At 73.4% G+C, this 56,278-nt stretch carries 51 protein-coding genes (1 of these 51 cut by a window edge); 24 read left to right on the top strand and 27 right to left on the bottom strand.

All coding sequences use genetic code 11. The annotated features are described in order from the left end of the window. The 3 genes from ACH4PU_RS12625 to ACH4PU_RS12635 form a co-directional block, all read right to left on the bottom strand. Positions 1-988 carry the 5' portion of an ABC transporter permease gene (locus ACH4PU_RS12625; RefSeq protein ID WP_398270209.1) on the bottom strand. Its footprint begins 53 nt before the window's first position, so 988 of the gene's 1,041 nt are visible here — the first part of the coding sequence; its start codon is at positions 986-988; its stop codon lies beyond the left edge, outside the window. Beyond that, positions 985-1,956 (bottom strand): sugar ABC transporter substrate-binding protein, encoded by a 972-nt coding sequence (locus ACH4PU_RS12630; protein WP_224347398.1) that lies wholly within the window; start codon positions 1,954-1,956, stop codon positions 985-987. The genes ACH4PU_RS12625 and ACH4PU_RS12630 overlap by 4 nt, the downstream gene beginning before the upstream one ends. Before the next feature lie 254 nt (positions 1,957-2,210). Further along, positions 2,211-2,930, bottom strand: coding sequence for a GntR family transcriptional regulator (locus ACH4PU_RS12635; RefSeq protein ID WP_398270889.1), 720 nt, complete (start codon positions 2,928-2,930; stop codon positions 2,211-2,213). Between the two features lie 272 nt (positions 2,931-3,202). Here ACH4PU_RS12635 and ACH4PU_RS12640 point away from each other — a divergent pair, with 272 nt between their 5' ends. After that, on the top strand, positions 3,203-3,883 hold the full coding sequence (locus tag ACH4PU_RS12640; protein ID WP_398270212.1) for a LysE family transporter: 681 nt from the start codon (positions 3,203-3,205) through the stop codon (positions 3,881-3,883). A 262-nt stretch (positions 3,884-4,145) separates the two neighbouring features. Here ACH4PU_RS12640 and ACH4PU_RS12645 read toward each other — a convergent pair whose 3' ends face one another. Together ACH4PU_RS12645 and ACH4PU_RS12650 are read right to left on the bottom strand one after the other, a co-directional pair. Continuing rightward, a complete protein-coding gene (locus ACH4PU_RS12645) occupies positions 4,146-4,811 on the bottom strand; it encodes a bifunctional 4-hydroxy-2-oxoglutarate aldolase/2-dehydro-3-deoxy-phosphogluconate aldolase (RefSeq protein WP_398270214.1) in 666 nt (221 codons plus the stop codon). 331 nt (positions 4,812-5,142) lie between these two features. Next, entirely contained in the window at positions 5,143-5,580 is a 438-nt protein-coding gene (locus ACH4PU_RS12650) for a ribonuclease domain-containing protein (RefSeq protein ID WP_398270216.1), read from the bottom strand. A 158-nt stretch (positions 5,581-5,738) separates the two neighbouring features. On the opposite strand from ACH4PU_RS12650, the gene ACH4PU_RS12655 reads away from it, so the two are divergent. From ACH4PU_RS12655 to ACH4PU_RS12665, 3 genes are all read left to right on the top strand, one after another. After that, positions 5,739-6,383: a helix-turn-helix domain-containing protein gene (locus tag ACH4PU_RS12655; RefSeq protein ID WP_398270219.1), complete on the top strand. Its 645-nt coding sequence runs from the start codon at positions 5,739-5,741 to the stop codon at positions 6,381-6,383. Then, positions 6,376-6,609, top strand: a complete 234-nt coding sequence (locus ACH4PU_RS12660) for a DUF6126 family protein (RefSeq protein WP_398270222.1) — start codon at positions 6,376-6,378, stop codon at positions 6,607-6,609. The genes ACH4PU_RS12655 and ACH4PU_RS12660 overlap by 8 nt, the downstream gene beginning before the upstream one ends. Positions 6,610-6,710: 101 nt before the next feature. After that, the gene (locus ACH4PU_RS12665) at positions 6,711-7,370 is read left to right on the top strand and encodes a transcriptional regulator (RefSeq protein ID WP_398270225.1); all 660 of its coding nucleotides are present in this window, start codon (positions 6,711-6,713) and stop codon (positions 7,368-7,370) included. Between the two features lie 49 nt (positions 7,371-7,419). Here ACH4PU_RS12665 and alc read toward each other — a convergent pair whose 3' ends face one another. After that, positions 7,420-8,562 carry an allantoicase gene (gene alc, locus ACH4PU_RS12670; protein WP_398270228.1) on the bottom strand — a complete coding sequence of 381 codons (1,143 nt, stop codon included), beginning with the start codon at positions 8,560-8,562 and terminating at the stop codon, positions 7,420-7,422. Continuing rightward, positions 8,559-9,893, bottom strand: a complete 1,335-nt coding sequence (gene allB / locus ACH4PU_RS12675; protein ID WP_398270231.1) for an allantoinase AllB — start codon at positions 9,891-9,893, stop codon at positions 8,559-8,561. Before allB ends, alc begins: the two co-directional genes overlap by 4 nt. A gap of 215 nt (positions 9,894-10,108) precedes the next feature. Here allB and ACH4PU_RS12680 point away from each other — a divergent pair, with 215 nt between their 5' ends. Next, positions 10,109-10,891: an IclR family transcriptional regulator gene (locus ACH4PU_RS12680; protein WP_398270234.1), complete on the top strand. Its 783-nt coding sequence runs from the start codon at positions 10,109-10,111 to the stop codon at positions 10,889-10,891. Positions 10,892-11,230: 339 nt separating this feature from the next. On the opposite strand, the gene ACH4PU_RS12685 is transcribed toward ACH4PU_RS12680, so the two are convergent. Beyond that, entirely contained in the window at positions 11,231-11,545 is a 315-nt protein-coding gene (locus tag ACH4PU_RS12685) for a DUF5955 family protein (RefSeq protein WP_398270237.1), read from the bottom strand. Between the two features lie 153 nt (positions 11,546-11,698). Here ACH4PU_RS12685 and ACH4PU_RS12690 point away from each other — a divergent pair, with 153 nt between their 5' ends. After that, on the top strand, positions 11,699-12,313 hold the full coding sequence (locus ACH4PU_RS12690; RefSeq protein WP_398270240.1) for an NTP transferase domain-containing protein: 615 nt from the start codon (positions 11,699-11,701) through the stop codon (positions 12,311-12,313). A 137-nt stretch (positions 12,314-12,450) separates the two neighbouring features. On the opposite strand, the gene ACH4PU_RS12695 is transcribed toward ACH4PU_RS12690, so the two are convergent. Next, a complete protein-coding gene (locus tag ACH4PU_RS12695) occupies positions 12,451-12,678 on the bottom strand; it encodes a hypothetical protein (RefSeq protein ID WP_398270244.1) in 228 nt (75 codons plus the stop codon). A 453-nt stretch (positions 12,679-13,131) separates the two neighbouring features. Here ACH4PU_RS12695 and aceB point away from each other — a divergent pair, with 453 nt between their 5' ends. Together aceB and ACH4PU_RS12705 are read left to right on the top strand one after the other, a co-directional pair. After that, positions 13,132-14,748 carry a malate synthase A gene (aceB, locus tag ACH4PU_RS12700; RefSeq protein ID WP_398270247.1) on the top strand — a complete coding sequence of 539 codons (1,617 nt, stop codon included), beginning with the start codon at positions 13,132-13,134 and terminating at the stop codon, positions 14,746-14,748. Positions 14,749-15,035: 287 nt separating this feature from the next. Then, a complete protein-coding gene (locus tag ACH4PU_RS12705) occupies positions 15,036-16,955 on the top strand; it encodes an ABC transporter ATP-binding protein (RefSeq protein ID WP_398270893.1) in 1,920 nt (639 codons plus the stop codon). Between the two features lie 178 nt (positions 16,956-17,133). Here ACH4PU_RS12705 and ACH4PU_RS12710 read toward each other — a convergent pair whose 3' ends face one another. From ACH4PU_RS12710 to ACH4PU_RS12735, 6 genes are all read right to left on the bottom strand, one after another. Beyond that, positions 17,134-18,669, bottom strand: a complete 1,536-nt coding sequence (locus tag ACH4PU_RS12710) for a YfcC family protein (RefSeq protein ID WP_398270250.1) — start codon at positions 18,667-18,669, stop codon at positions 17,134-17,136. A 48-nt stretch (positions 18,670-18,717) separates the two neighbouring features. Then, complete coding sequence (locus tag ACH4PU_RS12715) at positions 18,718-20,403, bottom strand: solute carrier family 23 protein (protein WP_398270253.1); 1,686 nt, start codon at positions 20,401-20,403, stop codon at positions 18,718-18,720. 78 nt (positions 20,404-20,481) lie between these two features. Beyond that, positions 20,482-21,864, bottom strand: a complete 1,383-nt coding sequence (locus tag ACH4PU_RS12720) for an 8-oxoguanine deaminase (protein WP_398270256.1) — start codon at positions 21,862-21,864, stop codon at positions 20,482-20,484. Positions 21,865-21,899: 35 nt separating this feature from the next. Then, positions 21,900-22,829: a factor-independent urate hydroxylase gene (pucL, locus tag ACH4PU_RS12725; protein ID WP_398270259.1), complete on the bottom strand. Its 930-nt coding sequence runs from the start codon at positions 22,827-22,829 to the stop codon at positions 21,900-21,902. Between the two features lie 6 nt (positions 22,830-22,835). Then, complete coding sequence (uraD, locus tag ACH4PU_RS12730; RefSeq protein ID WP_398270261.1) at positions 22,836-23,705, bottom strand: 2-oxo-4-hydroxy-4-carboxy-5-ureidoimidazoline decarboxylase; 870 nt, start codon at positions 23,703-23,705, stop codon at positions 22,836-22,838. A 147-nt stretch (positions 23,706-23,852) separates the two neighbouring features. Further along, entirely contained in the window at positions 23,853-24,746 is an 894-nt protein-coding gene (locus tag ACH4PU_RS12735) for a LysR family transcriptional regulator (RefSeq protein ID WP_398270264.1), read from the bottom strand. 113 nt (positions 24,747-24,859) lie between these two features. On the opposite strand from ACH4PU_RS12735, the gene ACH4PU_RS12740 reads away from it, so the two are divergent. Next, positions 24,860-25,576: an SDR family NAD(P)-dependent oxidoreductase gene (locus ACH4PU_RS12740; RefSeq protein WP_398270267.1), complete on the top strand. Its 717-nt coding sequence runs from the start codon at positions 24,860-24,862 to the stop codon at positions 25,574-25,576. 1 nt (position 25,577) lies between these two features. On the opposite strand, the gene ACH4PU_RS12745 is transcribed toward ACH4PU_RS12740, so the two are convergent. Both ACH4PU_RS12745 and ACH4PU_RS12750 read right to left on the bottom strand, forming a co-directional pair. Beyond that, positions 25,578-27,134 carry a sensor histidine kinase gene (locus ACH4PU_RS12745; protein WP_398270270.1) on the bottom strand — a complete coding sequence of 519 codons (1,557 nt, stop codon included), beginning with the start codon at positions 27,132-27,134 and terminating at the stop codon, positions 25,578-25,580. A 41-nt stretch (positions 27,135-27,175) separates the two neighbouring features. Continuing rightward, positions 27,176-27,868 carry a response regulator transcription factor gene (locus ACH4PU_RS12750; protein ID WP_398270273.1) on the bottom strand — a complete coding sequence of 231 codons (693 nt, stop codon included), beginning with the start codon at positions 27,866-27,868 and terminating at the stop codon, positions 27,176-27,178. 140 nt (positions 27,869-28,008) lie between these two features. Between ACH4PU_RS12750 and ACH4PU_RS12755 the strand changes: the two genes are divergently transcribed. After that, complete coding sequence (locus ACH4PU_RS12755) at positions 28,009-29,283, top strand: glycosyltransferase (RefSeq protein ID WP_398270277.1); 1,275 nt, start codon at positions 28,009-28,011, stop codon at positions 29,281-29,283. A 4-nt stretch (positions 29,284-29,287) separates the two neighbouring features. On the opposite strand, the gene ACH4PU_RS12760 is transcribed toward ACH4PU_RS12755, so the two are convergent. Further along, positions 29,288-29,761: a hypothetical protein gene (locus tag ACH4PU_RS12760; protein ID WP_398270280.1), complete on the bottom strand. Its 474-nt coding sequence runs from the start codon at positions 29,759-29,761 to the stop codon at positions 29,288-29,290. A 138-nt stretch (positions 29,762-29,899) separates the two neighbouring features. Here ACH4PU_RS12760 and ACH4PU_RS12765 point away from each other — a divergent pair, with 138 nt between their 5' ends. From ACH4PU_RS12765 to ACH4PU_RS12785, 5 genes are all read left to right on the top strand, one after another. After that, positions 29,900-31,141 carry a helix-turn-helix domain-containing protein gene (locus tag ACH4PU_RS12765; protein ID WP_398270283.1) on the top strand — a complete coding sequence of 414 codons (1,242 nt, stop codon included), beginning with the start codon at positions 29,900-29,902 and terminating at the stop codon, positions 31,139-31,141. A 159-nt stretch (positions 31,142-31,300) separates the two neighbouring features. Beyond that, positions 31,301-32,512, top strand: coding sequence for a helix-turn-helix domain-containing protein (locus tag ACH4PU_RS12770; protein WP_398270286.1), 1,212 nt, complete (start codon positions 31,301-31,303; stop codon positions 32,510-32,512). A 93-nt stretch (positions 32,513-32,605) separates the two neighbouring features. Beyond that, positions 32,606-33,076: a hypothetical protein gene (locus ACH4PU_RS12775; RefSeq protein WP_398270289.1), complete on the top strand. Its 471-nt coding sequence runs from the start codon at positions 32,606-32,608 to the stop codon at positions 33,074-33,076. Then, positions 33,070-33,258, top strand: a complete 189-nt coding sequence (locus ACH4PU_RS12780) for a hypothetical protein (RefSeq protein WP_398270292.1) — start codon at positions 33,070-33,072, stop codon at positions 33,256-33,258. The genes ACH4PU_RS12775 and ACH4PU_RS12780 overlap by 7 nt, the downstream gene beginning before the upstream one ends. Positions 33,259-33,424: 166 nt before the next feature. Continuing rightward, positions 33,425-33,667, top strand: a complete 243-nt coding sequence (locus ACH4PU_RS12785; protein ID WP_398270295.1) for a hypothetical protein — start codon at positions 33,425-33,427, stop codon at positions 33,665-33,667. Positions 33,668-33,674: 7 nt separating this feature from the next. Here ACH4PU_RS12785 and ACH4PU_RS12790 read toward each other — a convergent pair whose 3' ends face one another. The 3 genes from ACH4PU_RS12790 to ACH4PU_RS12800 all read right to left on the bottom strand — a co-directional run bounded on the left by ACH4PU_RS12790 (position 33,675) and on the right by ACH4PU_RS12800 (position 36,304). Further along, positions 33,675-34,559 (bottom strand): oxidoreductase, encoded by an 885-nt coding sequence (locus tag ACH4PU_RS12790; protein WP_398270298.1) that lies wholly within the window; start codon positions 34,557-34,559, stop codon positions 33,675-33,677. After that, positions 34,546-35,394, bottom strand: a complete 849-nt coding sequence (locus ACH4PU_RS12795; protein WP_398270301.1) for a helix-turn-helix domain-containing protein — start codon at positions 35,392-35,394, stop codon at positions 34,546-34,548. The genes ACH4PU_RS12790 and ACH4PU_RS12795 overlap by 14 nt, the downstream gene beginning before the upstream one ends. A gap of 115 nt (positions 35,395-35,509) precedes the next feature. Then, on the bottom strand, positions 35,510-36,304 hold the full coding sequence (locus tag ACH4PU_RS12800) for a helix-turn-helix domain-containing protein (RefSeq protein WP_398270304.1): 795 nt from the start codon (positions 36,302-36,304) through the stop codon (positions 35,510-35,512). Between the two features lie 684 nt (positions 36,305-36,988). On the opposite strand from ACH4PU_RS12800, the gene ACH4PU_RS12805 reads away from it, so the two are divergent. Next, entirely contained in the window at positions 36,989-38,401 is a 1,413-nt protein-coding gene (locus ACH4PU_RS12805) for a phenylacetate--CoA ligase family protein (RefSeq protein WP_398270307.1), read from the top strand. After that, the gene (locus tag ACH4PU_RS12810; RefSeq protein ID WP_398270310.1) at positions 38,398-39,321 is read left to right on the top strand and encodes a hypothetical protein; all 924 of its coding nucleotides are present in this window, start codon (positions 38,398-38,400) and stop codon (positions 39,319-39,321) included. Before ACH4PU_RS12805 ends, ACH4PU_RS12810 begins: the two co-directional genes overlap by 4 nt. Before the next feature lie 46 nt (positions 39,322-39,367). Here the strand turns inward: ACH4PU_RS12810 and ACH4PU_RS12815 are convergent, their stop codons facing one another. Then, positions 39,368-39,673, bottom strand: coding sequence for a helix-turn-helix domain-containing protein (locus ACH4PU_RS12815; protein WP_398270896.1), 306 nt, complete (start codon positions 39,671-39,673; stop codon positions 39,368-39,370). A gap of 83 nt (positions 39,674-39,756) precedes the next feature. Further along, on the bottom strand, positions 39,757-40,029 hold the full coding sequence (locus ACH4PU_RS12820; RefSeq protein WP_398270313.1) for a hypothetical protein: 273 nt from the start codon (positions 40,027-40,029) through the stop codon (positions 39,757-39,759). A 434-nt stretch (positions 40,030-40,463) separates the two neighbouring features. Here ACH4PU_RS12820 and ACH4PU_RS12825 point away from each other — a divergent pair, with 434 nt between their 5' ends. The 6 genes from ACH4PU_RS12825 to ACH4PU_RS12850 all read left to right on the top strand — a co-directional run bounded on the left by ACH4PU_RS12825 (position 40,464) and on the right by ACH4PU_RS12850 (position 49,677). Continuing rightward, the gene (locus tag ACH4PU_RS12825; protein ID WP_398270316.1) at positions 40,464-41,075 is read left to right on the top strand and encodes a transposase; all 612 of its coding nucleotides are present in this window, start codon (positions 40,464-40,466) and stop codon (positions 41,073-41,075) included. 102 nt (positions 41,076-41,177) lie between these two features. Next, a complete protein-coding gene (locus ACH4PU_RS12830; protein ID WP_398270319.1) occupies positions 41,178-45,059 on the top strand; it encodes a type I polyketide synthase in 3,882 nt (1,293 codons plus the stop codon). A 163-nt stretch (positions 45,060-45,222) separates the two neighbouring features. Further along, complete coding sequence (locus tag ACH4PU_RS12835) at positions 45,223-46,002, top strand: TIM barrel protein (RefSeq protein WP_398270321.1); 780 nt, start codon at positions 45,223-45,225, stop codon at positions 46,000-46,002. 196 nt (positions 46,003-46,198) lie between these two features. After that, the gene (locus ACH4PU_RS12840) at positions 46,199-47,074 is read left to right on the top strand and encodes a 2-hydroxy-3-oxopropionate reductase (RefSeq protein ID WP_398270324.1); all 876 of its coding nucleotides are present in this window, start codon (positions 46,199-46,201) and stop codon (positions 47,072-47,074) included. Further along, positions 47,071-48,834 (top strand): glyoxylate carboligase, encoded by a 1,764-nt coding sequence (gcl, locus tag ACH4PU_RS12845; RefSeq protein ID WP_398270327.1) that lies wholly within the window; start codon positions 47,071-47,073, stop codon positions 48,832-48,834. The genes ACH4PU_RS12840 and gcl overlap by 4 nt, the downstream gene beginning before the upstream one ends. Before the next feature lie 147 nt (positions 48,835-48,981). Further along, the gene (locus tag ACH4PU_RS12850) at positions 48,982-49,677 is read left to right on the top strand and encodes a hypothetical protein (RefSeq protein WP_398270330.1); all 696 of its coding nucleotides are present in this window, start codon (positions 48,982-48,984) and stop codon (positions 49,675-49,677) included. A 254-nt stretch (positions 49,678-49,931) separates the two neighbouring features. Here the strand turns inward: ACH4PU_RS12850 and ACH4PU_RS12855 are convergent, their stop codons facing one another. Together ACH4PU_RS12855 and ACH4PU_RS12860 are read right to left on the bottom strand one after the other, a co-directional pair. Then, positions 49,932-50,165: a hypothetical protein gene (locus ACH4PU_RS12855; protein ID WP_398270333.1), complete on the bottom strand. Its 234-nt coding sequence runs from the start codon at positions 50,163-50,165 to the stop codon at positions 49,932-49,934. 358 nt (positions 50,166-50,523) lie between these two features. Continuing rightward, the gene (locus ACH4PU_RS12860; protein WP_398270336.1) at positions 50,524-51,390 is read right to left on the bottom strand and encodes a LysR family transcriptional regulator; all 867 of its coding nucleotides are present in this window, start codon (positions 51,388-51,390) and stop codon (positions 50,524-50,526) included. Positions 51,391-51,488: 98 nt separating this feature from the next. Between ACH4PU_RS12860 and ACH4PU_RS12865 the strand changes: the two genes are divergently transcribed. Next, on the top strand, positions 51,489-52,547 hold the full coding sequence (locus tag ACH4PU_RS12865; protein ID WP_398270339.1) for an NADP-dependent oxidoreductase: 1,059 nt from the start codon (positions 51,489-51,491) through the stop codon (positions 52,545-52,547). A gap of 141 nt (positions 52,548-52,688) precedes the next feature. Here the strand turns inward: ACH4PU_RS12865 and ACH4PU_RS12870 are convergent, their stop codons facing one another. Together ACH4PU_RS12870 and ACH4PU_RS12875 are read right to left on the bottom strand one after the other, a co-directional pair. Continuing rightward, positions 52,689-54,320 carry an AMP-binding protein gene (locus ACH4PU_RS12870; RefSeq protein WP_398270342.1) on the bottom strand — a complete coding sequence of 544 codons (1,632 nt, stop codon included), beginning with the start codon at positions 54,318-54,320 and terminating at the stop codon, positions 52,689-52,691. Then, the gene (locus ACH4PU_RS12875) at positions 54,317-56,077 is read right to left on the bottom strand and encodes an AMP-binding protein (protein ID WP_398270345.1); all 1,761 of its coding nucleotides are present in this window, start codon (positions 56,075-56,077) and stop codon (positions 54,317-54,319) included. Before ACH4PU_RS12875 ends, ACH4PU_RS12870 begins: the two co-directional genes overlap by 4 nt. Between the last annotated feature and the right edge of the window lie 201 nt (positions 56,078-56,278).

The following is a 56,278-nucleotide window of genomic DNA, read 5'->3' on the forward strand; positions in this document are numbered from 1 at the left end:
GCAGCAGCATCGCGCCGAGGAAGAACTTGAACCAGTCCGGGTTCCACTGCGCGTACACGATGCCCTTGCTCGTCATGCCGAAGATGAACGCGCCGACCGCCGAGCCGATGGCCGACCCGTAGCCGCCGGTCATCAGGCAGCCGCCGATGACGGCCGCGATGATGTAGAGCAGCTCGTTGCCGACGCCCTCGCCGGACTGCACCACGTCGTAGGACATCAGCAGGTGCTGGCCGGAGACCCAGGCGCAGAACGCGACCGCCATGTACAGGCCGATCTTGGTGCGCCGGACCGGGACGCCGACCGCGCGGGCCGCGTCCACGCCACCGCCGACCGCGAAGACCCAGTTGCCGGCGCGGGTGCGCAGCAGCACCCAGGTGGCGACGGCGACCAGGCCGATCCACCACACGACGGTGACCTGGAGGTCCACGTCACCGAGGGTGAAGTGGGAGGCGAAGAGGGCGCGGGCGGACTCGAAGCCCTCCATGTCCCCGATGGTCTTGGTGGAGACGGTGCCGCTGATGAGCTTGGTGAAGCCGAGGTTGAGGCCCGTGAGCATCAGGAACGTGCCGAGCGTGATGATGAAGCTGGGCAGTTTGGTGCGGGTGAGCACGAAGCCGTTGAAGAAGCCGATCGCCAGGGTGACGAGCAGCGAGACGCCGACGCCGACCCAGACGTTGGCCGTCATCTGGTAGCTGAACATCGAGGAGACCAGCGCCGAGCTGGTCACCATCACACCGGCCGACAGGTCGAACTCGCCGCCGATCATCAGCAGCGCCACCGGCACGGCCATGATGCCGATGGTCGACGACGCGTAGAGCACGGTGGAGAGGCTCGACGCCGACAGGAAGGAGTCGGCGACGATCGCGAAGAAGACGAAGACCGCGGCGGCGCCGACGACCGAGCCCAGCTCGGGGCGGCCGAGCACCCGGCGCGGCAGGCTCCGGACCCGCGGGGCCGCCTCGGGGGCGGTGGCGGTGGTGCTGCTCATCGCGTCCCCCGCTTGGTGTACTCGGCCAGCACCTTGGCGTCGTCCTTGGTGACGATCTGCGGGCCGGTGAGGACCGGGCGGCCGCCGCCGAGCATGTCGCGGTTGTAGCGGTAGAGCCAGAGCAGGTCGACGGCCTCGTAGCCCTGGAGGTACGGGTCCTGGTCGACGGCGAAGCCGAGGGAGCCGTCCTTGAGGGAGTCGGCGACCTTGGCGTTGAGGTCGAAGGTGTCGACCTCGGCCTTGCTGCCCGCCTGCTGGGCGGCCTTCACGGCGGTCGGCGCGAAGGGGGCGCCGAGCGTGACGACGGCGTCCACGTCCTTGTCGGACTGGAGCTTGGCCTCGATGGAGGACTGGACGTTGGGCATGTTGGTGCCCTCGACGTAGAGGTTCACCACCTCGCCCTTGAAGGACTTCTTCACACCCTCGCAGCGCTGTTCGTGGCCGACGTTGCCCTGCTCGTGCAGGACGCAGACGGCCTTCTTCTTCCCGCGCTCGTTGAGCTGCTCGCCGACGGCCTCGCCCGCGATCACCTCGTCCTGGCCGATGTGGGTGAGGGCGCCGAACTCCTTGGACTTGTCCGAGCCCGAGTTCACCGTGATGACCGGGATGCCGGCCTTCTCCGCCTTGGCCACAACGTCCTTCATGGCGTCCGGCTTGGCGAGGGAGACGATCAGGCCGTCGACCTTCTGGTCGATCATCGCCTGGACGCTCTGGGCCTGCTTGTTCCCCTCCACGTCGTGCGCGTAGAGGAACTTGATGTTGTCCTTCACGGCCGCCTGCTTGGCACCGCTCTGCACGATGTCCCAGAAGGTGTCGCCATCGCCCGAGTGGGTGACCATCGCGAAGGTCCACCGGGGCGTGTCGACCGCGGAGCGGCCCTGGGCGGCCTTGGCGGCCCGCTCCTCGGCGCGCTTGCCGCCCGTACTGCTGCACCCCGCCAGTGTGGCGCCGAGCACCGCTGCCAGCACGGCGCTCACCGCACGTACGCCTGTCCGAACCCTTGCCACGAGGACTTGCCCTTCCACTGTCTGTCACGGTGCGGCCGGGCCCCGGTCCCGCGGGCCCGACCGCCCAAGTATCCGTCACGATCCGTCACGGTCGTCCGGCGGGGCTTTTCCCGGCGCGGTGTGCAGGTGTTCTAGTGGTGTGCACCACACCACGTCAATACTTTGTCAGAACATTCTGTCGACCGGATGATCTCCGGCGGTCCCGGGGGACCGTCTCACGGCCGGGCCAGCAGCTGGAAATCGAAGGAGTAACGGGACGCGCGGTAGAGGTGCGCACCGAGCTCCACGGCCCGTCCCGTGTCGTCGAACGTCGTCCGCTCCATGGTCAGCAGCGGCGCCCCGGCCGGCTCCGCGAGCCGCTCGGCCTCCTCGGCGGTGGCGGCGCGGGCGCCGATGGTCTGCCGGGCGCTGTGCAGGGTGATGCCGGCGGAGCGCATCAGCCGGTACAGGCCGGTCTCGGCCAGGACGTCGCCGTCGAGGTCGAGGAGGCCGACGGGGAGGTGGTTGCGGAGGTGGGCCACGGGCTCCCCGTGGGCCAGGCGCAGCCGCTCGACGCGGACGACGTCCGTCCCCTCGGGCACCCCGAGGGCGGCGGCGACGCGGGCGGTGGCCGGCTCGGTCGCACGGCCCAGCAGCAGGGTGGCGGGCTGCTGGCCGGCGGCCTCCAGGTCGTCGTAGAGGCTGCTGAGCTCCAGGGGGCGCTTCACCTGGCTGTGCACGACCTGGGTGCCGACCCCGCGGCGGCGCACCAGCAGGCCCTTGTCGACGAGCGACTGGATCGCCTGCCGCACGGTCGGCCGGGACAGCCCCAGCCGCGCGGCCAGCTCGATCTCGTTCCCGAGCAGGCTGCCGGGGGCGAGCCCGCCCTGCTCGATGGCGGCTTCGAGCTGCTGGGCGAGCTGGTAGTAGAGCGGGACGGGGCTGCCGCGGTCCAGGGAGAACTGGAGGGGGCGGTGGAGCGGGGGCTGGTCGTGCGGGGGTCGGTGCTTCGCCACCCCGTGGAGGGTAGCGGGGGGACCTGATGACGGGAAGTCCGGAGGTTCGGTTGTCCGGACATACGAGCCCTGTCCTCTGGGCCGCCGGCGGGCGTCGGCCGCCGGCGGGCACTCTGGCGCGCCTCCTGGGAGCACGCGAGGATCGCTCCGGCGTGCGGGCACGGGCTTCGCCGGGGGAGCGTCGACGATCACGACTCGGCAGAGGAGCGGCGATGAAGGTTCTGGCCCTCGGAGTGGCGCTCGGTCTGAGCGCGGGCGTCAGCCCCGGGCCGCTGCTGGCGCTGGTCCTGTCGGGCACGTTGCGCGGCGGGCTCGGGGTCGGGCTGCGGGTGGCCGCCGTGCCGCTGCTGACCGACTTACCGGTGATCGTGCTGTCGGTGACGGTGCTCTCCGCGCTGCCGGACCGGGCGGTCGCGGCGGGCGGCCTTCTCGGCGGCCTGTTCCTGCTGTGGCCGGCCTGCACCACGCTGCGGGAGGCGCGGACGGCCACACTGCCGCGGCCGGAGGGCCCGGCCGCGTCGGGCGCCGTCTCCGGGCCGGACGCCTCCCCCGCGTCGGACGCCTCCGCCCATACGTCCGCCGGCCGGCGGACCGTCCGGCAGGGCGTGGTGGTCAACCTCCTCAGCCCGCACCCGTGGCTGTTCTGGCTGACGACCGGGGCGCCGCTGCTCGTCGACGCGTGGCGGGAGCGCCCCGGGGGCGCCGTCGGCTTCCTCGTCGCCTTCTACGCGCTGCTCGTGGGCAGCAAGGCGCTCCTCGCCCTGGTGGTGGCCCGCACCCGGCACCGGATGAACACCCGCGTCTTCCGGCTGCTGCTCGCCGGGTCGGGCCTGTTGCTGCTGGCCGCCTCCGCGCTGCTGCTGGTGAGCTTCGGCGCGCGGGCGATCGGGTGAGGCCCGCTCCGGCGCGGGGTGAGGCGGGGGACAACGCGAGGGGGGGACGACGCGAGCGGTACGGAGCCGGTGGAGCGGCACGCGGCGATGCCCCGGCCGGGGCGCGGGCGGGCGGTGGCGTTCGGCAGGCGCCTCCGCGACAAGGTGCGCCCGACTCCCCCTGCGCGGCGCGGTCGGGCACCGGGGCGTTGACCGTGCGGGGCCGCAGGCCGGGGAAGCGCGCCGCCCGACGGCCCGCACTCCCCGCCGCGCCTGTCCGCGCCTATTCCGTCCCCCCGGCGCCCGGGGCGCCCATCGCCTCGTCCCCGTCCGCCTCCGCCAGCCGGGCGATCAGGTCCTCCACCCGCTTCGCCACCGCGTCGCGGTCGCCCTCCGCCAGGACGCCGCCGATACCGCAGGCGACGGCCCCGGCGGCGATCCACTCGGGGGCGGTGTCGACGCCGACGCCACCGCTGGGGACCAGGGCGGCCTGCGGCAGTTCGGAGCGGATCTCGCGGACGCGCCCGGGGTGGTGACCGGCGGCGGGGAACAGCTTCAGGGCGTCGGCGCCCAGCTCCAGCGCGCGGACGATCTCGGCGGGCGTCGAGACGCCGGCGAACACCGGGACGCCGTAGCGGTGGCCGGTGCGCAGCACTTCGGGGTCGAGGGCGGGCGAGGCCAGGAAGCGGGCCCCGGCCTCGACGGCCATCCGCGCGGAGGCCGCGTCCAGGACCGTGCCGGCCCCGATGAGCGCCTCGTCGCCGACCTCCCGGACCAAGGTGGCGACGGCGTCGAGGGCGAAGGGCGTGGCGAGGGATATCTCCAGGCTGGTGAGGCCGGCCGAGAGCAGCGTGCCGGACGTCAGTGTCGCCTGGTCGTAGCTGTCGCCGCGGACCATGGCGAGGACGCGTTGCCCCAGCGCTGCCCGGGTGATCTCCCAGCGGTACACGACAGTTCGCCGCCCTTCTCGTCGCGCGCGGATCGTTCGCGGTGCGCGTGGCCGCGGTGCACGGTTCGCGTGGCCGCGGTTCGCCGAACGAGAAGAACGGTAACGGCAGGGACTGACATCCGACCCCGTCTCGCGGCTCCCCGGACGCGCGAAACGGACCGCGGGAGCGTGCGGGGGTACGGCCGGGCGTGACGACACCTGGCCTGTTGTGCGCGGGGCCTGACGCTCCATCAGCTCACGCACCGGGACGACCGGGCTACGGAACACCCGGTTCCGGCGAGGGCGCGGACGACGTGAGCCGGCCGGGCGGCACGCGCCCGGCCGGCGGCGGTCAGCAGGAGAAGTCGATCCGGGCGAACGACTGGTAGTGGTCCGCGCTGTAGTAGTCCTCGTGGTCGGCCCGGCCGGCGACGATCCGGCGCGCGCCGCGGTCGGGAGAGCCCGGCGTGACCACGGTGTACTCGTGGTAGTAGCCGCTGCCCTGCTGGGGCAGCACGCCCTCGCGGTTGGAGAAGACCGTGCCGTCCTTGGGGTACGGGAAGGGGCCGCCCTCGTCGATCAGGTCCAGCGTGTCCTGGGCCTGCGACGGCAGGGCGGACTGACAGACGTGGCCGACGCCCTTCACGGCGAGCGAAACGGCCGTGACGGAGGGGGCAGAGGGGGTGGAGGAGGCGGGAGCCGCCATGGCGGCGGCGGGGGCGCCGAGGAAGAGGAAGGAGGCCAGCGCGGCCGGCACGCCGAGGCGCGCGAAACGGTGGGGGATGTTCATGCGCCCAGGATGACGCGCGTAGCGCATGTCATGTCAACGACAAACGGCTGATGTTTGCTCACCGTTCACCGAATCCGGGGACAACCTCGAAGAGAGGGGAGTTTGCCTCTGAGGCAACAACTTTTGCCTTTGAGGCATGGCAGGGCTATACCGGGAGCATGAGCCCAAACACCGGCACGGACGCCCCCGAGACCGAGGATCTCCCCGCCGTCGCACCGCAGTTGCGCGCGCTGCGCACCCGCAGCGCACTGACGCTGGAGGCGGCGGCCGCCCGGGCCGGACTGTCGCCCGCTCACCTGTCCCGGCTGGAGACCGGCCGCCGGACGCCGTCCCTCCCCATGCTGCTCGCGCTCGCGCGCACCTATGGAACGACGGTATCCGACCTCCTGGGCGAGGCGCCCCAGACGGCGGATCCGATCGTGCGCGCGGACCGGATGGAGCCCCACCGGGCGGGCGGCTGGACGTACTGGCGCGCCGGCGGCTCCGGTCGCGCCATGCAGGCCCTGCGGCTGCACGTGCCGCACGGCCACGACGCGGCCGGCCAGGAGGGCCTGGTGCGGGTGCACCCGGGCGAGGAGTGGCTGTACGTCACCGGGGGCCGGCTCCGGCTGTCCCTCGGCGGGACGACGCACCTGCTCGACCCGGGCGACGCGGCCCACTTCGACTCGCTCACCCCGCACCGCATCGCGTCCGCCACGCCCGGCGGGGTGGACCTGCTGTTCATGCACACGCTGATGCAGAGCGGCGCGGCCGGGCTGTGCCTCGGCGACGCCGGACCCAACCGGAGGGGACACCGTGAGTGACACCGCGCACCGTCAACCGGCGGCACCGGCCGCGCACGACGCCGGAACGGCACCGGCGGCCTCGCCGGAGCCCGCCGCCCCTGCCGCTCCCGCCGCCCCCGTCAAGGAGGCGGCACAGGTGGAGGACCGCGCGCCCATGGGCATGGCGGTGCGGGTCTTCATCTACCTGGTCGCCGTCCACTTCATCTCCGCCTTCTTCTTCCTCCTCTTCTACCTGGGCAAGTGACCGCTTTCCACCTGGTCGAGTGACCGCTCCGGGCGGGGTCCGACCGCTATCCTGGCGGCCCGTCCCCGCACCGGGCCCACCCCCAGGAAGGCGGAACGCCGATGGCGCGCACGGCCCAGGACGTCCTGGCGGACGCGGTGCGCGAGCCGGCCCAGGACACCGGCGCCAACCGGCTCGTCCCCCTGATCGCCGACGGCTCGGCACCGCGTTCGGTGATCGCCGCGTTCGCCCTGGAGCAGCACCACGTCATCGCGTCCGACCGGACCTCCTACCGCCACCTGGCGGCACGGTCGGCGGGCCGCCCCGCCGTCGAGGCGTTCTTCGCGCCGCTCGCGGACGGCGAGACCGCCGCCCTGGAGCTGCTGGGACCGCTGGCGGCGGCCTGCGGCCTGGACGAGCGGGCGGTCCGGGCGTACGAGCCGACGCCGGGCTGCCAGGCGTACCCCGCGTACACGTCCTGGCTGGCGCTGCAGGCCGAGCCGGTGGACGTGGTGGTGGCCCTGACCGTCAACTACGCGACGTGGAGCGGCTACTGCGCCGTCCTGGGCCGGGCGCTGCGCGCGCACTACGGGTTCGACGACACGGCCTGCGGCTTCTTCGACCTCTTCGCCCGGCCCGCGCCGGACGCCGCCGACGCGGCCCTGGCGGCGGTCGCGGCCGGGCTGGCGGACGGCGTCCTCACGGAGGGCCTGGCCCACCGGTACGGCCGGCTGCTCCAGAGCTACGAGACGATGTTCTGGAACGCGCTCGCGGAGACGTGACGGTCCCGGAGACGTGACGACCGCGCACCCACGCACCCCGCCCGCCGCATCACCCGCCCCACCGCTCCTCGAGCCCCCGCACCCCCTCCCCCGTCAGCGTGCCGTGCGCCCGCAGCCGGGCGATCCCGCCGTCGGGGTGGATGTCGAGCCGCAGGTGGGTGGCGACCGGGTGGCCGGGCAGCGGGAAGCGGTGGACGGAGTCGGGGCGGAGGCGGGTGCGGGGGATGATCTCCGTCCAGTCGCCGTCCGCCGCCGCGTCGCGCGCGGAGAGCGCCGCCCAGCCCGCCGCGTTGCCCTTGTAGCAGCCGGTGTCGATCTCGACGGCGCGCAGCAGCGACTGTCCGGCCAGCCGGTAGCGCACCCAGTCGTGGCCCCGGTCGCGCCGGCGGCGGGTCTCCCAGCCGTCGTCCATGCGCCGGGAGCGGCCCGGCAGGATGGTGCCGGACGGCGAGGAGTAGAAGCGGTCGGAGGCGTCCTCGACCAGGCCGCCGTTCTCCAGCGCGGCCACGTCCACCGTCTCCAGCGCGGTGAGCCAGGCCGGGTCCGGGACGGGTTCGCCGTGCACGCGGAGGCGGGCGATGCCGCCGTCGGGGTACTGCTTGAGGCGCAGGTGGGTCCAGCGGCGCGGGTGGTCGACGGCGAAGGCGTTGGCCGCGTGGCCGCCGACCGGGGTGCGCGGGACGAGGACGGTCCACCGGACGTCGTCCGGCGACAGTTCCTCGGGGGACGGCGTGCCGGGCAGGGCGGCGGCCTCGACGCTCACGGCCTGCGGGTGGTTGCCGCGGAAGTGCGCGGTGTCGACGACGAGGCCGCGGACGACGCCCGGCACGCCGAGCCGGACGAGGGCCCAGTCGTGGTCGTCGTCGGCGGGGTACGGGTGGGCGGCGGACGGGCCGCGGCGGCGGCGGGTCTCCCAGCCGTCCATGACCTTGCCCTTGTGCCCGAAGTGCTCCGGCTCGAACCGGGCGGGGCCGGGGACGAGGAGGTTCTCGCGCTCGGCGAAGAACTCGTCGTTGGCGGCGATGACGGCGCCGCCGAGCCGGCGGTCGGCGAGGTCGGGAAGGTGGCCGAACGGCGGTTCGGCGGCGGCCCGGTAGTCGGCGTACGGATCGCCGCCCCGGTAGGGCCGCGCGGGGCCGGCGAACGAGGTGAGGGCGGCGGATATCCCGCTGACGGTGCCGCTGGTGGTCATACGCGCTCCAGGAGTCGGCCGGTGGGTTCGGTGAGGGCGCCGCGGTGGTGGATCCGCCGGCCGCGCAGCCAGGTGGACCGGACGACGCCGCTCAGGGCGCGGCCGGCGTAGGCGGTCACCGGGTTGCGGTGGTGCAGGGCGGCCGGGTCGACGGTGAACGTCTCGTCGGGGGCGAGGACCGCGAAGTCCGCGTCGCGGCCGGGCTCGATGGCGCCCTTGGCGGTGAGCCCGGCGAGGGCGGCGGGGGCGGTGGCCATCCAGCGGGCCACGTCGTCCAGGGTGTGGCCGCGCCGGCGGGCCTCGGTCCAGACGGCGGGCAGGCCGAGTTGGAGGGAGGCGATGCCGCCCCAGGCCCGGCCGAAGTCGGGGACCTTGAGGTCGGCGGTGCACGGGGAGTGGTCGGAGACGACGCACTGGACGGTGCCGGCGGCCAGTCCGGCCCACAGCGCGTCCCGGTTGGCGGCCTCCCGGATGGGCGGGCAGCACTTGAACTCGGTGGCGCCGTCCGGGACTTCCTCCGCCGTGAGGGTCAGGAAGTGCGGGCAGGTCTCGGCGGTGATCCGGACGCCGGCCGCGCGGGCGGCGGCGAGCGTGCCGAGCGCGTCGGCGGAGGACAGGTGCAGGACGTGGACGCGGGTGCCGTGCCGGCGCGCGACGTCGACGAGCCGTTCGACCGCCGCGTTCTCGGCGTCGCGCGGGCGGGAGGCGAGGAATCCGGCGTAGCGGGGCCCGTCCGGGCCGGGCGCGCCGTCCAGCCGCTCCGGGTCCTCGGCGTGCACGATCAGCAGCCCGTCGAAGGCGGCGAGCTCGGCGGCGGCCGCCTCCAGGGCGGCGGCGTCCAGCGGCGGGAACTCGTCCACCCCGGACGGCGAGAGGAACGCCTTGAAGCCGAGCACGCCGGCGTCGTGCAGCGGGCGCAGGTCGGCCCGGTTGTCCGGCACCGCGCCGCCCCAGAAGCCGACGTCGACGTGGACGGCGGGCCGGGCCGTGTCCCGCTTGATCCGGAGATGGGCGACGGTGGTGGTGGGCGGGACACTGTTGAGGGGCATGTCGACGAGGGTGGTGACGCCGCCGGCCGCGGCGGCGCGGGTGGCGGTGGCGAAGCCCTCCCACTCCGTGCGGCCGGGATCGTTGACGTGCACGTGGGTGTCGACGAGCCCGGGCAGGAGGACGTCGTCCCCGAGATCCTCGACCGGAACGCCGGGAGCGACCGGGGCGACGTGATCGCCGACAGCGGCGATACGGCCGTCCTCGACGGCGACGGAGGCGGGGCGGGTGCCGTCGGGCGTCACCACGCGCCGGGAACGCAGGACGAGCTGCCGGTCGGACACGACGCCCCCCCGAGGGTCAACAGGCGGATTTCAACGTTCTGTTGAACAGCACTGGCCCGCAGTTTTCATCTCTGACGGGACCCCGTCAACCCCTCCACCCCCACCAGCGGGTTTCCGTCCACCGGGATCGCACTTCCACGCCCCAGAACCGAGGGTGAGCCACCGGCCACGGCCCGGTAGGCTGCTCCCACCCCACCCCGGAAGGACCGCGACCAGTGCCCTCGTCCGAGCCCAGAACCCCGTCAGCCACCGGGGGCGTGCAGTCCCTCGAGCGCGCCTTCGTCCTCCTGGAGCGCATGGCCGACGCCGGCGGTGAGGTCGGGCTGAGCGAACTGGCCACGGCCAGCGGCCTGCCGCTGCCCACCATCCACCGGCTGATGCGCACCCTCGTCGCCACCGGCTACGTCCGCCAGCAGCCCAACCGCCGCTACGCCCTCGGCCCGCGCCTGATCCGCCTCGGCGAGAGCTCCGCCCGCCTGCTCGGCACCTGGGCCCGGCCGCACCTGACCCGGCTCGTCGACGAGACGGGCGAGACCGCCAACATGGCCCTGCTCGACGGCGACGAGGTCGTCTACGTCGCCCAGGTGCCCTCGCGCCACTCGGTCCGCATGTTCACCGAGGTCGGCCGGCGCGTCCTGCCGCACACCACCGGCGTCGGCAAGGCCCTCCTCGCCCAGGCCCCCGACGACGAGGTCCGCGCGATCCTCGGCCGCACGGGCATGCCCGCCGCCACCGAGAAGACCATCACGTCCCCCGACGTCTTCGTCGACGCCCTGGCCCGCGTGCGGGACTCCGGCTTCGCGGTCGACGACAACGAGCAGGAGATCGGCGTCCGCTGCCTGGCCGTCCCGGTCCCCGACTCCCCCACGGCCGCGGCCATCTCCATCTCGGGCCCGGCGGGCCGCGTCACGGAGGAGGCGACGGAACGCATCGTCCCCCTCCTGAAGCAGGTCGCGGCGGAGCTCGCGGCGACGCTGGCGAACACGACACCGGCCTGACGGCCGGGGAGTGGGGGGCGCGGGCGGGTCCCGCGCCGGCCGACGGCAGCGGCGGGTGATCGGGTGGCTGCCGACCGCGTCCTCGCGGACACCTCGGCCGCCGCCGTACCGGGTGCCGGCTGCGACGCGGAAAACACCGCCCTGGTCCACCTCGCCCGTGCCCAACTCGCCTGGCTCCCGGGTCGCCGGCCCGACGGTCGGCGGTCCTCAACCGGGGCGGCGCGGCCGACAGCCCCCTGCCCCGGCCGCTTCGGCCCCTCCGCGCGGTTGTCCTCGATCGCCGGACGGGCTGTTCAGCCCGTTGGGGGTGCACCCTCCGGGAGAGAGGCCGGGGCGCCTCTACCCCGCGAAGCGGTCGACCGCCTCGCGGACCTCGTTCAGGGCCGGGGCCAGAGCGCTCACCGAGCCGACGGCGCCCGCCACGAGCAGCAGGGAGCTGCGCAGGCGCGAGACCTCCGGAGTGCCCGTACGGGCCATCGCGTCGAGGGCGGCCAGCTCGTCCTCGGCAGCCTCCCGGTCGGGTAACCGGGCGGGGTGCGCGGCCAGCGCCCTGCGGAGCCGGGAGACCGCGGCGCCCAGCTCGTCCACCCTCGGGTCCCGCTCGCCGGCACGGCCCGTCGGCCCCTCTTCCACCACCACGGCGCCTTCCGCCACGAATCTCCCCCTGCCCACGCCACGCGCGATCAGTTAACGCCACTTTCCGCGGGCCGCGCCACACGGAAAGCGAAATTCAGGCCGCGTCTTCCTGAGCGACCGGCGAACTCCCGTACGGCGCGCGGGTGGCCGCGATTGCGCTATGCAAGGGGCATGACGCTGACGAGGGAAGAAGACGCCCCGCCGGTCGCCGGGCTGCTGCTGGCCGCGGGCGGGGGGCGGCGGCTCGGGGGCCGGCCCAAGGCGCTGCTGGAGCATCGGGGCCGCACTCTGGCCGAGCGCGCGGTCGCGGAGCTCGCGGCGGGCGGCTGTGGGCCGGTGCATGTCGTCGTGGGCGCCGAGGCGGCGGAGGTGCGGCGGCGGCTCGCGGGGGCGGCGTGCACGGTGGTCGGGAACCCCGACTGGGCGGACGGCATGGGCTCCTCGCTACGGAGCGGTCTGGCGTCGCTCGCCGGGACCGGGGCGTCGGCGGTGCTGGTGATGCTGGTGGACCAGCCGGGGATCGGCGCGGCGGCGGTGGCCCGGGTGGTGGCGGCGCACCGGGCGGGGGCCGGTCTGGTGGCCGCGTCGTACGCGGGCCGCCGCGGTCACCCGGTCCTCTTCGCCCGCCCGCACTGGGCGGGCGTCGCCGCGTCGGCCACGGGCGACCGGGGCGCGCGGGCGTATCTGCGCGCGCATGCTGCGGCGGTGACCACCGTCGCCTGCGACGACGTCGCCGATCCGGACGACCTCGACACCCCGGCGGACCTCCTCCGGCTGCTCGGCTGAGTCCCCGATGCTCTTTGGTCCTCTCCGGACGGATCTCCGGACGGATCTCCGGACGGATCTCCGGACCCGCCCGGCCGGTCCGGACGACGCCCTGCCCTGCTCGGGGTGCCCGCCCGGGGCAGCCGGCCCCCCCGACCTCAGTCGCCCCCACCCGCCCGCGCGCCCCCGCCGAGCAGTCCCAGCGCGCTCAGCACGGCGACGGACAGCGTCATCCACCCGAGGAACGCCCCGCCGCCGTACAGCACGGCACCCGCGGTCGGTTCCCCCGTCGCCCGGGACAGCACCCCGGCCGCCACAGCCACCAGCAAGGACGTCGTGAACGCCAGGAGCACGAGAAGCACCTGGACGGGAAATGTGGGTCTCACCGGTCGATCCCCTTCCGCGAATGCCGCGAAGCGAAGGCGGTGGTCGACCCGTCGGCAGGCGCGCCTCGGCCCGGCCACCGCTGCGCGATGGTCCGCCGAGGCTCCGCGACGATCGGAGACTCACGTCGAGCTTGGTTACGGACGGGGCCCGAGCACTGTCCCCCATCGGACACGTCGCCAGTGCTCCGCTCGGCTCCCGGTCGAGCAACCTCCAGCGTATCCAAGGCCGTTCACCGGCACCAGCGCCTCGCGTCCGACGGCACTCCGGGCCACCGGCACTCGTCCGCCCGCCCCGACTCCCCACCCGCCCGGCGGCCGGAAAGCACCCCACCCCCACCTCGCCGCATTGAATTTCCGTCATGCGGAATCTAACCTCCAAAGAGATCGTCATCGTGCGGCACTCCGTGCCGCACCGACCCGCATCTCCCGAGCCCCCGAGCGAGGAGTGAGCCCATGCCCGCAGCAGCGCCGACCCCGTCCGTCGCCGCCGGGACCGCGACCGTGACGCGCCAGGAGGAGGTACTGACCGGCCCGGCCCTGGAGTTCGTGGCCGCCCTGCACGAGCGGTTCACCCCGCGCCGTGACGACCTGCTGGCCCGCCGCACCGAGCGGCGCGCGGAGATCGCCCGCACCGGCACCCTGGACTTCCCGCCGGAGACCGCGCACGTCCGCGAGGACCCGACGTGGCGGGTGGCCCCCGCCCCGGCCGCGCTCGACGACCGGCGGGTGGAGATCACCGGGCCGACCGACCGCAAGATGACGGTCAACGCCCTCAACTCCGGCGCCCGCGTGTGGCTCGCGGACTTCGAGGACGCCTCCGCCCCCACCTGGCGGAACGTCGTCCAGGGCCAGCTCAACCTGATCGACGCGTTCGAGCGCCGCATCGACTTCACCACCGCCGAGGGGAAGGCGTACGCCCTGCGGCCGGACGAAGAGCTGGCGACCGTCGTCGTCCGGCCGCGCGGCTGGCACCTCGACGAGCGCCACCTCACCGTCGCCGGCCGGCCCGTGCCCGGCGCGCTGGTCGACTTCGGCCTCTTCTTCTTCCACAACGCGCGCCGCCTCGCCGAGCGCGGCGAGGGGCCGTTCTTCTACCTCCCCAAGCTGGAGTCGCACCGCGAGGCGCGGCTGTGGAACGACGTGTTCGTGTTCGCGCAGGAGCGGCTGGGCCTGCCGCACGGCACGGTCCGGGCCACCGTCCTGATCGAGACGATCACCGCGGCGTTCGAGATGGAGGAGATCCTCTACGAGCTGCGCGACCACGCCTCCGGCCTCAACGCGGGCCGCTGGGACTACCTCTTCTCGCTCATCAAGAACTTCCGCGACGCGGGGGCGGAGTTCGTCCTGCCCGACCGCAACGCCGTCACCATGACCGTGCCCTTCATGCGCGCCTACACCGAACTCCTCGTCCGCACCTGCCACAAGCGCGGCGCGCACGCCATCGGCGGCATGGCGGCCTTCATCCCGTCCCGCCGCGACTCGGAAGTCAACGAGGCGGCCCTGGCGAAGGTCCGGGCCGACAAGGAGCGGGAGGCGGCCGACGGCTTCGACGGCTCCTGGGTGGCCCACCCCGACCTCGTCCCGGTCGCCCGCGCCGCCTTCGACGCCGTCCTCGGCGACCGCCCGCACCAGAAGCACCGGCTGCGCGAGGACGTCCGCGTCACCGCCGGACAGCTCCTCGCGCTCGGCACGACGGAGGCGAAGCCGACCTTCGAGGGGCTGCGGAACGCCGTCCAGGTCGGCATCCGCTACATCGAGGCGTGGCTGCGGGGGCAGGGCGCGGTGGCCATCTTCAACCTAATGGAGGACGCGGCGACGGCGGAGATCTCCCGGTCCCAGATCTGGCAGTGGGTGCACACCGGCGTCGTCCTGGCGGGCGGCGAGAAGGCGACGCCCGCCCTCGTCCGCGAGGTGGCGGCGGCCGAACTCGACGCCGTCCACGCCGAGCTGGGCGACACCGCCTTCGCCGCGGGCCGCTGGCGCGAGGCTCATGACCTGCTGCTGCGGGTCGCTCTGGACGACGATTACGCGGAGTTTCTTACGCTGCCGGCGTACGAGTTGCTCGACTGATCCGCTTCGCGGGGGGGGTGCCCCGGTCCCGCCCTTTCACCGTTTCCTGGGGCTGTGCCCCAGTCCCCCCCTTTTCGCGGCTTCGCCGCTCGTCCTCAAGCGCCGGACGGGCTGAATGTCAGCCCGTCCGGCGTTTGAGGACAACCGCGCGGAGCGCGGTTTCGGGGGTGCGGGGGCCGGCCCCCGCAAGAAACGGTGAAAGGGCGGGACCGGGGCACACCCCCACCCCGCCACGCTCCCCGCTTTACCTCGACAAAGGTTGAGGTCCTACCGTTCCTCCCATGAGCATGGAAACCACCGCCTGGATGCAGCTGCACGGCCTGATCAACGCGCAGCGCAACCAGCGTCCCTTCGCCCGGGCCACCCTGCGCCGCATCGGCGCCTTCGCCCGCCCGCACCGCCGTCACATCATCCGTTTCGTCCTGCTCAGCATCGCGGGCGCGCTGCTCGCCGTGGCGACGCCGGTGCTCGCCGGGCGGGTGGTGAACGCGATCGTGCACGGCGACGACCCTGGCACGGTCGTCCGGCTCGCCCTGCTGATCGCCGCCATCGCGCTGGGCGAGGCGGCGCTCGGCCTGCTCAACCGCTGGCTGTCGGCGACCCTCGGCGAGGGGCTGATCCTCGATCTGCGGACGGCGGTCTTCGACCACGTCCAGCGGATGCCGGTGGCGTTCTTCACCCGCACCCGCACGGGCGCGCTGGTCAGCCGGCTGAACAACGACGTGATCGGCGCGCAGCGGGCGTTCAGCAACTCGCTGTCAGGGGTCGTCGGCAACCTGGTGACGCTGCTGCTCACCCTCGCCGTGATGCTGACGCTGTCCTGGCGGATCACCCTGCTGGCGCTCGTGCTACTGCCGGTGTTCGTGATCCCCGCGCGCCGGGTGGGATCCCGGATGGCGCGGCTCCAGCGGGAGGCCGCCGACCTCAACGCCGCGATGGGCACGCGGATGACCGAGCGGTTCTCGGCGCCGGGCGCCACGCTGGTGAAGCTGTTCGGGCGGCCGGACGACGAGTCGGCGGAGTTCGCCGCGCGGGCACGCCGGGTGCGGGACATCGGGGTGCGGACGGCGATGGCCCAGTCGGCGTTCATCACCGCCCTCACGCTCGTCTCGGCCCTCGCCCTGGCCCTGGTGTACGGGCTGGGTGGCTGGTTCGCGCTGCGCGGCTCCCTCGAACCGGGCGCCATCGTCTCCCTCGCGCTGCTGCTCACCCGGCTGTACGCGCCGCTGACCGCGCTGGCCGGCGCCCGCGTCGAGATCATGAGCGCCCTCGTCTCCTTCGAGCGGGTTTTCGAGGTGCTGGACCTCAAGCCGCTGATCGCGGAGCGGCCGGACGCCCGGCCGGTGCCGGACGGGCCCGTCTCGGTCGAGTTCGAGGACGTCCGCTTCGGCTACCCGTCGGCCGACAAGGTCTCCCTCGCCTCCCTGGAGGAGGTCGCCGCCCTCGACACGCGCGGCGGCACCGAGGTGCTGCACGGCGTCTCGTTCCGCGCCGAGCCCGGCCAGACGATCGCCCTCGTCGGCTCGTCGGGCGCCGGCAAGTCCACCATCGCGCAGCTGCTGCCCCGGCTGTACGACGCGGACGCGGGCAGCGTGCGCCTCGGCGGCGTCGACGTCCGCGATCTGACGGCCGCCTCGCTGCGGGCCACGCTCGGCATGGTCACCCAGGACGGCCACCTCTTCCACGACACCGTCCGCGCCAACCTCGTCCTCGCCCGGCCCGGCGCGACGGACGACGAACTGTGGGACGCGCTGCGCCGGGCCCGCCTCGACGACCTGGTGCGCGCGCTGCCGGACGGGCTCGACACGGTCGTCGGCGAACGCGGCTACCGGCTCTCCGGCGGCGAACGGCAGCGGATGACGATCGCCCGGCTGCTGCTGGCCCGCCAGCGCGTCGTCATCCTGGACGAGGCCACCGCCCACCTCGACAACACCTCCGAGGCCGCCGTGCAGGAGGCCCTGGCGGAGGCCCTGGAGGGCCGGACGGCCGTGGTGATCGCCCACCGGCTGTCCACGGTCCGGACCGCCGACCAGATCCTCGTCGTCGAGGCCGGCCGGATCGTCGAACGCGGCACGCACGACGAACTCCTCGCGCTGGGCGGGCGCTACGCGGAGCTGTACCGCACGCAGTTCGCGGGAACGGACGGAATGGGGGGAACGGAGGGCGACGAGCGGGCGCTGCCCGCGCCGGAGGTCGCGGCGCCGTGACGGGCACGGGGGCGTGACGGGCGCGAGGGCATCCCCGGGCCTTGGGCGTCCCCGCACCTGGAGGTCCCCGGGCCGGGTCGCGCCGACGGGCCGTTGTCGCTCCGGAGTACCGGGCGGCGACCACAACCCGGACCGGGCGGCGACCGCACCCCGCGCCAGGCGGCGCCCGCGCCCCGAACTACGTGGCGACCGCGCCGAACGCCACGAACCCGCAGATCAGCACCGCCAGCACGGCCAGCAGCGGCCAGACGAAGCGCAGGTACCGGTCGTAGCCCACCTTCGCCAGCGACACCCCGCCGACCACCACGGCCGTCGTCGGCACCCACAGGTTCATCCAGCCGCTGGCCGCCTGCCAGGCCGTCACCACCACCGCCCGGGAGACGCCGGCGAAGTCGGCGAGCGGGGCGAGGATGGGCATGGCGAGGGTGGCGTGGCCGGAGGTGGAGGGGATCAGGAAGGCGAGGGGGAGGTTGACGACGAAGACCATCACCCCGAAGAGCGAGGCGGCGGTGCCGGTGACGGCGCTCTCGATCGAGTGCAGCACGGTGTCCGTGATGCGGGCGTTGTTCATGATGACCGTGACGCCGCGGGCGAGGACGATCGTCAGGGCCGGGGCGAGGAAGTCGGCCGCGCCCTGGACGACGACCGCGCTCAGCCGCCGCTCCCCCAGCCGCGCGACGATCCCCACCAGCAGCGCGGCCGTGAGGAAGAGGGCCGCCAACTGGGCGAAGGACCAGCCGAGTTCCCGGCCGTAGGGCGTGGCGTCGGCGCGCCCGGTGAGCGCGCTCGCCCAGGGGATCACCGAGAAGATCATGAAGACGAAGACGGCGGTGACCAGGGCGAGCACGGTCCGGTGCAGCCCGGTGAGGGCGGGCGGTTCGGCGGAGGCGGCGGCCAGTTCCCGGTCGCCGGGCAGGAAGCCGACGAGGGAGCGCTCGGGGCGGGCGCGCACCCGGCGCGCGTACCAGAGGACGTAGGCGATGGTGACGCCGGTGAGGACGAGCCACATCGCGAACCGCAGGGTGATCCCGTCGCCGAGCGAGACGTCGGCGGCGGACGAGGCCACGCCCGTCGCGAACGGGTTGACGGTGGAGGCGAGCACGCCGACGCCCGCGCCCAGGATGATCGTGCCGGTGGCGACCATCCGGTCGTACCCCAGGGCGAGCATCAGCGGCACGATCAGCCCGTAGAAGCCGAGCGTCTCCTCGGCGAAGCCCTCCACCGTGCCGAGCAGCGAGAAGACGGTCATCACGCCGGCGATGAGCAGGGCGCCGCGGGCGCGCAGCCGGTGGGCGAGGCGTTCGATGCCGCGGTCGAGGGCGCCGGTGGCGAAGACGACGGTGATGAACGCGCCGATGGCGAGGACGAACAGGAAGACTCCGGCGCTGCCGTAGAGGGTGCCGGCGGCGTCGGCGGCGACCTGGCCGGTGCGCGGATCCCGAACGCCGTAGAGGCCGTTGACGGGGGCGAGGAACAGCTCGCCCAGCCGGTGGACGAAATCGCCGGGCGCCGCCTCGCGGTGGTACGTGCCCTGGACGGGGTCGCCGGCCGGGGTCCGCCGGTAACTGCCGGAGGGGATGACGAAGGCGAGGGCCCAGACGACGACGGTGACGGCGACGAGCACGGTGAGGGCGCTGGGGAAGACGAAACGGCGGCCGCCGGGCTCGCTCTCGGCGGGGCCGGCGGTGTCGTCTTCCGGCGGCCGGTCGTCCATGGGGCCCCTCTCCGCACGGCGGATGCAGTCGGTGTGCCCCGATTATCACTAGATCAGCGGTTTCTCCCCTTCCGCCACGCGGGGCGCTTCGGCGGTCCGCCGGGCGCGCCCCACCCCCCGGAAGGCGAGATTGAGCAGAACGGCCGTCAGACAGCCGGCGCTGACGCCCGAGCCGAGGACGGTCCGCACCGCCTCGGGAACGGCGTCCCCGGCGTAGAAGGTCTTGGAGACCACGGGGATCATGCCCATGCCAAGCGACACGGCGGCGACGAGCACGTTGTCACCCCGGTCGAGCCCGGCCTTCACCAGGACGCCGATGCCGCTCGCCGCGACCGTCCCGAACAGCACCAGACCGGCCCCGCCCAGTACCGGCCGCGGCACCAGCGCGACCAGCGAGGCGAACGCCGGACTGAGCCCGAGGACGACGAAGACCAGCCCGCAGACCGCGACGGTGAAGCGGCTGCGGACGCCGGTGATGGCGACCAGGCCGATGTTCTGCGCGAACGCGCTGTTGGTGAAGCCGTTGAACGCCGGCGCGACGGCGCTGCCGAGGGTGTCCGCCCGCAGCCCCGCCGCGATCGTCCGCTCGTCCGCCGGCCGCCCGACGATCTCGCCGAGCGCGAGCATGTCCGCCGTGCTCTCCGTCATGCACACCAGCATCAGGATCGACATGCTCACCACGGCCGACACCTGGAAGTGCGGGTTCCCGAAGTGGAACGGCTCGGGGAAGCCGACGAGCGCCGCGTGCCGGGTGGCGGAGCCGTCCACCGCCCCCAGCGGAACGGCCAGCAGTGTCCCGGCGACCAGGCCGAGCAGCACGGCGATCTGCCGCAGGAACCCCTGGAGCAGCCGGCGCAGCACCAGCACGATCAGCAGTGTGGCCCCGGCCAGGCCGAGACCGGTCCCGGTCGCGGGCCGCTCGGGGTGGCCGTCCTGGATCCAGCCGAAGGCGACGGGGAGCAGGGTGAGGCCGATGAGGGTGATGACCGTGCCGCTGACGACCGGCGGGAAGAAGCGGACCAGCCGGCAGAAGTAGGGCGCCAGGAAGAAGCCGAGCACCCCGGCGACCATCACGGCCCCGAAGACCACGGGCAGCGCGTCCCGCCGGTCCGCCTGCCCGTCCGCGATGGCGAGGACGGGCGCGACCCCCGCGAACGAGACGCCGTTGACGAACGGCAGCCGCGCCCCGACCCCGCGGAACCCGATGGTCTGGAGCAGCGTGGCCAGCCCGGCCGTGAACAGGGCGGCCCCGACGAGGAAGGTGATCTGCCGCGCGGACAGCCCGACGGCGGCCCCGATCACCAGCGGCGGGGCCACGACACCGGCGTAGCTGGCGGCGACGTGCTGCAGCCCGGTCGCCAGCAGGCGGGTGGGGCGAGGGAGTTCGTCGACGGGGTGGACGGGCGGGGGCGGGCCCGGGAGCGCGCCCGTCGGCGGGGGCGTGGGAGGCGGCGGGACTTCGGACGGGTCGGCGGCCGGGGCGTCCGGCGGGCGGGCATCCGGCGGACGGGGGCCGGCCGGGTGAGCGTCCGGAGCGGCGGCTGGAGGAGCGGCGCCCACCAAGCCCGCGTCCACCGGGCCCGCGTCGTCCGCCGCCGCGCGGCCCGGAGTGTCGTCCGCCGGTCCAGGAGTCGGAGGTGCGACCGCCGCGCCGGGCGCACGCCCCGGCGGTCCGGGGATACGCCGCCCCGATGGGGGCGGTTCGGCGTCGGCGGACGGGCTGGGCACGGTCACGGAGCGTTCCTCCTGTCGTTGTGCGTACCGCCGATGGGCAGCACGGTTTCCGGAGGCGTTGCGGGGGCTTGTTCCTGACTACTCCCCCGCCGCGATGCGGGTCAGGCGGCGGGACTCCGCGCGGGCGGCGCGGGCGATCTCGTCCTCGTCGGCGGTGATCAGCCGGTCGTCCTCGACGACCGTCCGCCCGTGGACGAGGGAGAGGGTCACGGGCGCGGGCGGGCCGAGGACGAGGGCGGCCACCGGGTCGGCGACGGTCGAGTGGCCGAGCCCGTCGAGGCGCCAGAGGACGAGGTCGGCGAGCTTGCCGGGTTCGAGCGAGCCCAGTTCGTCGGCCCGGCCGAGCACCCGCGCGCCGCCGTACGTCGCCATCCGCAGCACCTGACGTACCGTCAGCGCGTCGGAGCCGCCCGCCAGCCGGTGGACGAGGAGGGAGTTGCGCAGCTCGGTGTGGAGCTCGCCGGACTCGTTGGAGGCGGTGCCGTCCACGCCGAGCCCGACCGGGACGCCCGCCGTGAGCATCGCGGGGACGGGGGCGGTGCCGGCGGCGAGCCGGGCGTTGGAGGACGGGCAGTGGGCGACGCCGGTGCCGGTGCGGGCGAAGGCGGCGATGTCGGCGTCGTTCATGTGCACGCAGTGGGCCATCCACACGTCGTCGCCGAGCCAGCCGGTGGAGTCGAGGTAGTCGGTCGGGCCCATCCCGAACCGCTCCTTGCAGAACCGCTCCTCCTCCACCGTCTCCGAGCCGTGGGTGTGCAGCCGGACGCCCTTGCGGCGGGCGAGCGCGGCGGCCTCGCGCAGCAGGTCGGTGGTGACGGAGAAGGGTGAGCAGGGCGCGACGCCGACGCGCAGCATCGAGCCGGGGGACGGGTCGTGGTGGGTGTCGATCGCCTCCTCGGTGGCGGCGAGCGCGGCGTCGAGGGTCTCGACGGCGAAGTCCGGCGGCAGCCCGCCGTCGGACTCGCCGAGGTCCATCGAGCCGCGGGTGGGGTGGAACCGCACGCCCAGCTCGCGGGCGGCGCGGATCTCGGCGCCGAGCAGGTCGCCGCTGCCGCGCGGGAAGACGTAGTGGTGGTCGGCGGCGGTCGTCACTCCGCCGCGGACCATCATCGCGAGGGAGGCGCGGGCCGCCTCGTACACCATGGGCTCGTCGATGCGCGCCCATATCGGGTAGAGCGCCTTCAGCCAGTCGAAGAGGACGGCGTCCTGGGCGAGTCCGCGGGTGAGCCACTGGTAGAAGTGGTGGTGGGTGTTGACCAGTCCGGGGGTGGCCAGGTGGCCGCCGGCGTCCACCCGGCGGACGACGCCGGTGAGCCCGGCGGGGGCGGGCCCGGGGCCGACGGACTCGATCCGCTCGTCCGCGATGACGAGGTGACCGGTGGGGTGTTCGGTGTCGTGCGGGTCCACGGTCGCGAGGGCGCAGTTCTCGATGACGGTGCGCCGCGGTTGTGCTGCTGTCACAGTGCTGTTCCTCCGGAAGTACCGCGGGCGGAGCCCTAGAGACAGGTGAGGTCCACGGGGATGCCGGGTTCCGCCCCCGGGCGCAGGACGGTGGCCTCGATCAGGCCGTAGGGGCGGTCGGCGGCGTAGTAGACCTCGTGGTCGTTCTTGAGGCCGAAGGGCGCCAGGTCCACGAGGAAGTGGTGCTTGTTGGGGAGGGAGAGGCGTATCTCCTCGACCTCCGGCCGGTGTTCGAGGACCCGGGCGCCCATCGCGTGGAGCGTCTGCTGGAGCGAGTACGAGTACGTGTCCGCGAAGGCGTGCAGCAGGTGGCCGCGGACGGCGGACCAGGACGCGTCCCACTCCGGCGCGGGCCGGGCGTCGTCCGTCCAGCCGTACCGCCAGCGGGAGTTGACCTCGGTGGCGAGGACGCGGTCGGCGGTCTCCTCGAGGGTGGTGTAGCGGTCCTTGGCGAAGCCGCGGAACTCGGAGCCGGTGGAGTTGAGGACCACGAGGTCCTTGAGGCCGGAGATCACCTCCCAGGCCGTCCCGTCGTAGGTGATCTGCGCGGTACGGGTCTCACGGCCCGCTCTGACGAAGGAGTGCCGGGCGTCCCCGCCACCCGGCACGTCGATCCGGTCCCAGGCGTGTTCCTCGACGCGGATGCGCGCCCGGTGGATGGCCTCCTGGCCGGTGACGAAGTGCCGGGCGAGGTGGACGCCGAACTCCTCGGCCGAGGCGATGCCGCGCTCCTTGGCGAAGGCGAAGACGGTGTTCTTGGTGGTGTCGGTGGTGAGGACGTTGGCGTTGGAACCGGAGAGGTGGACGTCCTCCATCGCGCCGGAGAGGGCGACGGAGACGACGAGGTCCTTGATGTGGTGGGTCGCGCCGTCGCGGGTGACGCGGACGACGTGACACTCGGCCTTGCCGTACTGGTTCTGGCCGAGTACGGCGCGATCGGCAGAACGGCTGGGCGCTTCGGTCATGGCGTGCTAGCTCCCTCGGTAGACGGAGTAGCCGAAGGGGCTGAGCAGCAGCGGTACGTGGTAGTGCTCCCCCGGCGTCACGGCGAAGACCGCGGTGACCTCGGGGAAGAACGCTGCGCCCCCGGCTCGTTCACGGGACAGGTGGGGCCCGACGTCGAACAGCAGCCGTGCGTGGGTGGCGTCCCCGGGCAGCGCGGGAAGCTCGCCGCACCGCCCGTCGCCGTCGGTCTCGGCGGCGCCGAGCGCCGACCAGGCGCCCTGGGTACGGGCGGTGAGGGCCACGGTCACACCGGCGGCGGGGCGGCCGGCGGCGGTGTCGAGGATGTGGGTGGAGACGGTGGCGGGGGCGGGGGTAGAGGCGGAGGCCGAGGGCGCGGCTCCCACGAGCCGGGTCAGCCGCAGCCTGTTGATGCGTCCCAATTCCGCTCTGGCGACCTCGCGTTCGCGTTCGCGCGGATTGCCGAGCCGACGGCGGAGGGCGTCGCGCAGCTCCTCGGCGGTCAGTCCGGAGGCGCAGATGAGGAAAACGTGGCCGAACCGCGCCTGGTAGGCGAGGTTCAGCTCGCGCATCTCGGCGGCGAGCGCGGGCGGGGCGCCGGTCATGCCGCGCTGTTCACCGGCCGAGACGGCGTCCCCGGGGGTGGGCCGCCCGATGGGCGGGTGCCCGGCGAACGCCTCGTCGAGCCCCGCCGCGTCCAGCCGTTCGACCGCCGCGTCGGAGGCGGTGAGCAGCGCCCGGACGTCGGGATAGGGCCGGCCGCGCAGCACCCCCGCGACCCACGCCGTACTCACGCACACCTCCGACAGCGCGGCCCGGGCCGCACCGTCGTCCGCCGCGTTGAACCGGGTGAGCCCCGGCACCGAACTCGAAGTCACGGGAACCTCCGTGGCGCTTCTCGCCGCACTCGGACGCGCTGCGCACAGCTAACGCCCTGGACACCTCGGCGTCAACACTTTGTTGAAAAACCACGCCTGGCGGGATACCCGGGCGCGGCCGCGCTCATGCGGGCCCGTCGCCGCCGATCAGGATGGCCTCCGCGCCCGCCGGCGGTCGTGGATCTCGTCGAACCAGCCGCGGTCGGCACCGGTTTCCCCTTCGTCCTCACCGGAGAGCCGGCGCAGCGTCGCGGTGGCGATGCCGAGGAAGGCGGACGCGGGGCCCGAGGCGTCGCCCTCCGGCAGCGCCAGGCAGGTCTCGACGGGCAGGGCGTCGGTGACGCGGAGGTAGACGAGGTCGGGGCGGGAGTACGAGCCCGCGACGCTGAGCGGGACGAGGGCGAGGCCCTGCCCGGAGGCGATGAGCTCGAACTTCTCGTCCAGCGAGGACGTCCGCCGCTTCCTGACGTCGAGGACCGGCTCGCCGTCGAGGTCGGCGACCGTGAGCGCGGTCCGGCCGGCCAGCGGATGCGTCACGGGCAGGCAGACGACCTTGTGCTCGCGGCCGACGGGGACGGTGCGCAGCCCGGCGTCGTCGAAGGGGCGCCGGAGGAAGCCGACGTGGGCTCGGCCGTCGCGCAGCGGCGCGTCCTGCTCCCACCAGCGCAGCGGGAACACGTCGATCGCGACCTCGGGGTGGCGGGCCGTGAACTCCCGGATGGCCTCCGACACGCGCAGGCCGGGCGAGAAGGCGACGACGAGCCGCTGCTCGCCGCGATCGGCCTCCCGCACCCGGCGCAGCGCGGCGTCGACGACGGTGGTGATCCTACGGGCCTCGTCGTACAGCTGCCGTCCGGCGGCGGTGAGTTCGACGCTGCGGGTGGTGCGGTCGAGCAGCCGGTACCCCAACTCGTCCTCGAAGACGCGGATCTGCCGGCTGAGGACCGGCTGGGCGACGAACAGCGCCTGGGCCGCCCGGCCGAAGTGCCGGTGCTCGGCGACCGCGACGAAGTAGCGGAGCTTGCGCAGGTCCAGATCCATGTCCGAACGGTATCAATGGGGCGAGAAGGGTATTGGACGCCCGGCGGGGCCCGCTCGGAGACTGAAGCCCTGCCCACCGGCCCTCAGGCCCGTACCCGGAACAGGAATCAGCCATGACCGAGACCCGCAAGACCGCCCTCGTCGTCGGGGCCTCCCGGACCCTGGGCCTCGGGCTCGCCGCCGCGTACCTCCGGCGCGGCTGGGACGTCGTCGGCACGGTCCGCGGCACCCGGCGCACGGGCCTGCACGACCTGGCCGACCTGGCCGGCGCCGCCACGTCCGGGGGCCGACTGACCGTCGAATCCCTGGAGATGACCGACCCCGACCAGATCGCGGCCCTCCGCGACCGTCTGGCGGCGCGGGCGACGACGCTCGACCTCCTCTTCGTCAACGCCGCGATAACGCGCGGCGACCTCCCGATCGGCGAGGTCCCGACGGACATGTTCACGGAGGTCATGGTCACCAACGCGCTGAGCCCGATGCGCGTCGTGGAGACCCTCCGCCCGCTGGTCGCCCCGGCCGGCACCATCGGCGTCATGTCGTCCGACCAGGGCAGCGTCTCCCGGAACACCAGGGGTGGCCAGGACCTCTACCGGGCCAGCAAGTCCGCCCTCAACCAGCTGATGCGCTGCCACGCCGCCCGCCACGCCTCGGACACCCGGACCCTGCTGCTGATGGACCCGGGCTGGGTCCGTACCGAACTCGGGGGCCCGGAGGCGGAGCTCAGCGTGGAGGAGAGCGTTCCGGGGGTGGTGGAGACGATGGAGGCCCATCGCGGGAAGCAGGGCCTGCACTTCGTCGACCACGAGGGGAACGTGGTGCCCTGGTGACTCAACGGGCCGTGTCCGGCGGGCCCGGGAGCGTCAGCGTGAAGGTGGTGCCGGGGCGCGGGTGGCCGGAGCGGGCGGTGAGGGTGCCGTGGTGGCGCTCGGCGATGTCACGGGCGATGGCGAGCCCGAGGCCGCTGCCGCCCGCGTCGCGGGTGCGGGCCTCGTCGAGGCGGGTGAACCGCTCGAAGACGAGCTCGTACGCGTCGGGGGCGAGGGGCGTGCCGTCGTTGTGGACGGTGACGGTGTGCGTCCGGCCGTCGGTGGTGACGTCCACGACGACGGCGGTGCGCGCGTGCCGTACGGCGTTGTCGAGGAGGTTGCGCAGCAGGCGGTGGAGCTGTGCTCCGTCGCCGCGGACGGGGGCCCGGTCGGGGGCGGTGCGCAGCGAGACGGGGTGGCCGCGGTGGTGGTACTCGTGGACGAGTTCCGCGGCCAGGCCGGCCAGGTCGACGAGGGAGTGGGCGGCGGGGTCGTCGGGCCGGTCGGGGCGGGCCAGCAGGAGCAGGTCCTCGGTGAGGGCCTGGACGCGCCGGGTGGCCGTGAGGGCGTGGCGGAGCGTCTCGTGCGCGTCGACGGTCTCGGGGTGGGCGAGGGCGGTCTCGAGCTCGTAGCGCAGCGCGGCGACGGGGGACCGCAGTTCGTGCGAGGCGTCCGCCACGAAGCGGCGCTGGCGTTCCACGGCGGTCTCCAGCCGGTCCAGCGTGGTGTTGGTGGTCAGCGCCAGGCGGCGGACGGGGTCGCGGGCGTCGGGGACGGGGACGCGGCGGTCGAGGCTGGTGTCGGTGATCTCGGCGACCTCCCGGCGGATCGCCTCGACCGGGCGCAGCGAGCGGCGGGCGGCGGTCCAAGCGAGGGCCGCGACCAGCAGCGCGGCCAGCGGGACGCCCGCCGTCAGCGGGGTGCGCAGCGGAGCGGCGGCCCGTTCGGCGTCGCCGGGAGGCACGAGGACGTAGAGGGTGGAGCGGCACGACCCGTCGGCTTCGGTGGGCAGGCGACACGCGTCCGCTGGGGTGTGCACGGCGGTGGCGAAGACGGTCATGGTGCTGTGGGCGAGGACGTGTGCCTGCCGGTGGGCGATGAGGGCCTTCTGCTCGGCGGAGGTGTCGCTGACAGGCGGCGGCTTCAGCGTGCCGTCGGGCCGGTGGAAGCGGTCGTGGTCGCGCTCGTCGACCGCGCCGACGTGGACCGTGCCGCGTTGCGTGCCGCCGGTCGCCCGGCGGGGAGGCGGGGCGGGCGGCGGGGGCAGCAGGGCCGGCAGGCCGGCGAGGTCCTGGGTGCCGCCGGCCGCGGCGACGGTACGGCCGGCCCGGTCGATCTCGATGAGGGGCCAGCCGCGCAGGGGATCGCCGAGGATCTCCTTGCCGGCGGCCGCCTGGTCGGCGAGCTGGACGGACAGTTCGTACGCCCGGTTGTACGTCGTCCGGTAGGCGTCCGCGCGGACGTGCCGGAACAGCCACCACGCCCCGGCCCCGAACAGCACGAGGGCGGTGACTCCCGCCACGAGCGCGATGCGCGCCTGTCCGGGCAGGCGGCGGAACAGGGCCGGGGTACGGGACACCGGGGCCGGAGGGTGAGCCGTCGGGGCCGGAGTGCGGGCCATCAGGACCGCTCGCGGGGCGTGAGGCGGTAGCCGTACCCGCGGACGGTCTCGATGCTGTGCGTGGCGAAGGGGGCGTCGACCTTCTTGCGGAGCGTCGAGATGTAGACCTCCACGATGGCGGTGCCCCCGGTGTAGGCCGGGTCCCAGACCTCGTCGAGGATCTCCTCCTTCGACACCGGGCGGTCCGGTGTGTGCAGCAGGCAGGTGAGGATCGCGAACTCCTTCGGCGTCAGCGCGAACTCCACGTCGCCCCGGCCCGCGCGGCGGGAGGTCACGTCCGCCCACAGGTCGCCGACGCGCAGCACGGACCGGTCGGCCGCGGTGGCGGCGGCGCCCCGGCGCAGCAGGGCCCGCAGCCGGGCGAGGAGGACCACCGAGGAGAACGGCTTGACCAGGTAGTCGTCGGCGCCGGTGTCCAGGCCCTCCGCCTCGTCGTACTCGCCGTCCTTCGCGGTGAGCATCAGGACGGGCGTGGTCAGGCCCGCGGCGCGGAGGGCGGCGCAGATGCGGTAGCCGTTCAGACCGGGGAGCATGATGTCGAGCACGATGACCGCGTGGCCTCCGGTCAGGGCCCGCTGCAGCCCGGTGGTGCCGTCGCGGACGAGTTCGACGCGGTAGCCCTCCGCCGTCAGGCCGCGCTGGAGGGCGGGCCCGAGCTGCGGGTCGTCCTCGACGACCAGGATGCCTGTCACGGGATGAAGCCTGTCATGTCGACCGGCTTATCCCTGAAGACGACCTTTGGCTTCTTTAGATCATCTTTGGGCGGATTGCCGCATGCTGTGTCCCCGCCACACGAGCCCACCAGCCGCCAACCGCCGGAGGCGTGCGACCCATGCGTATTTCCTTCCTCCTCCACAACGCCTACACCATCGGCGGCACGATCAGGTCGACGTTCAACCTCGCCGCCGCACTGGCCGCCGCCGACCACGACGTGGAGATCATCTCGGCCCTCCGCTACCGCGCGACACCCGCCATGGGCACCCCGCCGGGCGTCCGGGTGACCCATCTGGTAAACCTGTGCCCCGACTCCCCGCACTACGACGGCGACGACCCCCGCCACGCCCGTCCCGCCCGCGTCTTCCCCCGCGCGGACGGCCGCCACCGGCAGTACAGCCGCCTCACGGACGAGCGCATCGGCCGGTACCTGTCCGGGCTGGAGACGGACGTCATCGTCGGCACCCGCCCCGGCCTGAACGTGCACATCGCCCGGCAGGCCCACCCCGCCGCCATCCGAGTGGGCCAGGAACACCTCACCCTCTCCGGCCACGGCCTGCGCATGCGCCACGAGATACGCCACCGCTACCCCCTGCTGGACGCGCTCACCACGGTCACGGAGGCGGACGCCCACGCCTATCGCCGGCTCGGCCTGCCCGGCCTGCGGGTACGGGCGATAGCGAACAGCGTCCCCGCCGCCACCGAGGGCACGACCGTTGCCGCCGACCGGAAAGTCGTGGTAGCCGCCGGACGCCTCATCCCGGTGAAGCGCTACGACCTCCTCGTCAGGGCCTTCGCCGGCGTCGTCGCCGCCCACCCCGACTGGCGGCTCCGCATCTTCGGCAGAGGCGACACCACCGGCGACGAGCGAAGCGCCCTGACCACCCTCATCGACACCCTCGGCCTGAACGACCACGTCACCCTCAACGACCACACAGGCACTCTGGACTCGGAACTGGCGAAGGCGTCCATAGCCGTCTCCACCTCCGACCGGGAGTCGTTCGGCATGACCATCGTCGAGGCCATGCGCTCCGGCCTCCCGGTCGTCGCGACCGACTGCCCGAACGGCCCGCGCGAGATCATCACCGACGGCGTCGACGGCCACCTGGTCCGCCCGGGCGACGCGGCGGGCATCACCGCCGCACTGTGCGCCCTGATCCGCGACGAGGCGACGCGCCACCGCATGGGCGAAGCGGCCCACCGGAACGCGGCGCGCTTCACCCCGTCCCACATCGCCGCGCAACACCTGGCGTTGTACGAGGACTTGTTGAACAACGGCCCGGGCAAACGCACCCTCGGCCCCCTACGGGAAGCGGCCCACCGATCGCGTACCGCCGCCATCGACACGGCGCATGCGTGGCGATCGACGGCGCGGCGCGCGCTGAAGAGGTGACCCGTTACCGGGTTGCCCCATCGGGCCAGATGACCTGAGTGGGGCCGCCGTGACGCTCGGCGTAGGACACGACATCAGCGGTACCGCCACAGCCACTCGCAGGCTCACCATCCCAGACCGCGACGAGCCGGTCGACGAGCCCCACCATCAGCTCGCTGCCCGCCAAGTGGGCGTGCGAGTCGGAGCGCCGCAGTCCCGTGGCGTGCACGTCGACAGCCCGACGCATCAGCTCGTCGTACGTCTCGCGATGCCGGATCGGCAGCCCTTCCCGGTACTCCTCGGCGGGAACGACGACTTCGAGCCGACCGCCATGGGCGAGAACCTCTTGCGCCAGCCATGTGTCCGGTCCGTCCGCGAGACAGCTCACGACTACCAGATCCGCGGCGTCCAGGGACTTGACCATGGCAGCGAGCTCCGGACGAACCTGCCTCTCGACTTCGACCGCGAGACCACGGTGGCCGGTGATCCCCATCCTCATATATCCCTCCCGTGACAGAAATGCGCTGAGCAGCCGTTCACCGTCAACTGTGGTGCCTGTTCCCGGCCTTCGCTGGGCCCGGAGAGGCCGGGGCGGGTACGTTCGAGGGTGACCGACGGTGGAACGGAGTGATCGGCCATGCGGTGGAGCGACTACAGCAACGGCGAGCGCATCAAGATCCTGCGGGGCAGGGACGTCAACCAGGCCGCTCTGGCCGAGATGACGGGCCTGTCCATCGCCACCATCCAGAAGGCTGAGCAGGACAAGCAGCTTTCGCTCAACACGCTCATGCAGATTGCCGACGCGCTGGGCGTGGACACGTCGGTCATCCTGGGGCAGCAGGCCCCGCGCCGGGCCATGGCACAGTCCGACCGAACGATGTTGCGAGCCCTCTCCCAGGCCGTGCACGACACCGCGGCCGGGATGCTCCCGGAGACCGCCGCCGGGAGCGACGAACGCGCCCTCCGGGTGGCCATCGGCAAGTGCTGGGATCTCTACTGGCAGGGGCACTACACCGAGGCGGGCGCGCTGGTGGTGCCGGTGCTCGCCGAGGCTGCCGTTCACCTTCGCGAGCGCCCCGCCGACGGCCAGGGCCCCGCGTGGGGACTGCTCGCCGACGCCTACAGGTTGGCGGCGTACGTCGCGAACCTGATGGGGTCGCGCGACCTCGCCTACGCGGCGATCGGCCAGGCACAGGCAGCCGCGGAACGGTCGGACGACGAGCTGCAGCCCGCCCTCGTCAGGTCGGGCCGCGCCTGGGTGTACCTCCGCGACGCGCGGTTGGACGACGCGCTGCGTCTGGCCGAGAAGGCGGCGGTGGACATCGAGCCGCGGTTCTCGCGAGCGACCCCGGACCAGTTGACCGTCTACGGCTCGCACATCAATTTCGCGGCGGTCGTGGCCAGCCGCATGCAGAAGAAAGACCTGGTCAAAGGCTTCCTGTCCCTGGCGACAGCGACGGGCGCCCGACTGGGCGCCGAACATCGCGTCCACGGCACACTGTTCGGGCCGGTCACGGCCGACACGCAGGCGGTCGGCATCGCCGTGGCACTCGGGCAGGCCGGCAAGGCCCTGGAGCTGATCCGGGGCATCCCGGAGAACAGCCTGAGCACCCTCACCGAGGCCGCGCGCAACCGCTTCGCGATGGACAAGGCCATGGCCCAGGCCGACGCCCGGCTGTGGGACGCCTCCCTCGACACACTGGAAAAGGCCCTGATCCAAGCCCCCGTGTGGGCCCGCCACCAAGCGCTGCCCAGCGTGATCGTTCAGAAGGTCGGACGGGCTTCGACAGCCCGCGTCCGCCGCGTGTCGGCGCTGATCGGCGTACGCCCTGGCGTCGAATCCGGCTTCGCCCGGGCAACGGCCAAGGCCGCGCCGTAGGGTCGGTCCAGCCTTCAACGGCCGCACCGGACAGCCGAAGCCGACATGGCCGTGTCCCTTCACCCGCCCTCAGCCACTCTGTCCTGAGCGCGGGTGTCGCTCCACGTTTGCCTACCATCGGGTGGAAGTCATCAAACTCTCCGACCTCTTGGAGTGGCCATGGCCAGTTGGGCGGATCTGACGACCGGCAAGCGCATCAAGGCCCTGCGCGGCTCCGACATGACGCAACAGGGCCTCGCCGAGGCGGCCGGCGTCTCCCTTGCCTTGGTGCAAAAGGCGGAGCAGGACAAAGGGGACCTCTCTGTGGGGTCCCTGCTGAAGCTCGCCGCCGCGCTGCGCACGGACGTGTCTGTGCTGCTCGGCCAGCAGGCGCCGCGGCACGGGATGAACCGCGAGGACCGCACGGCGCTGCGGCGCCTCTCGGATGCCGTCCACGAAAGTGCGCTGGGAGACTGGGACGCGATCGAGGACCCGAGCGGCGTCGCGGAACTCGCCCGCGCTCGGGACGAGGCATGGGCCGCGTACTGGGCCGGTGACAACATCCACGTCAGCACGCTCGCCGCCAAGGTGCTCCTGGAGGGGCACACCCGGTACGCGACCGCGACGGAAGCCGAGCGGGAGCGGCTCGGGGCGATCCTGGCGAGTACCTACCGCGTGGCCGCGTCGTGTGCCAACGGGTTCGGGCAGCGTGATCTCGCCCTGGGGGCGCTGGTCTCGGCGAAGCGGTGGGCCACCGCGGCCGACGACCCCGTGCTCCTCGCCCTTCTGGAGTCCACCTTGTCGTGGGTGTACCTGCGCAGTGCCAAGCTCCCACGAGCCATGGCCGTCGCCGAGCGCGCCGCCCTGACGGTCGAGCCCAGGTTCAGCCGCGCGTCAGAGCCCGAACTGGTCGCCTACGGCCGGTTGATGATCTCTGCCGCGGTCGCCGCCTCCCGTCACGAGGACGAGGAGTCGGCCCAGAACTACCTGTCACAGGCGACGGCGGCAGCCGCCCGCCTCGGCCGGGACGTGGACCTCTACGGCACGAGCTTCGGGCCGACGGCGGCCAAGGCGGAGGCCGTGGGCGTTCACGTGGCGCTGAAGAACTTCGGGCGCGCGCTCAAGCTCGCCACGGAACCCGGCATGCGGGGACTTCCCCGCAACATGTCCATGGTCGCGCGGAACCGGTACCGGCTCGACGTGGCCCTCGCCCAATGCGCTGCCGGGCTCTACGACCAGGCCGGTGACACCCTCATCGAGGTGGGACTCGAAGCACCCGAGTGGGTGCGGCACCAGGCTCTCCCCGGGGTGATCGGTCGCCGCCTGGCGAAGGTCTCCTCAGCGAGGGTCCGCAGCATCAGTGAACTCATCGGCGTGCCCTTGATCGCGTGACTGATACGGAGCGTACGAGTCACCCTCCGTGACCTGGAGCGGTCGTACGCTTCGTCGGTTCTCCCTCCGCGCCTCTCACAGCAAGATGCAGGCATGCCGGGAAAACAGCGTGGCGAACCTCAATCCACCCCTGTAGGCAGCCGTTCGACGAGCGACCGCGCGCGCCGTCGCCGCCTGCTGGACATAGCCTCCGGCTTCGAGCCGTCCGTCGAGCAGTTCCCTTGCGTGATCTACGTCCACGCGCCGACCGTGGCCGATTTGGCGCTGGCTCTCCAGGAATGCCGAGACTGCGCATACGCGCTCGGCTGGCACGTCGTCGGCACGATCGCTTGGACCGGCGAGCGGTGCCTGTCCGCGGAGCGCGAGAACCTCGACCGAGCCGTCGGCTACTTCTCGGAACGCAGGGCGAAGGCTCTCCTGACGGTGCACCCGGCCATGCTGCCCCGCAGCGAAGAGCAGTACCGCGCCTTCGTCAGCACGATCGAGGCCCACAACGGCTTCGTGCACTTCAGGAAACCGGCGGCGGGAGCTCCGTCGGCCGAAAGGGACAACGGCTCATGGTGAGATACGGCAACTGGGCCACGGACACCCGTGACGGGCGAATCGGCGAAGTGGTGCGCCAGAAGTACACGCACATCGTGCTGCGCGCACCGGACGGCGGCAGTGAGTGGGACTGCCCGTTCGATGATCACCGCATCGCGACCGTGCGGGAGCTCAAGGACGCCGGCCTCTGGGAGCGGCGGTGAGCGCCGGGCCGAAGAAGCCGCGTTCCCGGCTGACGCTGCGCGTCTCCAGGGACGGCGGGCGGACGTACGGGAGCACGGTCACGCACCTCCCCCACACCGACCGCCCGCCGGACTCATCGCTCCGCTTCCCGCCTTGTTCCTGTCCCGCCTGCCACCCGAGGAACCGATGAACCACCCTTCCGTCCCGGTCCACTTGCCGCACAGCGGCGGGCACGGTACGCATCGCACACCACCGTGCCCACCCTGCGACGTCCAAGAGGGCGAACTCCGCGCCCTGGAAGTGGAGCTGCGAGCCGCCGAGCGCCGCGAAGACGGCAGCCGCGTCGCCCTCCTCAGGCACGAGCACGACGAGCGGCTCCAAGCCCTGCGGCGGCACCGCGACGGTCACGCGCGACGGGCCGCGCCCTGAGCGGTGGTCATCCGGCCGCGTGTTCCGCGGGGAAGTCGGCGCCGAGCGTCACCTCGCGCCAGCCGTCGAAGGCCGCCCGGAGGGTGTCGAGCTTGGCGGTGGCGATGTCGTACGCCGCCTTGCCGAGTAGCAGGCGCAGCGGCGGCTGTTCGGCCGTGACGGCGTCGATGACGGCCCGGGCGGCGCGTGCGGGATCGCCGGGCTGGTGGCCGTAGGTGGCGAAGGTGCCGGCGCGCCGGGTGCCCGCGGTGGGGGCGTAGTCGTCGATGACCGTGGCGGACTGGCGCATGGAGGGGCCGGACCAGTTGGTGCGGAATGCGGCGGGTTCGACGATCGTCACGTTGATGCCCAGGGGGGCGACCTCGGCGGCCAGGGATTCGGAGAGCCCTTCCACGGCGAACTTGGTGGCGTGGTAGTAGCCGGTGGCGCCGAAGCCGGCGAGGCCGCCGAGGGAGGACATGTTCACGATGTGGCCCGAGCGGCGGGCTCGCATGCCGGGCAGGACGGCCTTGGTGGTGTCGACCAGGCCGAAGACGTTGGTGTCGAACAGGGCGCGCACCTCGTCGTCCTCGCCCTCCTCGACGGCGGCGAGGTATCCGTAACCGGCGTTGTTGACCAGGACGTCGATCCGTCCGAAGGCCGCCTCCGCCCGGGCGACCGCCCGCGCGATCTGCCCGGTGTCGGTGACGTCCAAGGGCAGGGCGAGAGCGCGTTCCCCGTGTCCGGCGACCACGTCGGCGAGCTTGCCGGTGTCCCGGGCGGTGACCACGGCGCGCCACCCCTGTTCCAGCACGGCGCGGGCGAGCGCCCGGCCCAGACCGGAGGAACAGCCGGTGATGAACCACACGGGAGAGTCAACGGGGGGTGCAACGGGGGAGTCAGAGGTGCTCATGCGGGATGTGCCCTTCGTTCCGGGAATCGGTGAGGGTGAGGTCGCCCAGCAGGGTCAGCGACCGTTCGGCGGCGCTGCCGGGCTCGGCCCGGTAGACCACCAGGTGCTGGCCGGGGGCGCTGTTGACGGAGAAGGTCTCGAAGTCCAGGGTGAGGTCGCCGGCCAGCGGGTGCCGGAACCGCTTGGCCGAGGCCGTCTTGGCCCGTACCTCGTGGCGGGCCCACATGCGGGCGAAGTCGTCACTGCACACGCACAGTTCGCCGACGAGCTCGCGGAGCCCCTGATCGTCGGGGGCGGGGTTCGCGGCACGCAGCGCGGCCACGCAGCCCTGCGCCACCATGGCCCAGTCGCGGTAGAAGTCCCGCGCGGCCGGGTTCAGGAACATGGCCGTGATCAGGCTGTTCTCGCAGCCGAGCCAGGAGAACAGCGCTTCGCCGAGGGGGTTGACGGCCAGCAGGTCGAGGTACCGGCCGTAGACCAGGGCCGGGGTGTCCGCCCAGGCGTCCAGCAAGGACGCCAGCTGCGGGCCGGCGTACTCCCGAGTGGACCGCGGGCGGGGGCTCGGTGGCGGATCGACCATGGCGCGCAGGTAGGCGGCTTCCTCGTCCTTCAGCAGGAGTGCGGCCGCCAGGGCCCGCAGCACCTGGGACGAGGGATTGCGTTCGCGTCCCTGTTCCAGCCGCACGTAGTAGTCGGTGCTCACCCCGGCGAGGACGGCCACCTCCTCGCGGCGCAGACCAGGGGTGCGACGCGCGCCCGGGGGCATCCCGTGATCTTCGGGGCGCACCAACGCGCGGCGGGCCCGCAGGAATTCGCTCAGCCGGTTGTCATCCATGCCGTCCAACGTACGGGCCGGCGCGGTGAAGAGGGTGGCCCTGCCACACCCACCCGGAGGGTGGGATCAGGGAGTCGCCGCCCTCCCGCGAGTCCCCCCGGCGCCGGCCGCCGGCTCAGCGGCTCCGGTCGGCCGCGCCCGCGAAGCTCTTCACGGCCCGGTTCGGGGCCGGTCCGGCCCTGCGGGGCCTGGGCGCGGGCTCGGGCAGGCGGGCCAGTCTGCCGCTGATCAACGACGCCGCGCGGCTCACGGCGTCGCTCAGCGGGGGGATCAGCTTCGCGTCCAGGGCGGTCACCGCGACGGCGGCCACCACCTGGCCGGTCGCCGAGTGCACCGGAGCCGCCACGCACGACAGCGACTCCACGCACTGCTCGTAGTCGAACGCGAGCCCCCGCTTCCGGATCTCCGCGGCCTCACGCGCCCAGGCGGCCTCCGTCCAGCCCGCGGGCCGCCGCGGCACCGGGGCACCCGCCGCCAGGACCAGTTCGGCCGCGCTGCCGGGCGGCAGGACGGCCCCGGAGCGCAGCGGGAAGACCTCGTCCACCTCGCCCCGCATGCCCCCGACGACGATGATGTGTCCTGCTTCGGGCACCGACAGGCTCAGGCTCGCCTCACCGCTGACCGCCGCGAGATCCCGCAACGGCTGGGCCGAGGCGGCTCGCAGCGCGCGCGCCGGATGCCAGGACTGCCCGAGCCGGAACGTCCGCGGGCCCAGCCGGTAGCGGCCTTCGTGACTCTGCACCGCGCCCAGTGCGACCAGCTGCCCCAGCAGCCGGTGGGCGGTGGCCTTCGGCAGCGCGGCGTCACTCGCCAGCCGGGTCAGCCCCACCTCTTCATCGTGCGCGAGTACCTCCATGAGTGCGAACGCGCCTTCCAGCACGCCGCGTCCCTCAGCGCCGGATCGCGCCATGAGGGTCCCCCCTCTCATGCCGGGCCGTCGATCGGACGGCCCCGCAACTCCCCCGTTCGAACCCTTCGCCCCGGTGGTCGTCGACGAGGCACGCTGCCCGTCCGGCCTGGCGGGCAGACCCATGAGCCGGCCGGGGCAACGCGCTTCCGTGCCACAGCTGGTATGGGCCGTCGTTCCAGTCCGGGAGGTACGCGTCCTCGTTCCCGTCACTGTCCGGGCGGCGCCGTGTCGCCTTGTTCTCGAACACCGGCAGCGGTGAACCTACTTCAGCCCCTGCTCGATGAACAGTCAACGTCTGCACAGCGACGCCCCCCGCTGGTGACAAAGTGCACAGCGAGCCGAAGCCCGCCCCTGCCCGACCCCCGCTCGGAAGAGTTCCCCCGGTCCCCGGTCCGTTGAACGGACCGGATCATTGCCCATGCGCAGTGATCGCGCCACTGTGTTTCCCGTCAAGGGACGGAAGGCCGGTGCTCCTGCGGGAGTCAGGCCGACGTCCGATCGCGGTAAACAGGGGAGGCACATATGAGCGCCATCAAGACGAGCGCGAAGCAGTTCAAGTACGTCATGGGCGCGATGACGGCGGTCTTCTTCGGCGCTTGTTCCGCCAGCTGACGTAGACCCGGGGGTGGGGGCGGTTCGCCGCCCCCACCCCTTCGTCCTGTTCGAGGTGCGAGGGAGGCATCAGTGCTGGAGACGGCTGTCCGGCAGGTGCGGGTGGCCACGGCCATGGTGTTCGGCCGGCGGCTGGACGTACGGGCCGTGGAACGGCTGGTCGCCGACGCGCTCGTCACGCTGGAGGAGTTCGGCTCGCTCGGCGACGACGTCGACGAACTGGCCGACGGACCGTTCACCGATCCGGCCGAGCGCCGCGACCTGCAGAACCGGGCGCTCCAGCGCACCGTGCGCAGGCTCGCCGCACGCTCGCCCTTCTACCGGGAACGGCTCGCCGGAGTGGACCCGGCCGGGATCACGACCGAGTCGCTCACCCGCATCCCGGTGACGCGCAAGGCCGACCTGATCGCCCGCCCCGCCGACTTCCTCTGCGGCGACCCGTACCTGGTGACGCAGACCACCGGCACCACCGGCGCGCCGGTCCGGATCTGGCTCTCCCGCTACGAGATGGAGCTGTGGCCCGCCCTGATCGCGCTGTCCCTGGTGCTCCGCGGCGACCTCGGCCCCGGCGACCGGATGCAGATCAACCTCAGCTCGCGGGCGACCGCCGCCGTACAGGAGGACGTCGAGGTGTGCCGCCTCGCCAACGCCGCCTGTCACGTCGTGGGACAGGTCCCGCCCGAGGAGTCCGTCGAGCACCTGGTCGGCCGCTCCGGCCCCCGGCCGACGGTGCTCACCGGCAATCCCAGCTACCTCGCCCGCATGGTGGGCGTCGCCCGCGAACGGGGATACGGACCACAGGACTTCGGGCTGCGCGCGGTCTACGCGGGAGGGGAGATGCTGTCGCGCAACCTGGCGGCCGCCTTCCGCGAGACCTTCGGCGCGCGCACCGTCGGCGACTCCTTCGGGATGACCGAGCTGCTGCCCGTCAGCGGCCGCACCTGTACCCACCATCACCTGCACATCGACCCCAACATGGGGTACACGGAGGTCCTCGACCTGGAGACGGGCGAGCCCGCCGGGCCCGGCCGCCTCGGCGAGCTGACGGTCACCCCGTACTTCCCCTACCGGGAGTGCATGCCCGTCCTGCGGTACAACACCGGTGACGTGGTCCGCACCCTGGACGGCGAGCCCGCCTGCGAACTCGCCGCGGTCCCCGCGGTCTCCCACATCCTCGGCAAGGCCGGACAGCTGCACCGCACCGCCGACGCCGTCGTCACCCCGCGCGACATCGTGGAGGCGCTGGACGGCACCCCCGGCCTGCCGTGGCCGCTGCGCCACCGGGCCGAGGTCACCGCCCAAGGCCGGCTGCGCGTGGAGGTCGCCTCCAAGGAACTCGGCGCGGCCGACGTGACCGAACGGCTGCGGGCCGAGGGCATCGACGCCGACGTCACCGTCCTGCCACTGGACGACGCGGAAGCGGCGCTCCGCTTCCCGCTCCGCTGCGACCTGCTGGAGCACACCTTCACCCGGAGCCACGCATGACGGTCTTCTTCCAACTCGCGGTCAGCTGCGCCCTGGCACTCGCGGTGTGCGTCGGCGCCGTCGGCTACTTCCGCAGCGTCCGCACCCCCCGGCCGCCGATCGGCGTCTTCAACGGCGCCGACATCTTCGTGATGATGGGCTTCGTCCTGGCGCTGCCGTACCTCTACCTGGCGCTGCCCGGCGCGGTCCTGCCGGTGGTGCTCGCGGTGGCCTTCGCGGGCGGGCTGTCCGTCGGCTACCAGCCCGTCATCGGGGACGGAAGGCTGCGCTGGGCGCTGATCGCCGCGCTGATCGCGGCCGTGCTCGGCGCCCACCTCGCCTTCGGCGACACCGCCGCGCCGTACTGGATCGCCAACAGCTGCGTCGTCGGCCTGGTCGTCGTCTCCGCCACCAACATCAACGTCCAGGGCGGGATGCGGCTGAGGAACGTCGCGTGGTTCCTGCTCGCGCTCACCGCCTACGACGCGTTCTTCGCCTGGGTCGTCCCCCTGACCGAGGAACTGTCCGACGCGGTCCAGGGCTACCCCTTCGCCCCCGCGGCCGGGCTGCGCGTCGGGGAGGACCTCGGTGTCGTGCTCGGCATGGGCGACCTGCTGGCCTACGCGCTCTTCACCACGGCCGCCTACAAGGCGTACGGGAAGGCGGGGCTGCGCACCGGGATCGTGCTGGTCGTGCTCTTCGGCGCCGTGGCCCCGGTGGCCACCCTGCACATCGTCGGCGCGGTCACGGGGCACCCGGCGGCGCTGATCCCGGCCCAGGTGTTCTTCGGCCCGGCGGCCTTCGCCGGCCACCTGCTCCTGCGCCGCCGGGGCCCGGAACGGCGGATGGCCGAACTCGCGTTCCGCCGCGACCGGATCGGAGCCCCGGGGACGGCGGCCGGCCGGCGCCAGGGGCAGGAGGCGGCACGGCTCCTCGGCTGACGCCTTGCCGGCACGGTGTACGGGCGGGGTACGGCCGGCCGCCCGGCTACTCCGCCCTGTTCAAGTAGTTGTAAACGGTGAACCGGCTGACCCCCAGCGCCGCCGCGACCTTCTCCACGCCGTGGCGGAGGGTGAAGGCGCCGCGGGATTCCAGGTTGCGGACGATGGACTGCTTGGTTCTGCGGTCGAGTTGGGCCAGGGGGGCGCCATGGCGGCGTTCGAGGTCGGTGAGGATGCGGTCGAGGGAGTCGGCGAGGTGGGGGAGGCGGACGGCGAGGACCTCGTGACCCTCCCAGCTGAGGACCACGTCGTCCGGTAGGGCCTCGGCCGGGTCGAGGAGGAGGCCGCCCATCGCCTCCACCAGGGGGGTCACCGCGGCGCGGAAGCGGTCGGCGTCCGGGGAGGGGTTGGGGGAAGGGCTCGGGGAAGGACGTGTCACGGGCCGGTCCTCGGGGTGCCTTCCGGCGCGTCCAGGACGTTCAGCTGGAGGGAGACGCGCGTCGCGCCCGCGCCTATCGATCGGCGCAGCAACTCCCCCACGGCGGCGAGGACCGCTTCCGCCCCGCCCTCGGCCGTGTTGCCGAAGGGGCCGACGTCCACGTGGTCGAGGCCGGCGTCCTGGACCACGTCCCGGGCCACGACGGCGTGCGGAGGCGGGCGGTCGAGGTCGAACGGCTCCGTGGTGAATTCCACTCTCAGTCGCACCATGCCGCCACGGTATCCGGCCCGGCGTCTCACTTGGCCGCCGTCCAAATTTGTACGTTCGAAAGAGGGTTCACTCTGTGTCGGCGACGCCCGGCCGCCGACGCCACGCTCGGTGACGGGGTCGGATGGCGGGGCGGTCGAGTTCCCCGTCGGTTTTCACGACCTCCCTGGCGGGAGTGCCACCAAGTGAGACATGAAAAATATTTGGTGACGTGGATCACATTGCCGCTTCTGTGATGGTACATCCATCATTGTGTTGGCCAACGATTAAAGGTGCTCTTTCGGGATCTCGGACCACACGTCCCGAATGCCCCGCAGGCAAAAGGCCGTTGCCGAAAGACGCCGGTCCGGTCCCCATCGCCGTGGACACCGGCCGACGAACGACGCGCACCCCCGTTTCCCCTACCGCGTGCACACGTGATTACGGAGAAAACGAAGTGAGCTCACCCGCGTTATCCACCCGCCCGTCGGCGCCGGACTTCCGGAGCCCCCTCGCCCTCTCCCTGCCCGCGCCCGCGCCGACCGTCCTCACCGGACGCCTCGTCCCGGACGACCTCTGGCACCTGGCGAAGGAGGCGATACCGCCCACGCCGAAACGGCCACAGGGTGGCGGGCAGCGCCGGGTCGACGACCGCGAGGTGCTGGCCGCCATCGTGTTCGTGGCGGGATCCGGCTGCAGTTGGCGCCGGCTGCCCCCGGTCTTCGGCGCCTCCTGGCAGACCGTGCACCGCCGTTTCACCGAATGGAGCGCCGCGGGCCTCTGGGACCTGCTGTGCGCCGCCGCCGAACACCGCGCCGCCGGGGCGCGCGCCGACTGGACGCTCACCGTCTGCCGCCGCATCCGAGCCCGCGCCGCCGCGTCCTCCGGATCGCCCGGTTCGCCCAGCCCCTCCAGTCTCTCCGGCTCTACCGGTTCATCCGGCTCGTGGGTCTCCTCAGCCTCCGTCGTCCCGGCCGTCCGTCCCGTCGACGTGCCCCCATCGGACGCCCCGCGGCGCGTGCCCCTCGTCACCGTCGACGTTGCCGCTGCCGCTGCCGCCGCCCGCTGAGCCCTTCCCCCTTTCGACGGAAACACCTGTGCCGTTTCCGTCGTCACTACCTCCCCCCGCTCCACCCACCCTTTTCCCTTCCAAGCGAACGGAATGACGCGCATGCTTCAGCAGCGAGAATCGGTCGCGCTCATCGGAATCGGCTGCCGGTTCCCCGGCGGCATCGACTCCCCGGAATCGTTCTGGAATTTCCTCTCCGGCGGCAAGGTGTCCGTCGAACCCACCCCCGAAGACCGCTGGCGCCCCTACACGAAGATCAGCCCGGAGTTCTCCGAGGCTTTGCGCCGCGCCGACCGGCCGGGCAACTTCATCGGCGACGTCGACGGTTTCGACGCCGAGTTCTTCGGCATCACGCCGCGCGAGGCGGAGTTCATGGACCCGCAGCAGCGGCTCGTCCTCGAAGTGGCGTGGGAGGCGCTGGAGCACGCCGGCATGGCGCCGCGCTCGGTGGCGGGCTCCGACGCCGGCGTCTACATCGGCACCTGCTCCGACGACTACGGGCGGCGGCTGCTGGAGGACCTGCCCCGCATCGAGCCGTGGACGGGCATCGGCGCCCAGCTCACCGGCATCGCCAACCGCGTCTCGCACGTCCTCGACCTGCACGGCCCCAGCTTCGTCCTGGACTCCGCCTGCTCGGCGTCGCTCGTGGCGGTGCACCTGGCCTGCCAGTCGCTGCTCACCGGCGAGACGTCCCTCGCCCTGGCCGGCGGCGTCAACATCATCCTCTCGCCCGCGTACACCCTCACCCTGGAGGCGGCCGGCGCCCTCTCCCCCGACGGCCGCAGCAAGCCGTTCGACGCGGAGGGCGACGGCTACGGGCGCGCCGAGGGCTGCGGCGTCCTGGTGCTCAAGCGGCTGGCGGACGCCGAGCGGGACGGCGACCGGATCCTCGCCGTGATCCGCGGCTCGGCCGTCGCCCAGGACGGCGCGACCAACGGCATCATGGCCCCCAACCCCGACGCCCAGCGCGACCTGCTCCGCCTCGCCTGGCGGCAGGCGGGCCTGGACCCGGCCACCGCGGGTTACATCGAGGCGCACGGCACCGGCACCCGGCTCGGCGACCCCGTCGAGGCGTCCGGTCTGCACGCGGTGTTCGGCACCGGGCGGCCGGACGGCAAGCCGTGCTGGATCGGCTCGGTGAAGTCCAACATCGGCCACGCCGAACCCGCTTCGGGCGTCGCCGGGATCATCAAGGCCACGCTGATGCTCCGCGAGGCGGAGCTGGCGGCGACGGTGCTGGCCGGCGAGCCGAGCCCCGACATCCCCTGGGACGACTGGGGGCTGCGGCTGGTCACCGAGCACCAGCCGTGGCCGAAGGGCGACACCCCGCGCCGGGCCGGCGTCTCCGGGTACGGGTACGGCGGCACCATCGGGCACATCGTCCTGGAGGAGGCGCCCGCCGGCACCGAGGAGCCCGTCGCCGAGCCGGACGGCGCCGTCCGCGCGTACCCCCTCTCGTACCGCTCCCGCGCCGGGATCACCGCCTACGCGGCCCGCCTCGCCGACTGGCTGGAGCAGCACCCGGGGACCCCGCTCTCCGCCGTCGGCCACACCCTCGCCACCCGCCGCAGCCACCTGGAGCACCGGGCGACCGTCGTCGCCGACGGCCGTGCCGAACTCGTGGCCCGGCTGCGAGTGTTGGCGGCGGACGAGACCGGAGAGCAGCAGCTGGACGGCGTCGTCACCGGTGCCGTACCGCCCGGGGGCGCGGCGGACGCCGGGACGGTGTGGGTGTTCTCGGGGCACGGCTCGCACTGGTCGGGGATGGGGGCCGAACTGCTGGCCGGGCGTCCGGAGTTCGCGGCCGTCATCGACGCACTGGAGCCCGTGTTCCGGGAGGAGCTGGGCTTCTCGGCCCGGCAGGCCCTGCTGGACGGCGACTTCGACTCCGTCGACCGCGCCCAGTCCATGATCTTCGCGATGCAGGTGGGCCTCGCCGAGGTGTGGCGGGCGCACGGACACCGGCCGTCGGCCGTCATCGGGCATTCGGTGGGCGAGATCGCCGCGGCCGTGGTGGCCGGGGCGCTGAGCCTGGAGGACGGCGCCCGGCTCAGCGGCCGGCGGTCGGCGCTGCTGCGCCGGGTGGCGGGCCAGGGCGCGATGGCCATGGTCGGGCTGCCCTTCGACGAGGTGGCGGCGCGGCTCGCGGACGGCGGGCGGATCTCGGCCGCCATCGCGTCGTCGCCGCTGTCGTCGGTGGTCTCCGGCGACGCCGGGGCCGTGGCGGAGCTGGTCCGCGACTGGCAGGCGGAGGGCCTGCCGGTACGGAACGTCAACTCCGACGTCGCCTTCCACAGCCGGCACATGCTGGAGCTCACGGACGGCCTGCGCGACGCCCTGCAGGAACTGGCCCCGCGCGCGCCGGAGGTGCCGCTCTACACCACGGCCCTCGCCGACCCCCGCTCCGACGCCCCGCACGACGCCGCGTACTGGGTGGCCAACCTGTGCGAACCGGTCCGGCTCGCACAGGCGGTGACCGCGGCCGTCGAGGACGGGCACCGCCGCTTCCTGGAGGTCTCGCCGCATCCGGTCGTCTCCCACTCGATCGGCGAGACGCTGGCCCACCTGGACGTCACCGGCGCGCACATCGGGCACAGCCTCCGCCGCGACAAGCCCGAAGTGCGGACACTGCTCGGGCAGTTGGGCGGGCTGCACGCGCACGGGGCGGAGATCGACTGGTCGCGCCACCACCCGGCCGCGCCCCCGGCGGAGCTGCCCCCGGTCGTCTGGCAGCACCGCAGGCACTGGCTCGACGCCGTGCTGCCGGCCGCCGCGGTCGTCTCCCACCAGCACGACATCAGCGGCCACACCCTGCTCGGCGCTCCCGTGGACCTCGCCACCACCAACGGCACCGCGCTACGGGTGTGGAACACCGTCCTGGACGAGGCCAGCCGCCCCTTCCCCGGCGGGCACTCCCTGCACGGCGCCTCGATCGTCCCCGCCTCCTCGATCATCCACACCTTCCTGGAGGCCGCCCCGGGCGTCGGCGGCAGCAAGGCCCTGTTCGACCTCTCGCTGCGCTTCCCCATCGCCCTCGCCTCCGCACGCGAGGTGCAAGTGGTACGGGAGGGGCTGGAGCTGCGACTCAGCACCCGGGCCGTGGGCGCGAAGGGCGGCCCGGGCAACTGGCTGACGCACACATCCGGTTCGACCCTGGCCGACAGCGCCGTGCCGTTCCCGGACGCCTTCCTGACCGTACGGGCCCCGGAGGATCTCGAGACCGCCGACCCGTCGGTGGTGATCGGCCGGCTGGACGCGATCGGTGTCGAGGGGATCGCCTGGCCGTGGGAGGTACGCGAACTCCTCCAGGGCGAGAACGTGCTGCGGGCCGTGATCCACGCCCCCGCCGTACCGGGCGACCAGGTCACCTGGGCGCCGCTGCTGGACGCGGCCCTCGGCGTCGTCCCCGTCATCTACGGCGGGCCGCCCACCGTCCGGATGCCCGCCCACATACGCGAGGTGCGCGTGGTGGGCGAGGCGCCCGAGACCGGTGTGGTGGACATCCGGCTCGTGGACCCGGAGACGGACACCGTCGACATCGTCATCAGCGACGAGAGCGGGCGGCTGTGCGCCTGGCTGCCGGGGACGCGGTTCGGCGCCCTGCGCTCGGAGGCGCCGGCCGGACGCGCGGCGGAGCCCGAGCCCGCCGCCGGGCCGGACGGGCCGGCCCCCGTCGACTGGGCGTCCCTGCCGTCCGACGCCCTCGCCGCCCGGATCGACGAGGAGGTCTGCGGACGGCTGGCCCGCGAGATGAAGATCCCGGCGGCGGAACTGGACCGCGACCGGCCGCTGACCGATCTGGGGCTGGACTCGGTGATGTCGATGGTCGTCTGCGGGCAGCTGGAGAAGCTGCTCGGGATCCGGCTGCCGGTCACCGTCCTGTGGAACCACCCGACGGCGGGGGGTCTCGCGGCGTACGTGGCCGGGCAGTTGGGCGCGCGGGAGGAGGGGCAGGAGGAGGAGCAGGAGGTGGCGGCGGCGTAAGCCCTTCCCCCCTCCCGGTGACACGGCCGGCCCGTGTGCGACTCGGCGTCGCACACGGGCCGGTCCGCGTCGCGAGGTCCCTTGACAGGCCGGGGCGGGTCGGGCACCTTCTTTTCCGTTGCACGGATTCTAGATTCCACATTACGGAAGAAGGTGTCCTGTGGTGGCTCCCGACGATCAGCGCCTGGCCGCCAACCTCTCCCTCCTCCACGCCGGCCTCCCGCTCCTCGAACGCCCCGCCGCCGCGGCCGCCGCCGGCTTCACCGCCGTCGAACTGTGGTGGCCCTGGCCGGACGAGCCATGCCCTCCGCGCTCCGAACTCGACGCCCTGCGCTCCGCGTTGACGGCGGCCGGCACCCGCCTCGTGGGGCTCAACTTCTACGCGGGCCGGCTGCCCGGACCCGACCGGGGGGCGCTGTCCCTGCCGGGACGGGAGTCCGAGCGGTTCCGCGCCAACATCGACGTCGCCGCCGACTTCGCCGCGTCACTGGGGTGTACGGGCCTCAACGCCCTCTACGGCAACCGCCTGCCGGACACGGACCCGGCCCTCCAGGACGCGCTCGCCCTCGACAACCTCGTCCTCGCGGCGCGCGCGGCGCACCGGATCGGTGCGGATCTGCTGATCGAGGCGCTCAACTCCACGGAGTCGCCGGGCTATCCGCTCGTCACGGCGGAGGCGGCCGTCGCCGTGGTGGAGCGGGTCAATGCGGTGACGGGGTTGGGGAACGCGAAGTTCCTGATGGATCTGTATCACCTGGCGATGGGCGGTGCGGATCTCGACGCCGTCATCGACCGGTACGGGGGCGTGGCCGGACATGTGCAGTTCGCGGACTGGCCGGGGCGGGGGGCGCCGGGTACGGGGCGCCTCGATTTCGGTGCGCTGGTCGCGCGGCTTCGTAAGGCGGGGTACGGCGGGTGGGTCGCGCTGGAGTACCGGCCGTAGCGGGGGTGTGCCCCAGCCCCGCCCCTTCCCGTTTCTCGCGGGGGCAAGTCCCCGCACCCCCGGGCGGGCTGAATTTCAGCCCGCCCGGCGATTGAGGACGAGCGGCGAAGCCGCGACAAGGGGGGTCTGGGGCGCAGCCCCCAGGAACCGGCGAAGGGGCGGGACCGGGGCACACCCCACAACCGAAAGGAACCCCATGCACATCGCCTGGATCGGCCTGGGAATCATGGGCTCCCCCATGGCCCACAACCTCCTCAAAGCCAACTACCCCCTCACCGCCCACACCCTCGAACAGCACAGACTCGACCACCTCGCCGCCCACGGCGGCACCCCCGCCCCCTCCGTCGCGGAAGCCGTCCGGGACGCCGACGTCGTCATCACCATGCTCCCGGCGGACGCCGAGGTGACGGCCGTCGCACTGGACAGCGAGGACGGCGTCCTCGCACACGCCCGCCCAGGAGCACTGTTCATCGACATGTCGACGGTGACGCCGGGCACGGCCGTCACCCTGGCCCGGGAAGGCGCCGACCGCGGCCTCCGCGTCCTGGACGCCCCCGTCTCCGGGGGCGAGGCAGGCGCCGTCGAGGGCACTCTCTCCATCATGGTGGGCGGAGAGCGGGCGGACTTCGAGGCGGCGCGGCCGCTGTTCGACGTCCTCGGGTCGACGGCCGCCCTGTGCGGGCCGCACGGCGCCGGCCAGACCGTCAAGGCGGCGAACCAGCTGATCGTCGCGGCGACGCTGCAAGCCTGCGCCGAGGCCGTCGTCTTCCTGGAGCGCTCGGGAGTGGATCCGGCCGTCGCGCTGGACGTGCTGAACGGCGGGCTCGCCGGCTCGGCCGTCCTCGACCGCAAGAAGCACGCCTTCCTCGCCCGGGACTTCACCCCGGGCTTCCGGATCGACCTGCACCACAAGGACATGGGCATCGTCACCGCCGCCGCCCGCGAGGCCGGCGTCGCCCTGCCCCTGTGCGGGCTGGTCGCCCAACTGGTCGCGGCGGTCCGGGCGCAGGGCGACGGCGGTCTGGACCACTCGGCCCTGCTGCGCGGCGTGGAGAGGATGTCGGCATCATGAGCGGAGCCACGAGCGGAGTCACCGTGCCCAGGATCCCCGCGATGCGCGCGGTGGTGCGCATCCTCAAGGACGAGGGCGTCGACATCGTCTTCGGCTGCCCCGGCGCCGCCATCCTCCCGCTGTACCAGGCGCTGGAGGCGGACGGCGGCGTCGAGCACCTCGTCGTCCGGCACGAGGAGGCCGCGGCGCACATGGCCGACGGCTGGGCCCGCACCAACGGGCGGGTCGGCGTGGCCCTGGCGACCTCGGGGCCGGGCGCCACCAACCTGGTCACCGGCCTCTACACGGCGCACGCGGACTCGGTCCCGATGGTCTGCGTCACCGGCCAGGCGGTCTCCGGCAAGCTGCACCAGGAGGCGTTCCAGGCGGTCGACATCGTGGCGGTGGCCCGGCCGGTCACCAAGTGGGCCGTGCAGGTCAAGGAGGCGGCGCAGCTGCCGTGGGTCTTCCGGGAGGCGTTCCGCACCGCCCGCGAGGGGCGGCCGGGGCCGGTGCTCGTCGACATCCCGCTGGACGTGGCCCGGCACGAGATCGCGTACGCGCCCGGGACCGACGCCCGGCTGCCGGTCCGGCCCTGTCCGCCGTACGGGCCGTCCGTCGAGGCCGCCCTGGATCTGCTGCTCGCCGCGGAACGGCCGCTCGTGCTGGCCGGCGGCGGGGTCGTCACCGCGGGCGCGGCGGCGGAACTCCGGGCGCTCGTCGAGGAGCTGCGGCTGCCGTTCCAGGTGACGCTGATGGGCAAGGGTGCCATCGAGGACGACCACGAGCTCAACATGGGTACCACCGGCATCCAGACGTCCCAGCGGTATGCCAACGCCTCGTTCCTGGAGGCCGACTTCGTGCTCGCCGTCGGCGCCCGCTTCGGCGACCGCCACACCGGCGCCGACCTCTCCGTCTACCGGGGGACGCGCACCTTCGTGCAGGTGGACGTCGAACCCACCCAGCTGGGCCGGGTGGTCGCGCCGGATCTGGGGATCGTCTCGGACGCCCGGGCCTTCCTCGCCGCGCTGCTGGCCGCCGCCCGGGCCCGCTCGGCCGGGAGCGGAGCCGCCCGGCCGCGGATCGGCCCCTGGCGGGCCCGGTGCGCCGAGCTGAAGCGGACCCTCGTCCGCCGCGAGGACTTCGACACCGTGCCCGTCAAGGCGCCCCGGGTCTACAAGGAGATCAACGAGGTCTTCGGCGCGGACACGTACTTCGTCACCGCCATCGGCCTCTACCAGATCTGGGGCGGCCAGCATCAGAAGGCCCACCGGCCCCGCCACTACCAGGTCTGCGGCCAGGCCGGGCCGCTCGGCTGGGAGGTGCCGGCCGCGATCGGCGTCAAGAAGGCGCTGGAGGGCATGGGCCGGGGCGGTACGGAAGTGGTGGGCGTCGTGGGGGACTACGGGTTCCAGTACACGGTCGAGGAACTGGCGGTGGCCGCGCAGTACGCCATTCCCTTCGTACTGATCATGCTCAACAACGAGTACCTGGGCCTCATCCGGCAGGCGTCCCTGCCCTACGCCATGAACTACCAGGTCGACATCCATTACGACGAGACGGGTACGGACAACGTCAAGATCATGGAGGCGTACGGCTGTTCAGGACGGCGGGTCGTCCGGCCCGGCGACATCCGCCCGGCGATCGAGTGGGCGCGGGAGAAAGCCGTCGCCACCTCGCGTCCCGTCCTGGTCGAGATCATGATCGAGCGGGAGGCCAACACCCCGCACGGCACCGACATCGACGCCGTCCGCGAGTACGAGCCACCGCCCGCCCCCTAAACCCCCGGACGGTGGCGTCCCCACCGCCGGGTCGCGCCGCGGCGCCGCCGTCCGGGCCCCCGCTTCGGCCATTCGCGCCCCCCGCGGCGTCCGCTTCGTGGACTATGGAGTGCCTCAGTCCTACGGACCCGTTCGCTGGAGCCGACCATGGCCAAGAGCGTTCCGGTGCACTGCCCGACGTGCGGCCGGGAGCACCCGTTCACTCCGCCCACCTATCCCTGCGCCTGCGGCGCTCCCCTCACCCTGCCCGTCTCCCCCGGTTCCGTTCCGCATCCGGTCGCCCACCGCACCTGGCGCAACGGCTGGGTCGCCGTACGCTGCGGCGGCTGCGGGCGCCAGGGCCAGTGGCCCAGACCGGAGTTCGACTGCTCGTGCGGAGCTGTGGTCCAGCTCGCCGTGGAGTCCGCCGCTCCGGCCGGCGGCGAGGGGCGCGCCGGGACCCGGCGTACGAACCGGCCGGACTTCCGGCCCGTCGCCATCCGCACCGAGCGCGACGCCGTCACCGCCGCCCAGCGCTATCTGCGCTGGCTCGGCTTCGCCCAGGTCCGGCGGCCGGACCGGCCGGCCGGGCCGACGGGCACGGGCCTGGTGGACCTGCTCGCCAACGGCCTGGTCGTACGGGTCGATCCCACGACCCTGCCCACGACCACGCGGGACGTCGAGTGCCTCTGGCTGCACGCCCTCACCGAGGACGCCACCGGGGTCTGCTTCTCGCTCGCCGGCTACACGACCGAGGCCCGCTCCCGGGCGGACGACTGCCGGCTCCCGCTGTTCGTCATGGACCTCACGGGCGCGCCGCGCGCGCTCAACGCCTGCGCGGAGGAGCTGGTCCGCCGACGTTGAGGTCTTCCCGGGCCCGCCGGTGCCGGGTCTTTCCCGGGCCCGCCGGCGCTGGGCCCTTTCCGGGTCCGTCGGTGCTCGGCACTTTCCGGGGTCTGTCGGTGCTCGGCCCTTTCCGGAGTCCGCCGACGCCGAACCCTTCCCGGGCCCGCCGGCGCTGAGCCCTTCCCGGAGTCCGCCGGGGTTATCCCCTTCCCCGGCCCGCCCCGGTCGGCCCCGGTCCGCCCCGCCGTGTGCCGGACGGTCCTCGCCCGCCGTCAGCCCTGCTGCCCGGCCGGCTTCCGCAGGGCCATGACGCTGCCGACCGTCTCCGCGGCCTCCTGCTTCCACGCCTCCAGGGCGTCCTTCCCCGAGTTCACGACGCCGTCGAAGAAGCCCGCCCCGGCGGCGGGCGAACCACCGGCGGCGGACGGCGCGGTACCCCGCGCGGGGGCGGAGAGCACACCCAGGAACGCGGCGGCGCGGAGGGTCATTACGGCGAAGCTGCGCATGAAGTACCTCTAATCCGCTCATCGGCTGAGACACATCACGAATGCCCTGGGCCCGGCGGCCCCATGCCGCACGTCACCCCCACGAGGTGACCGGGGAAGCACCGAAACGTTCCCCCGGCCAGGAGTTCGGGTCATCGCCCCGCCCGGGCGCTCGTCCTCGCGCCGAGCCTCCCCGGCCGGCGGGCCGGGCAAAACGATCCGACCGGCACTCCACCCCACGGAGGGAATTGCCGGTCATGTCAGCGTATTCGGGGCGGACACGGGCACGGGCGCTCCGGAGCGCGCCGCCCGCGGGCCCGGGCGCGCTCGGCAACGGGAGGGCGCGGAGGCGGGGCGCCGAGAGGGTGCGCTCCCCCGCTCACGCCCGGAGCGCGCGGATCAGCTCGCGGACCGCCGCGCTGCCGGCGAGCTCCGGGGTCGTGACGTAGCCGACGCTCCGCCGCGGACCCGCCGGGCCCAGGTCCACGACGGTGACCCCGGCGGGGGCCATGGCCAGGGCGAGGGACGGCATGATGGCCATGCCGAGGCCCTGGGCGACCATCGAGAGGACGACGCTGTCGTCCTCCGCGTTGATCGTGGCGGGCGGGATCCAGTCCTGCCCGGCCCACCAGTCCCGGGTGTACGAGCCGCAGTTCTCGGCCCAGTCGACCAACGGCAGGGAGCGCGGCGCCGGATGGCCCGCCGGGTGGACGAGGGAGTAGGGCTCGGTGATCAGTGGTGCCGCCACCAGGCCGGGCGGCAGCGGCTGGGTGCCGTCCAGGGTGGCGATGCCCAGGTCGGCGCGGCCGTCGGCCACTTCACCCGCCGTACCGCGGCCGATCTCCCGCACGATGCGCACCTCGGGCGCGAGCCCCGGGTGCCGTGCCGCGAGCCGGGCCAGCGCGCCGGGCAGCAACTGGGCGGCCGCGCTGCGGAACGCGGCGATCCGCAGGGGCCCGACGAGCCCTTCCGGGCCCGGCCCGCGGGTCTCGGCGCCCATGGTCTCCAGCAGCCGCAGGATGCCCCGGGCCCGGGCCACGGCCCGCGTCCCGGCCGCCGTGGGGCGGGCGCCGTGCCGGCCGCGGTCGAAGAGGACGGCGCCGAGCTTGCGTTCACAGGTGCGCACGGCGTGCGAGACCGCGGACTGGGTCAGTCCCAGCCGGGCTCCGGCGGCGGTGAAGCTGCCCGCCGCGTCCACGGCGGCGAGGACGCGGAGCTCGGGGAAGGTGATCTCGTTCTGCGGCACCGGGCGAATCTACGTCCATGAACGGGGTTCATGGAAGCCCTCGGTCCATCGATGCCAGGGGCTGGGTTCCGTCCCGAGCCCCGGTCTACGGTCCTCCCATGACCAGCACAGCCCTGACCAGCCCCGTCCCGACCGGCACGCTTCCGGCCGGCACCGCGCGCGGCACCCTCCGCGCCGTCCACCAGACCGCCCGCCCGCAGGGCATGCCGACCGCCGGGCACTTCGCCTTCGTCGAGGAACCGCTGCCCGCGGTGCCGCCCGGCGCGGCGCTGGTGGAGAACCTCCTGCTGTCCGTCGATCCGTACATGCGGGAGGCGATGGACTCCGCCTGGGAGCTGGACGCGCCGTTGGAGGGCCGGTCGGTCGGTCGGGTGGTGGAGTCCCGCGATCCGGCGCTGGCCGTCGGCGACCTGGTCTTCCACCGGAAGGGCTGGCGGACGCACGCCCTGGTGTCGGCGTCGGAGGGCGCCCGGGTGCTGCCGCGCCACGACGGCGTGCCCCTGAGCACCTGGCTCGGCCTGCTGGGCGGGACGGGGCTCAGTGCCTACGTCGGCCTCACCCGGATCGCCGAGGTCCGGCCGGGGGACACCGTCTTCATCTCGGCGGCCGCCGGCGGCGTGGGCAGCACGGCCGGGCAGCTCGCCCGGCTCCTGGGGGCGGGCCGGGTGATCGGCAGCGCCGGCTCGGCCGCCAAGGTCGCGCACCTCGTGGACGACCTGGGCTTCGACGCCGCCTTCGACTACCACGACGGGCCGGTGGCCGAGCAGTTGGCGAAGGCGGCCCCGGACGGCATCGACGTCTACCTCGACAACGTCGGGGGCGACCACCTGGAGGCGGCCATCGCGTCGATGCGCCCGCACGGACGGATCGCGTGGTGCGGCGCGGTGGCCCAGTACAACAGCGCGGACGCGCCGCCCGCGCCCCGCAACCTCTACGACATCGTGGAGAAGAGCATCCGTCTGGAGGGCTTCCTGGTCCGCGAGCACGGCGACGCGCAGGCGGAGTGGGAGGAGTTCCTCGTCCCGCACATCGCGGCCGGGCGGGTGGTGCGGGACGAGACGGTCGTGGAGGGGTTCGACCGGGTCGTGGAGGCGTTCCTCGGCATGCTGGCCGGTCGGAACACGGGCAAGATGCTCGTGCGGACGGCCGCCGAGTAGAGGTGCCGCCGGACGGGCTGGACAGTGCGCCCGGGCGCACTGTCCAGCCCGTCCGGCGTTTGAGGACGAGCGGCGAAGCCGCGAAAAGCGGGGTCTGGGGCGCAGCCCCAGGAAACGGTGAAAGGGTGGGACCGGGGCCCGCTACCGCACACCCGCCCCCTCCAGCAACGCCACAGCCTCCTCCCGCAGCTCCACCTTCCGCACCTTCCCGCTCACCGTCATCGGAAAGGTCTCCATGACCCGCAGGTAGCGCGGCACCTTGTAGTGGGCGAGCCGGCCGCGGCAGTAGCGGGCCAGTTCGTCGCGGCTGAGGCCGCCCGCGTCGTCGTGGAGGATGACGCAGGCCATGATCTCCTCGCCCATCTGGTCGTCGGGCACCCCGATGACCTGGACGTCGGCGATCTTCGGGTGGGTGTGCAGGAACTCCTCGATCTCGCGCGGGTAGACGTTCTCCCCGCCCCGGATGATCATGTCTTTGCTGCGGCCGACGATCCGGACGTAGCCCTCCTCGTCCATGACCGCGAGGTCGCCGGTGTGCATCCAGCGGTCGGCGTCGATGGCCTCGGCCGTCCGCTCGGGGTCGTTCCAGTAGCCGAGCATCACCGAGTAACCGCGGGTGCACAGTTCGCCGGGCTCGCCGCGCGGGACGGTGGCGCCGGTCCCGGGGTCGGTGATCTTCACCTCGATGTGCGGGAGCACCCGGCCGACCGTGCCCGTCCGGCGGTCCAGGTCGTCCTCGCGCCGGGTCTGGGTGGAGACCGGTGAGGTCTCGGTCATGCCGTAGCAGATCGTGACCTCCTCCATGTGCATCTCGGCGACGACGCGCTTCATCACCTCGGCGGGGCAGGGCGAGCCCGCCATGATGCCGGTGCGCAGCGAGGAGAGGTCGTAGGTGGCGAAGTCCGGCAGGTCGAGCTCGGCGATGAACATCGTCGGGACGCCGTAGAGCGAGGTGCACCGCTCGCGTTCGACGGCGTGCAGGGTGGCGGTGGGGTCGAAGGTGGGCGCGGGGATGACGACGCAGGCGCCGTGGGTGGTGGCCGCGAGGTTGCCCATGACCATGCCGAAGCAGTGGTAGAAGGGGACCGGCACGGCGATCCGGTCCTCTTCCGTGTAGCCCAGCGTCTCGCCCACGAAGTAGCCGTTGTTGAGGATGTTGCGGTGGGAGAGGGTGGCGCCCTTGGCGAAACCGGTGGTGCCGGAGGTGTACTGGATGTTGACGGGGTCCTCGGGGCTCAGCCCGGCCTCCCGTTCGGCCAGCCGCTCGCGGGGCGTCCCGGCGCCGAGCCGGACCAGGCCCGTCCACGTCGGGTCGTCCAGGTAGACGACGTCGCGCAGTGCGGGGCAGTCCCCGCGGACCTGCTCGACCATGCGCCGGTAGTCACTCGTCTTGTACGCGGTGGCCGAGACCAGCACCGAGACCCCGGACTGCCGCAGGACGTAGGAGAGTTCGTGCAGGCGGTAGGCCGGGTTGACGTTGACCATGATCGCGCCGATGCGGGCGGTCGCGTACTGGACGATCACCCACTCCGGGCAGTTGACGGCCCAGATGCCGACCCGGTCGCCCTGCGCCACCCCCTTGGCGAGCAGCCCCAGCGCCACCTCCTCCACGGCGCGCCCGAACTCCGCGTAGGTCCACCGCCGTCCGCCCTGGACGTCGACGAGCGCCTCGCGTGCACCGAAGAGGGCGACGGAACGGGTGAGGCTGGTGCCGATGGTCTCTCGAAGCAGGGGGGTGTCGACGGGGCCGCCCGCGTACGAGGGTGTGCTCACCGGTGGTCTTCCTCTCTGAATTCGGTACCGCCGCCCTGCGCGGTGCGTTCGCGCAGCTCGATGCGGCGGATCTTGCCGGACACGGTCTTGGGCAGCTCGGCGAACTCCAGCCGGCGGATGCGTTTGTACGGCGCGAGGACGGCGCGCGAGTGGGCGAACAGCGCCTTGGCGGTGTCCGGCCCCGGCTCCCAGCCCTCGGCGAGGACGACGTACGCCTTGGGCACCGAGAGCCGCAGCGGGTCGGGCGCGGGCACGACGGCGGCCTCCGCGACGGCCTCGTGCTCCAGGAGCGCGCTCTCCAGCTCGAACGGCGAGATCTTGTAGTCGCTGGACTTGAACACGTCGTCCGCGCGGCCGATGTAGGTGATGTAGCCGTCCGCGTCCCGCGCGCCGATGTCGCCGGTGCGGTAGTAACCGCCGGCCATCGCCTCGGCGGTGCGCTCGGGGTCGCCGGCGTAGCCGGTCATCAGGCCGACGGGCCGGCCGGCGGGTCCGCCCGTGAGGTCGAGGCAGATCTCCCCCTCGTCGGCCGGCTCACCGGTGACCGGGTCGAGCAGGACGACGGTGAAACCGGGGCTCGGACGGCCCATCGAGCCCGGTTTCAGCGGCTGGCCGGGCGGGTTGGCGACCTGGACGGAGGTCTCCGTCTGCCCGAAGCCGTCCCGGATCGTGACGCCCCACGCGCGCCGGACGGCCTCGATGACCTCCGGGTTGAGCGGTTCGCCCGCCGCCACGACCTCGCGCGGCGGGGTGCGCAGGGCGCGCAGGTCGGCCTGGATGAGCATGCGCCAGACGGTCGGCGGGGCGCAGAAGCTCGTCACGCCGCAGCGGTCCATCTCGGCCATCAGGCGGGCCGGGTCGAAGCGCGTGTAGTTGACGACGAAGACCGTCGCGCCGGCGTTCCAGGGCGCGAAGAAGTTGGACCAGGCGTGTTTGGCCCACCCCGGCGAAGAGATGTTGAGGTGCACATCGCCGGGGCGCAGCCCGATCCAGTACATCGTGGACAAGTGGCCGATGGGGTACGAGGTGTGGGTGTGCTCGACGAGCTTGGGGCGGGCGGTGGTGCCGGAGGTGAAGTACAGGAGGAGGGGGGCGTCGGCGGGGGTGGGCCCGTCGGGCACGAAGCTCCCCTCGCTCCCCTCGCTCCCCTCTTCCGGCGCAGCGTCCTCGTACGGGAGCCAGCCGGGCGGCGGGGTGCCGCCGACGGCGATCCGGGTGTAGTCGCCCGGCACCTCGGCGAACTTGCCGGCGTCGGCGGTCCGGACGACGACGTGCCGGGCCCGGCCGCGGCCGATCCGGTCGGCGAGGTCGGCGGGGCCGAGCAGCGGGGTGGCGGGGATGACGACGGCGCGCAGCTTCATCGCGGCGAGCATGGTCTCCCAGAGCTCGGCCTGGTTGCCGAGCATGACGACGATCCGGTCGCCGGCCCGGACGCCGCGGGCGCGCAGCCGGCGGGCGGTCCGGTCGGAGCGGCGGCGCAGGTCGTCGAAGGACAGCTTCGTCTCGGAGCCGTCCTCCTCCACGATCCACAGGGCGGTGGCGTCGTTCCCCCGGGCGAGCGGGTCGAACCAGTCGAGCGCCCAGTTGAACTCCGCGGGCCGGGGCCAGACGAAGCCGTCGTACGCGGCGCGGTAGTCCTCCCGGTGGGCGAGCAGGAAGTCCCGCGCCGCCCGGAAGGTTTCGGGGCCCGACGCCGCTGCGTCCTGTACTCCCACCCTGTTCCCTGCCGCCTTCTCCGCCGCCTTCTCTGCCGCCATGTGTTCCTCCAGTTGCCGCGCGAGCCGTCGATCCGCAGGTGAGCATCGTGCGTCGGTGATCGAAGACCCGCCAGCCCCGGACGGGACTGTCCGCGCCACGCGAACAGGGGATTCCAGCCGGAGTTCGCGGGGGACGGCCGTCCCCGCACTAGTCCTTCCGAATTCTTTGCCCGCTCATGGCAGAGTGGTAGTGGGACCCGG

This window comes from Streptomyces sp. NPDC021100, assembly GCF_044333095.1.
Taxonomy (GTDB): Bacteria; Actinomycetota; Actinomycetes; order Streptomycetales; family Streptomycetaceae; genus Streptomyces.

Coding starts and splice junctions, on each gene's coding strand:
- ACH4PU_RS12875 (WP_398270345.1), bottom strand. CDS start 56,077: ATGGCGGCAGAGAAGGCGGCGGAGAAGGCGGCAGGGAACAGGGTGGGA.
- ACH4PU_RS12810 (WP_398270310.1), top strand. CDS start 38,398: ATGACGGTCTTCTTCCAACTCGCGGTCAGCTGCGCCCTGGCACTCGCG.
- ACH4PU_RS12740 (WP_398270267.1), top strand. CDS start 24,860: ATGACCGAGACCCGCAAGACCGCCCTCGTCGTCGGGGCCTCCCGGACC.
- ACH4PU_RS12760 (WP_398270280.1), bottom strand. CDS start 29,761: ATGAGGATGGGGATCACCGGCCACCGTGGTCTCGCGGTCGAAGTCGAG.
- ACH4PU_RS12690 (WP_398270240.1), top strand. CDS start 11,699: ATGACGCTGACGAGGGAAGAAGACGCCCCGCCGGTCGCCGGGCTGCTG.
- ACH4PU_RS12795 (WP_398270301.1), bottom strand. CDS start 35,394: ATGGATGACAACCGGCTGAGCGAATTCCTGCGGGCCCGCCGCGCGTTG.
- aceB (WP_398270247.1), top strand. CDS start 13,132: ATGCCCGCAGCAGCGCCGACCCCGTCCGTCGCCGCCGGGACCGCGACC.
- ACH4PU_RS12850 (WP_398270330.1), top strand. CDS start 48,982: ATGGCCAAGAGCGTTCCGGTGCACTGCCCGACGTGCGGCCGGGAGCAC.
- ACH4PU_RS12815 (WP_398270896.1), bottom strand. CDS start 39,673: ATGGGCGGCCTCCTCCTCGACCCGGCCGAGGCCCTACCGGACGACGTG.
- ACH4PU_RS12755 (WP_398270277.1), top strand. CDS start 28,009: ATGCGTATTTCCTTCCTCCTCCACAACGCCTACACCATCGGCGGCACG.
- ACH4PU_RS12830 (WP_398270319.1), top strand. CDS start 41,178: ATGCTTCAGCAGCGAGAATCGGTCGCGCTCATCGGAATCGGCTGCCGG.
- ACH4PU_RS12785 (WP_398270295.1), top strand. CDS start 33,425: ATGAACCACCCTTCCGTCCCGGTCCACTTGCCGCACAGCGGCGGGCAC.
- ACH4PU_RS12800 (WP_398270304.1), bottom strand. CDS start 36,304: ATGGCGCGATCCGGCGCTGAGGGACGCGGCGTGCTGGAAGGCGCGTTC.
- ACH4PU_RS12705 (WP_398270893.1), top strand. CDS start 15,036: ATGGAAACCACCGCCTGGATGCAGCTGCACGGCCTGATCAACGCGCAG.
- ACH4PU_RS12655 (WP_398270219.1), top strand. CDS start 5,739: ATGAGCCCAAACACCGGCACGGACGCCCCCGAGACCGAGGATCTCCCC.
- ACH4PU_RS12735 (WP_398270264.1), bottom strand. CDS start 24,746: ATGGATCTGGACCTGCGCAAGCTCCGCTACTTCGTCGCGGTCGCCGAG.
- ACH4PU_RS12865 (WP_398270339.1), top strand. CDS start 51,489: ATGACCAGCACAGCCCTGACCAGCCCCGTCCCGACCGGCACGCTTCCG.
- ACH4PU_RS12640 (WP_398270212.1), top strand. CDS start 3,203: ATGAAGGTTCTGGCCCTCGGAGTGGCGCTCGGTCTGAGCGCGGGCGTC.
- ACH4PU_RS12790 (WP_398270298.1), bottom strand. CDS start 34,559: ATGAGCACCTCTGACTCCCCCGTTGCACCCCCCGTTGACTCTCCCGTG.
- ACH4PU_RS12650 (WP_398270216.1), bottom strand. CDS start 5,580: ATGAACATCCCCCACCGTTTCGCGCGCCTCGGCGTGCCGGCCGCGCTG.
- ACH4PU_RS12840 (WP_398270324.1), top strand. CDS start 46,199: ATGCACATCGCCTGGATCGGCCTGGGAATCATGGGCTCCCCCATGGCC.
- ACH4PU_RS12665 (WP_398270225.1), top strand. CDS start 6,711: ATGGCGCGCACGGCCCAGGACGTCCTGGCGGACGCGGTGCGCGAGCCG.
- ACH4PU_RS12820 (WP_398270313.1), bottom strand. CDS start 40,029: ATGGTGCGACTGAGAGTGGAATTCACCACGGAGCCGTTCGACCTCGAC.
- alc (WP_398270228.1), bottom strand. CDS start 8,562: ATGACCACCAGCGGCACCGTCAGCGGGATATCCGCCGCCCTCACCTCG.
- ACH4PU_RS12765 (WP_398270283.1), top strand. CDS start 29,900: ATGCGGTGGAGCGACTACAGCAACGGCGAGCGCATCAAGATCCTGCGG.
- ACH4PU_RS12775 (WP_398270289.1), top strand. CDS start 32,606: ATGCCGGGAAAACAGCGTGGCGAACCTCAATCCACCCCTGTAGGCAGC.
- gcl (WP_398270327.1), top strand. CDS start 47,071: ATGAGCGGAGCCACGAGCGGAGTCACCGTGCCCAGGATCCCCGCGATG.
- ACH4PU_RS12855 (WP_398270333.1), bottom strand. CDS start 50,165: ATGCGCAGCTTCGCCGTAATGACCCTCCGCGCCGCCGCGTTCCTGGGT.
- ACH4PU_RS12770 (WP_398270286.1), top strand. CDS start 31,301: ATGGCCAGTTGGGCGGATCTGACGACCGGCAAGCGCATCAAGGCCCTG.
- ACH4PU_RS12710 (WP_398270250.1), bottom strand. CDS start 18,669: ATGGACGACCGGCCGCCGGAAGACGACACCGCCGGCCCCGCCGAGAGC.
- ACH4PU_RS12780 (WP_398270292.1), top strand. CDS start 33,070: ATGGTGAGATACGGCAACTGGGCCACGGACACCCGTGACGGGCGAATC.
- pucL (WP_398270259.1), bottom strand. CDS start 22,829: ATGACCGAAGCGCCCAGCCGTTCTGCCGATCGCGCCGTACTCGGCCAG.